Annotated in this window: 43 protein-coding genes and 1 pseudogene (1 of these 44 only partly in view); 15 read left to right on the forward strand and 29 right to left on the reverse strand. The window is 73.0% G+C overall.

Annotated features, from left to right (window positions below):
• On the forward strand, positions 1-1875 hold the 3' portion of the coding sequence (locus tag HHX35_RS14480; protein WP_182899319.1) for a hypothetical protein. Its footprint begins 252 nt before the window's first position; only the last 1875 of its 2127 coding nucleotides appear in the window; its start codon lies off the left edge, out of view; it ends in the stop codon at positions 1873-1875.
• Between the two features lie 311 nt (positions 1876-2186).
• On the opposite strand, the gene HHX35_RS14485 is transcribed toward HHX35_RS14480, so the two are convergent.
• Entirely contained in the window at positions 2187-2630 is a 444-nt protein-coding gene (locus HHX35_RS14485) for a GNAT family N-acetyltransferase (protein ID WP_182899320.1), read from the reverse strand.
• 81 nt (positions 2631-2711) lie between these two features.
• On the reverse strand, positions 2712-3596 hold the full coding sequence (locus HHX35_RS14490) for a LysR family transcriptional regulator (RefSeq protein ID WP_182899321.1): 885 nt from the start codon (positions 3594-3596) through the stop codon (positions 2712-2714).
• 93 nt (positions 3597-3689) lie between these two features.
• Between HHX35_RS14490 and HHX35_RS14495 the strand changes: the two genes are divergently transcribed.
• Complete coding sequence (locus tag HHX35_RS14495; protein ID WP_182899322.1) at positions 3690-4055, forward strand: nuclear transport factor 2 family protein; 366 nt, start codon at positions 3690-3692, stop codon at positions 4053-4055.
• A gap of 5 nt (positions 4056-4060) precedes the next feature.
• On the opposite strand, the gene HHX35_RS14500 is transcribed toward HHX35_RS14495, so the two are convergent.
• Together HHX35_RS14500 and HHX35_RS14505 are read right to left on the reverse strand one after the other, a co-directional pair.
• A complete protein-coding gene (locus tag HHX35_RS14500) occupies positions 4061-4207 on the reverse strand; it encodes a hypothetical protein (protein ID WP_220505378.1) in 147 nt (48 codons plus the stop codon).
• A 102-nt stretch (positions 4208-4309) separates the two neighbouring features.
• Positions 4310-4638, reverse strand: a pseudogene (locus HHX35_RS14505) (RNA-guided endonuclease InsQ/TnpB family protein); the annotation flags it as partial.
• Between the two features lie 132 nt (positions 4639-4770).
• Between HHX35_RS14505 and HHX35_RS42610 the strand changes: the two are divergent.
• Positions 4771-4920 (forward strand): hypothetical protein, encoded by a 150-nt coding sequence (locus tag HHX35_RS42610; protein ID WP_220505379.1) that lies wholly within the window; start codon positions 4771-4773, stop codon positions 4918-4920.
• 444 nt (positions 4921-5364) lie between these two features.
• A complete protein-coding gene (locus HHX35_RS14515) occupies positions 5365-5976 on the forward strand; it encodes an HAD family phosphatase (protein WP_259405037.1) in 612 nt (203 codons plus the stop codon).
• A gap of 124 nt (positions 5977-6100) precedes the next feature.
• On the opposite strand, the gene HHX35_RS14520 is transcribed toward HHX35_RS14515, so the two are convergent.
• From HHX35_RS14520 to HHX35_RS14535, 4 genes are all read right to left on the reverse strand, one after another.
• Positions 6101-7249 (reverse strand): acyl-CoA dehydrogenase family protein, encoded by a 1149-nt coding sequence (locus HHX35_RS14520; RefSeq protein ID WP_182899324.1) that lies wholly within the window; start codon positions 7247-7249, stop codon positions 6101-6103.
• Between the two features lies 1 nt (position 7250).
• The gene (locus HHX35_RS14525) at positions 7251-8144 is read right to left on the reverse strand and encodes a hydroxymethylglutaryl-CoA lyase (RefSeq protein WP_182899325.1); all 894 of its coding nucleotides are present in this window, start codon (positions 8142-8144) and stop codon (positions 7251-7253) included.
• Entirely contained in the window at positions 8135-10084 is a 1950-nt protein-coding gene (locus HHX35_RS14530) for a biotin carboxylase N-terminal domain-containing protein (RefSeq protein ID WP_182899397.1), read from the reverse strand. The genes HHX35_RS14525 and HHX35_RS14530 overlap by 10 nt, the downstream gene beginning before the upstream one ends.
• A 276-nt stretch (positions 10085-10360) precedes the next feature.
• Entirely contained in the window at positions 10361-11935 is a 1575-nt protein-coding gene (locus HHX35_RS14535; protein WP_182899326.1) for a carboxyl transferase domain-containing protein, read from the reverse strand.
• Between the two features lie 46 nt (positions 11936-11981).
• Here HHX35_RS14535 and HHX35_RS14540 point away from each other — a divergent pair, with 46 nt between their 5' ends.
• Entirely contained in the window at positions 11982-12572 is a 591-nt protein-coding gene (locus HHX35_RS14540) for a TetR/AcrR family transcriptional regulator (RefSeq protein ID WP_310739090.1), read from the forward strand.
• Between the two features lie 18 nt (positions 12573-12590).
• On the opposite strand, the gene HHX35_RS14545 is transcribed toward HHX35_RS14540, so the two are convergent.
• Positions 12591-14669 (reverse strand): BTAD domain-containing putative transcriptional regulator, encoded by a 2079-nt coding sequence (locus tag HHX35_RS14545; RefSeq protein WP_182899327.1) that lies wholly within the window; start codon positions 14667-14669, stop codon positions 12591-12593.
• A gap of 102 nt (positions 14670-14771) precedes the next feature.
• Between HHX35_RS14545 and HHX35_RS14550 the strand changes: the two genes are divergently transcribed.
• Complete coding sequence (locus tag HHX35_RS14550; protein WP_182899328.1) at positions 14772-15449, forward strand: hypothetical protein; 678 nt, start codon at positions 14772-14774, stop codon at positions 15447-15449.
• Positions 15450-15521: 72 nt separating this feature from the next.
• Here HHX35_RS14550 and HHX35_RS14555 read toward each other — a convergent pair whose 3' ends face one another.
• Positions 15522-17735: a thiamine pyrophosphate-dependent enzyme gene (locus HHX35_RS14555; protein ID WP_182899329.1), complete on the reverse strand. Its 2214-nt coding sequence runs from the start codon at positions 17733-17735 to the stop codon at positions 15522-15524.
• 205 nt (positions 17736-17940) lie between these two features.
• Between HHX35_RS14555 and HHX35_RS14560 the strand changes: the two genes are divergently transcribed.
• Positions 17941-19275 carry a hypothetical protein gene (locus HHX35_RS14560; protein ID WP_182899330.1) on the forward strand — a complete coding sequence of 445 codons (1335 nt, stop codon included), beginning with the start codon at positions 17941-17943 and terminating at the stop codon, positions 19273-19275.
• A gap of 123 nt (positions 19276-19398) precedes the next feature.
• Positions 19399-21357, forward strand: coding sequence for an AarF/ABC1/UbiB kinase family protein (locus tag HHX35_RS14565; protein WP_259405038.1), 1959 nt, complete (start codon positions 19399-19401; stop codon positions 21355-21357).
• A gap of 43 nt (positions 21358-21400) precedes the next feature.
• Here the strand turns inward: HHX35_RS14565 and HHX35_RS14570 are convergent, their stop codons facing one another.
• The 4 genes from HHX35_RS14570 to HHX35_RS14585 all read right to left on the reverse strand — a co-directional run bounded on the left by HHX35_RS14570 (position 21401) and on the right by HHX35_RS14585 (position 24963).
• Entirely contained in the window at positions 21401-22255 is an 855-nt protein-coding gene (locus HHX35_RS14570) for an ABC transporter permease (protein ID WP_182899331.1), read from the reverse strand.
• A 4-nt stretch (positions 22256-22259) separates the two neighbouring features.
• Positions 22260-23237 carry an ATP-binding cassette domain-containing protein gene (locus HHX35_RS14575; RefSeq protein WP_182899332.1) on the reverse strand — a complete coding sequence of 326 codons (978 nt, stop codon included), beginning with the start codon at positions 23235-23237 and terminating at the stop codon, positions 22260-22262.
• Positions 23234-23791, reverse strand: coding sequence for a PadR family transcriptional regulator (locus tag HHX35_RS14580; protein ID WP_182899333.1), 558 nt, complete (start codon positions 23789-23791; stop codon positions 23234-23236). The genes HHX35_RS14575 and HHX35_RS14580 overlap by 4 nt, the downstream gene beginning before the upstream one ends.
• 80 nt (positions 23792-23871) lie before the next feature.
• Positions 23872-24963 (reverse strand): magnesium and cobalt transport protein CorA, encoded by a 1092-nt coding sequence (locus HHX35_RS14585; protein ID WP_259405039.1) that lies wholly within the window; start codon positions 24961-24963, stop codon positions 23872-23874.
• 152 nt (positions 24964-25115) lie between these two features.
• On the opposite strand from HHX35_RS14585, the gene HHX35_RS14590 reads away from it, so the two are divergent.
• The 3 genes from HHX35_RS14590 to HHX35_RS14600 are packed head-to-tail and all read left to right on the forward strand — an operon-like array spanning position 25116 to position 27162.
• Positions 25116-25835: a M50 family metallopeptidase gene (locus tag HHX35_RS14590; RefSeq protein WP_310739091.1), complete on the forward strand. Its 720-nt coding sequence runs from the start codon at positions 25116-25118 to the stop codon at positions 25833-25835.
• A gap of 41 nt (positions 25836-25876) precedes the next feature.
• Positions 25877-26635, forward strand: a complete 759-nt coding sequence (locus tag HHX35_RS14595; RefSeq protein ID WP_182899334.1) for a MerR family transcriptional regulator — start codon at positions 25877-25879, stop codon at positions 26633-26635.
• A complete protein-coding gene (locus HHX35_RS14600; protein WP_182899335.1) occupies positions 26632-27162 on the forward strand; it encodes a hypothetical protein in 531 nt (176 codons plus the stop codon). Before HHX35_RS14595 ends, HHX35_RS14600 begins: the two co-directional genes overlap by 4 nt.
• 133 nt (positions 27163-27295) lie before the next feature.
• Here the strand turns inward: HHX35_RS14600 and HHX35_RS14605 are convergent, their stop codons facing one another.
• Both HHX35_RS14605 and HHX35_RS14610 read right to left on the reverse strand, forming a co-directional pair.
• A complete protein-coding gene (locus HHX35_RS14605; protein WP_182899336.1) occupies positions 27296-28282 on the reverse strand; it encodes a threonine/serine dehydratase in 987 nt (328 codons plus the stop codon).
• Positions 28283-28330: 48 nt separating this feature from the next.
• Positions 28331-29053 (reverse strand): GntR family transcriptional regulator, encoded by a 723-nt coding sequence (locus tag HHX35_RS14610; RefSeq protein WP_310739092.1) that lies wholly within the window; start codon positions 29051-29053, stop codon positions 28331-28333.
• A gap of 138 nt (positions 29054-29191) precedes the next feature.
• Here HHX35_RS14610 and HHX35_RS14615 point away from each other — a divergent pair, with 138 nt between their 5' ends.
• Positions 29192-30493 (forward strand): hydroxyacid-oxoacid transhydrogenase, encoded by a 1302-nt coding sequence (locus tag HHX35_RS14615; protein WP_310739093.1) that lies wholly within the window; start codon positions 29192-29194, stop codon positions 30491-30493.
• Between the two features lie 63 nt (positions 30494-30556).
• Here the strand turns inward: HHX35_RS14615 and HHX35_RS14620 are convergent, their stop codons facing one another.
• From HHX35_RS14620 to HHX35_RS14630, 3 genes are all read right to left on the reverse strand, one after another.
• Entirely contained in the window at positions 30557-31006 is a 450-nt protein-coding gene (locus tag HHX35_RS14620; protein ID WP_139574863.1) for a DUF6294 family protein, read from the reverse strand.
• A gap of 294 nt (positions 31007-31300) precedes the next feature.
• Positions 31301-34795: an AAA family ATPase gene (locus HHX35_RS14625; RefSeq protein WP_182899338.1), complete on the reverse strand. Its 3495-nt coding sequence runs from the start codon at positions 34793-34795 to the stop codon at positions 31301-31303.
• A 58-nt stretch (positions 34796-34853) separates the two neighbouring features.
• Positions 34854-35954 (reverse strand): exonuclease SbcCD subunit D, encoded by a 1101-nt coding sequence (locus tag HHX35_RS14630; RefSeq protein WP_182899339.1) that lies wholly within the window; start codon positions 35952-35954, stop codon positions 34854-34856.
• A 127-nt stretch (positions 35955-36081) separates the two neighbouring features.
• Here HHX35_RS14630 and HHX35_RS14635 point away from each other — a divergent pair, with 127 nt between their 5' ends.
• Positions 36082-37587 carry a S9 family peptidase gene (locus HHX35_RS14635; RefSeq protein WP_182899340.1) on the forward strand — a complete coding sequence of 502 codons (1506 nt, stop codon included), beginning with the start codon at positions 36082-36084 and terminating at the stop codon, positions 37585-37587.
• 99 nt (positions 37588-37686) lie between these two features.
• Positions 37687-39210: an LCP family protein gene (locus HHX35_RS14640; protein ID WP_182899341.1), complete on the forward strand. Its 1524-nt coding sequence runs from the start codon at positions 37687-37689 to the stop codon at positions 39208-39210.
• 112 nt (positions 39211-39322) lie between these two features.
• Here HHX35_RS14640 and HHX35_RS14645 read toward each other — a convergent pair whose 3' ends face one another.
• The 8 genes from HHX35_RS14645 to HHX35_RS14680 all read right to left on the reverse strand — a co-directional run bounded on the left by HHX35_RS14645 (position 39323) and on the right by HHX35_RS14680 (position 49628).
• Positions 39323-40318 carry an enolase C-terminal domain-like protein gene (locus HHX35_RS14645; RefSeq protein WP_182899342.1) on the reverse strand — a complete coding sequence of 332 codons (996 nt, stop codon included), beginning with the start codon at positions 40316-40318 and terminating at the stop codon, positions 39323-39325.
• A gap of 108 nt (positions 40319-40426) precedes the next feature.
• Positions 40427-41782: an MFS transporter gene (locus HHX35_RS14650; protein WP_259405040.1), complete on the reverse strand. Its 1356-nt coding sequence runs from the start codon at positions 41780-41782 to the stop codon at positions 40427-40429.
• A gap of 29 nt (positions 41783-41811) precedes the next feature.
• A complete protein-coding gene (locus HHX35_RS14655) occupies positions 41812-42945 on the reverse strand; it encodes a VWA domain-containing protein (protein WP_182899344.1) in 1134 nt (377 codons plus the stop codon).
• Positions 42945-45206, reverse strand: a complete 2262-nt coding sequence (locus tag HHX35_RS14660) for a DUF5682 family protein (RefSeq protein ID WP_310739094.1) — start codon at positions 45204-45206, stop codon at positions 42945-42947. Before HHX35_RS14660 ends, HHX35_RS14655 begins: the two co-directional genes overlap by 1 nt.
• A gap of 70 nt (positions 45207-45276) precedes the next feature.
• Positions 45277-46344 carry an AAA family ATPase gene (locus HHX35_RS14665; protein WP_182899345.1) on the reverse strand — a complete coding sequence of 356 codons (1068 nt, stop codon included), beginning with the start codon at positions 46342-46344 and terminating at the stop codon, positions 45277-45279.
• Positions 46341-47726, reverse strand: a complete 1386-nt coding sequence (locus HHX35_RS14670; protein ID WP_182899346.1) for a DUF5691 domain-containing protein — start codon at positions 47724-47726, stop codon at positions 46341-46343. Before HHX35_RS14670 ends, HHX35_RS14665 begins: the two co-directional genes overlap by 4 nt.
• A complete protein-coding gene (locus HHX35_RS14675) occupies positions 47723-48727 on the reverse strand; it encodes an SWIM zinc finger family protein (RefSeq protein ID WP_182899347.1) in 1005 nt (334 codons plus the stop codon). Before HHX35_RS14675 ends, HHX35_RS14670 begins: the two co-directional genes overlap by 4 nt.
• Before the next feature lie 175 nt (positions 48728-48902).
• Positions 48903-49628 carry a ubiquinone/menaquinone biosynthesis methyltransferase gene (locus HHX35_RS14680; protein WP_220505381.1) on the reverse strand — a complete coding sequence of 242 codons (726 nt, stop codon included), beginning with the start codon at positions 49626-49628 and terminating at the stop codon, positions 48903-48905.
• A gap of 248 nt (positions 49629-49876) precedes the next feature.
• Between HHX35_RS14680 and HHX35_RS14685 the strand changes: the two genes are divergently transcribed.
• A complete protein-coding gene (locus HHX35_RS14685; protein WP_182899348.1) occupies positions 49877-50422 on the forward strand; it encodes a DinB family protein in 546 nt (181 codons plus the stop codon).
• Between the two features lie 69 nt (positions 50423-50491).
• Here HHX35_RS14685 and HHX35_RS14690 read toward each other — a convergent pair whose 3' ends face one another.
• The gene (locus tag HHX35_RS14690) at positions 50492-51361 is read right to left on the reverse strand and encodes a fumarylacetoacetate hydrolase family protein (RefSeq protein ID WP_182899349.1); all 870 of its coding nucleotides are present in this window, start codon (positions 51359-51361) and stop codon (positions 50492-50494) included.
• Positions 51362-51610: 249 nt separating this feature from the next.
• The coding region (locus HHX35_RS14695; RefSeq protein WP_182899350.1) for an RICIN domain-containing protein at positions 51611-52145 on the reverse strand (535 nt) is incomplete at its 5' end.

Consider the following 52145-nt stretch of genomic DNA (forward strand, 5'->3'; position numbering starts at 1 on the left):
GACCCGGCCATGCCCGGCTGGCCCGATCCCGTACGCGCGGTGGTCAACCACCTCGGCGGGTGGTACCGGCTGCGCCGTCTGACGCCGTGCGATCTCCAGGCCCCGGCCGCCCCCGCCTCGCCCGAGGTCCTCCTGACCACGGTGTTCCGTGAGGTGTTCGGACGCCTGGAGAGCGAGCTGGCGTCCGGGCGGTCCGCGCAGGCGCTCGCGGGGGGCGAGGCCGCACCCCAGGCACAGCCACAGGCACAGGCGCCCGCCGGTCCCGCCTCCGAGCCCCTCCCGCAGGCCGCCGCGCCCGGAACCACCTCTCAGCCCTTCCCGCAGGCCGCCGCGCCCGGAACCACCTCTCAGCCCTTCCCGCAGGCCGCACCCGGGACGACGTCGCAGCCGTTCCCCCAGGCCGGGCCCTCCTCTCAGCCCTTCCCGCAGGTCGCCGCCCCGGGAACCACCTCGCAGCCGTTCGCCCGGCCGACCGCGCCGGCGCCCGGGCAGGCCGCTCAGACGCCCGCCCAGACACCCGCGCAGCAGGGGCAGGCGCCCGCCCGGCCGGGGCAGGGCGCGCCGTCACCGGCCGCGTCGCCCGTCGCGCCGGCGCCTGTCGCGGAGCCGGCCAAGCCCGCCACCCAGCCCTTCGCCCGGCAGTCCGGGGCCTCGCTGCCGCAACCCGCGGCCGCCCCCGCCCAGCCGCCGGCCGAGGCGGCACGGGAGCGGCAGCCGGCCGACCTCAGCGCGCACCCGATGGTCGCGGTGATCGAGGGCCTTTTCCGCGGCTGGGACCCGCTCGCCAGGGCCGTCGCCGCCGAGCGGCTGTTCGCCGCCGAGCCGGTGAGCCTGCGCACGCTGGCGCACAACCTCAACGTGGACCGCGAACTGCTCTCCCAGGCCCAGCGCACGGCCGAGGAGCGGGTGCTGCTGTGGCTGCGCTCCCCCGACTCCGCGCCGCTCACCGGCCATCTGTTCGGGCTCACCGAGTGGCTGGGCGCCGCCGCCACCCAGGAGCAGCTCATCGCGGCGGACCCGTCCCACCCCATCGAGGTCCCGGCCCTCGGCACGCCGCTGTGGCGGGTGCTGGTGACGCTGATGCCCGACCGCCGCCTGCAGGACGGCTGGCTCGTGGTCGGCGACCTGGTGGGGCTGCGGGAGAAGACCCGCCAGCTACTGGCGAACAAGCCCGCCGACGCCGACGTCGTGGAGCTGCTCGGCCAGCTCGGCATCCGCGCCCACTCCGCCAAGGCGTGGCTGGACTCCATGCCGCAGCCGGGCTCCCCGTCCGAATTCGGCTCCCTGCCCACCCGGCACGGCCCCGACCAGACGGCGAAGCCCGCGCCGCTGCCCCGCCGTACGCCGGGCGCGAACGGGCACCACCACGGCCGCGGCGGGGTCCCGATCCCCTCGCAGGCCAACAACGGGCCCGACGCCGCCACCGCGCTCGCCGCGCTCAGCGCGCTCACGAGCGGCAACCTGAACGGCACCGTGAACGGGAACCTGGGCGGCCATCCGAACGGGAACCTGGCGGGCGGCAACCTCGCGGGGGGCGTGCCCCGGCCGCATCTGGTGCCGAACCCCCGCCCGACCTCCAGCCCGGCCTCCGACCCGCGCCGCTGGCAGCGGATCGACGTCACCAGCGGTCATCTGCGCGGCGAGCCGGTGGCGGTCCCCGAGGGGTACGCCGCCCAGCTCGGCATGCGTCCTGGGACGCTGCTGTCGGTCACCGGCCCGGGGGACAACGCCGTCGTGCTGGTGTGGCGCGACCGGCAGCCGGTGTTCGACTCGCTCCAGCCGGTCCTGATGCGGCTGAACGCGCGGCCCGGCGACTCGGTCTACGTGACCGTGGACGGCTACCGCCTGGACGCCCAGCTCACCTCGGCCGTCTGACCGTCCCGCCCGCGAGTGGCCTACGGCGCGACGCGCGCGGGATCTCGCCGGAAGGGCGGCCAGGTCATGCCTGCCGCCCGGTGCCGACGATGAGCGTGTAGTCGGCGCCGACGCGGAAGCCACCGGAGGACCCGTGGACGGTCAGCGTGTGGCGGCCGTAGCGCGCATGTCCGCCGTACGGTGCCGCCGAAGGTCCCGGCGAGGAACCAGACGTCCTCCGGCTGGTTCCGGTCGCAGAATCATAAGACGCGATCATCGCCGGTCTCAGGTCGATCAGGAGTTTCCCGATCCCGCGAGCCCGGACAGCGCACTCATGTCTTCGGTCTGAGCATCTTGCGGTAGTAGGTGGCGGACACCTCGTAGCCGAGGGCGCCGTAGAACTCGGCGGCCCGCCGGGTCGCCAGCGCGACGTATCCGCCCTGCCGTGAGCGCGCCCACGTCTCGAACTCCTCCAGCAGCCGCCGCCCGATGCCGTGGCGGCGGTAGCCGCTCTCGATCATCGCCTCCTCGACCCACGCGACCCTGCCGTTGGCGAACAGCGTGAGGTGCGTGAAGCCCAGCAGGTAGCCGCGTACGGTCCCCTCGACCGTGGCGACGATGAGGAAGGCGTCCTCGTTCTCCAGGAGTTGCGGCAGCGCCGCGTCGAACGGCGCACGCTCGGGCCGGAACGTCACCGCGAACTCGCGGGCGAGTGCGAAGATCTCGTCCGCGTCGGTCTTCTCGGCCCTCCGGAGCTGGAGATCACCAGACGTCATGAAATGGACTCTAGGAGTACCCAGGCACATACGTCCAATCCGAGCTGACCCCGCGAGACCCGGCGGCAGGCGGGGAAGGCCTCAGACCGCGGTGACGGTGAAGGACCGCCGGACGTGCCGCACGAACTCGCGTACGGCGGGGCCCTGCCCGCCGCGCCACACCAGCGCGAGCAGGGCGGGCGTGTCGGCGTCCTCGATGGTGAGCGCGGTGAGCCGGTCGCGGTGGGCCGCGGCCATCGACTCGCTGAGGACGGCGACGCCGAGTCCCCGGGCCGCGAGGCCGGCGACGGCGTCGGCCGCCCCGGCCTGCAGCGCGATCACCGGCTGGAGGCCCCGGGACGCGCAGGCCCGGTCGAACACCGTGCGCAGGCCGGTGCCGTACGGCATGCAGACGATCGGGTAGGAGCCGAGGTCGCCCAGGGTGACCCCGTCCCGGCCAGCGAGGGGGTGGCCCGGGGGGACGGCGGCGACGAGCCGCTCGCTGATGACCGTCAACGTCTCCAGGCCGTCCGGAGCGACGGCGAGACCGGCGAGGGCCAGGTCGAGGGCGCCGGCGCGCACCCCCTCGACGAGCCGGTCGGAGTTGTCCTCCAGCAGGGAGATCTCGACCCCCGGATGGGCCCGGTGGAATGCGGCGAGAGCGTCGAACAGCGGCGTGACGGTGCAGCCGACGACCATTCCGACGGTGAGCCGGCCCCGGATGAGGCCGGTCACCTCGCCCACCGCCTGTCCCAGTGCCCCGGCCGCGGCGAGCGCGGCGCGGGCGTGGTCGAGCGCGGCCTTCCCCGCGACGGTCAGCGTGACGCTCCGCGCGGACCGGTCGAACAACTCGGCGCCGAGTTCGCGTTCGAGCTGCCGGATCTGGGCGCTGACGCCCGACTGACTGATGTGCACCCGCTCGGCGGCGCGGGTGAAGTTGCGCTCCTCGGCGACCGCGACGAAATACTCCAGCTGACGCAATTCCATAACCACAGATTCTAGTTCCTATCCAATCCATCTGTTGGCCTTCTGGCAGGTGGCTCGGCAGGCTGGAGCCGTACGAGAGTTCGGGAGGAACCCATGCCGGAGTACGAGAAGGCCATGCGGCCGGAGGACATCACCCGCCTGTTCGTCGAGCGGTCCAACGCCGGGGACGCCGCGGGAGTGGCGGCGCTGTACGAGGAGAACGCGGTGCTGGCCTACCCGCCGGGCAGCGTGACGGCCGGCCGGGAGGCGATCCGCGCACTGTGGGAGAAGGTGCTGGCGAACCGTCCCCGTTTCGAACCCGAGGAACCGCTGCCGACCCTGGTCAGCGGCGACATCGCGCTGACCTCGACCCCGCCGGGGGACGGCGCCGGCGCCCGGGCCCAGGTCGTGCGGCGCCAGCCCGACGGAAGCTGGCTGCGGGTGCTCGACCAGCCGGAGTTCCAGCCGCCCGCCCGCTGATCCGGTTACGGGTGAGCCGCCGGGGCGGCGGCGGGGGCGCGGTCCGCCTCGGTGGCCGGGGCGGCGCCCCCGTCGTCCACGAACGTCGCCTCGTCGAAGGGCGCCCGGCCGGCCAGCACCTCCTCCGCCCGCGAGCGGTCGAAGTCGCCCACCCACGTGGCAATAAGGACGGTGGCGACCGGCGGTGCCGTCGAAATTGAAGGATTGACGCGCTCCCCGGCCTGAAGGCCCGGGATTCAGCCCGTGCCGCACGGTCACGCGGCGCCCCTGTGGCTTCCTGCTTCCTCGCGCTGTGCCAGGGCTGGCCCCGGTCTTACCTGCGCTCCACAGGCGTTTAGCCTCTCCGCCCGTCCGGCGGCGAGGATGTTCTTGGCGGCGTTGACATCCCGGTCGTGCATCGCCCCACACGGGCAGGTCCACTCCCGGACTTTCAGCGGCATGGACTCGGCCAGTGCCCCGCACTCAGAGCAGAGCTTGGAGGAGGCCGGTGGAAGACCCGCCCGTGCATGCGGGCTTTGTACTCCAGCATGGTCACGAAGGACGACCAGCCCGCGTCGTGCACGCTCTTGGCCAACCGGGTGCGTCAGCGGCCAGGGCGAGGTGGACCGGGCGCTGTCCACCCTGCGCGGGACCGCCCGCCCTCATGTGCCCAAGGGGATGACGGCCGACACCCTGGAGGCGGTGGCGGGCGCGCTGCGGACATGCCGCCGGCGGCATGTCCGCCCAGGCCGTGGGCGCGGCCGTGGGCGTGTCCCGGGTGACGGCCCGGCGCTACCTGGAACACCTCGTCGACACCGGCGTCGCGCGCCGTGTCCCGCGGTACGGCGGCCCCGGCCGTCCGGAGCTCCGCTACACCATGGCCTGACCGCGCGATCGACCGCGTCGACGTCGCGGTCGAACGGCCGATCGCCCCCAGGCGCTGGGTGGCGGAGACGCCTTGGCGCAGGACGACGCTCCTCACCCCGCCCGAGCCGCTGATCCGGGTGCGGTTCGAGGTGCCGTGGCGAATGCGTCTCGTACGCGATCTCGACCGCCATGCCGGCCCTCCGTCCCCTTCAGGCCCCACGGTGCGCGACCCCCCGGGACGAGGTCCGGCACTTCGCCCTCCGCTGAACCCTTCCGGCGTTCCCGCTTGAAAACCACTCCGACGTCGTACGGGTCCTCCACTGCCGCCGGCCGCGCTGCACCCCTCGCGGAGGCCGAAGTCGGACGCGTGCGGAGCGGGCCTGAGCCGTGGCCCTCCATCGACAAGACGCGTACGGTGCAACGGTGAGAATCGATCACCCTCGTCGGAAGGCGGAGGACCTTGTTGCCTGAACTCCATCCCGGAGACGCCGGTGCCCTGCTCTTCGACTGGGACGGAACGCTGGTGGACAGCCAGCGGGCGAACTATGTCGCGTTGGCCGGAGCGCTGGCCGAGGAGGGCGTACAGCTGGGCCAGGAATGGTTCGACGCGCGCACCGGCCTCTCCTCGGCCGAGATGGTCCGTCTGCTGGCACGCGAGGGCGGGCTCACCCTCCGGCGGCCCGTGGAGGAGATAGTGGCGGATCGCGACGAACGGTTCCTGCGGATGGCGCACGAGATCCGCGTGCACCCGGAGATCGAGGCCGTGGTCTCCTCCTTCCACGGAAGGCTGCCCATGGCCGTGGCCTCAGGCGGCGCCCGGAGAGTGATCGAGATGACGCTCCGCCACCTGCCGATCCGTCACCGGTTCGGCACCGTGGTCACCCGCGACGACGTCGAACGGGGCAAGCCCGCGCCGGACATCTTCCTGCGCGCGGCGAAGCTGATCGGCGTCCCCCCGAACCGCTGCACCGTGTACGAGGACAGCGACGAAGGCATCGCCGCTGCCCGGGCGGCGGGCATGACGATCATCGACGTCCGGCCGCTCACCCGCCGGCCGAGCGGGACGAGCGCCTGAGGCCGTCTTCTGGGCAAGCTGCTCGTTGCCGCGGGGGCATGCCCCGGCGACGACGGCCTCCGGGTGCGTGTACGCGACCCCGGCTCGCACGATCGAGCACGGCGTATCTCCAGGTGACAGCGATCTAAGCGGGCAGGCCGAGTTCGCGGGCGATGAGCATGCGCTGCACCTCGCTGGTGCCCTCGCCGATCTCCAGGATCTTCGCGTCGCGGTAGAAGCGGCCGACGGGAAACTCGTTCATGAAGCCGTAGCCGCCGAAGATCTGGGTGGCGTCGCGGGCGTTGTCCATCGCGGCGTTGGACGACACGAGCTTGGCGATCGCCGCCTCCTTCTTGAACGGCAGACCGGCCAGCATGCGCTCGGCGGCGTGGTAGTAGGCCAGGCGGGCCGTGTGCACCCTGGCCTCCATGTCAGCGATCTTGAACTGCATGGCCTGGTAGCGGCCGATCTCCTGGCCGAAGGCCCGGCGCTCGCGCACGTACCGCAGCGACTCGTCCACGCAGCCCTGGGCGAGGCCGACCGACAGCGCGGCGATGGCCACCCGGCCCTCGTCCAGCGTCTGGAGGAACTGCGCGTAGCCCCGGCCGCGCTCGCCCAGCAGATTCTCCTCCGGCACCCGGCAGTCGGCGAACGACAGCTCCCGGGTGTCCGAGGCCGACCAGCCGACCTTGGAGTACTTCTTCGACACGGTGAAGCCGGGCGTGCCCGACGGCACGAGGATCGTGGAGATCTCCGGCCTGCCGTCCTCCCTGCGGCCGGTGATCGCCGCCACGGCGACGACGCCGGTGATGTCGGTGCCCGAGTTGGTGATGAACGCCTTAGAGCCGTTGATCACCCATTCGCCGCCGTCGAGTACGGCCGCGGTGCGCATGCCGCCCGGCACGTCGGACCCGCCGCCGGGCTCGGTCAGGCCGAACGCCCCGAGGATCTCCCCCGCCGCCATCTTCGGCAGCCACCGCCGCTTCTGGGCGTCCGTGCCGAACCGCAGGATGGGCATCTCGCCCAGCGAGACCGCCGCCTCCAGGGTGATCGCCACCGAGGAGTCGACCCTGGCCAGCTCCTCCAGGGCCAGGCACAGCGCGAAGTAGTCCCCGCCCATGCCGCCGTACTCCTCCGGGACGGGCAGGCCGAACAGGCCCATCGCGCCCATCCTGCGGACGATGTCGTACGGGAACTCGCACCGCTCGTAGTAGTCCCCGATGACGGGGGCCACCACCTCACGGGCGAACTCCTCGACCGACTTGCGTAGTTCGACGTGCTCGTCGTTGAGCATCTCAAATCTCCTTGGCCAGAGCCTGGACGACGCGGGAGGGGCTCGGCCGGCCCAGGACCTCGGCGAGCCAGAGGCTGGTGGCGGCCAGCGACCTGACGTCCACCCCGGTCTCGACGCCGAGACCGTCGAGCATCCAGACCAGGTCCTCGGTCGCGAGGTTGCCGGTGGCGCTCTTCGCGTACGGGCAGCCGCCGATGCCGCCGGCGGAGGAGTCCACGACCGTGATCCCCCGCCTGAGGGCGGTGAGCGTGTTGGCCAGGGCCTGTCCGTAGGTGTCGTGGAAGTGGACGGCCAGCCGGTCGGGCCCGACCCCGGCCTCGGCGAAGGCGTCGAGCAGCGCCTCGACGTGCCGGGGCGTGCCGACGCCGATCGTGTCGCCGAGCGACAGCTCGTAGCAGCCGAGGTCGAGCAGCCTGCGCCCGACCCGGGCGACCTGCTCGGGTGCGACCAGTCCCTCCCAGGGGTCGGCGAAGCACATCGACACGTACGCCCTGACCCGCATGCCGTGGGCGAGGGCCCGTTCGACGACGGGGGCGAACATCTCGAACTGCGACTCGACGGTCCGGTTCAGGTTGCGCCGGGCGAACGACTCGGTGGCGCTGCCGAAGATCGCGATGTCGGTGACGCCCTGCTGCAGGGCCCGGTCGAGGCCCCGCTCGTTGGGGACGAGCACCGGGTAGCGGACTCCCGGCACCCGCGGCAGGCTCTCCAGCAGCTCCGCTGCGTCCGCGAGCTGGGGCACCCACTTGGGGTGGACGAAGCTCGTCGCCTCGATGGTCGTCAGTCCGGCCTCGGCCAGCCGGCCGATGAACTCGCGCTTGACCTCGACGGGCACGACGGCGGACTCGTTCTGCAGGCCGTCGCGCGGGCCGACCTCGTAGATCGTCACTCGCACGGCGTCACCCTCGCCACGACCGCGTCCAGCTCCACCGTCTGCCCCGGCCGGGCGCGCAGCTCGGCGAGCACGCCGTCGGCCGGCGCCGTCAGGGTGTGTTCCATCTTCATCGCCTCCACGACGACCAGCGGCTGCCCCGCGGTGACCCGGTCGCCCTCCGCCGCCTTCACGAGCAGCACCGTTCCCGGCATCGGGCTGCGTACGACCCCGTCGCCGGCGAGCGCCCCACCCTGCCGGTCCTTCGGGTCGCCGGGATCGTGCCGGGTGACGGGCCATGCGCGGCCGCCCTCGGCGAGCCACACCGTGTCGCGGTTCCGGGCCACCGCGTACCTCCGGGTGACGCCGCCGAGGGTGACCGCCGCCTCATCGGTGCCGGTCCACTCCAGTCGCACCCGGCCGAGTGAACGCTCGTTAACTTCGATCTCCGCGTCGCCGGCCGCGCCCCGCACCCGTACGGGCACGCCGAGCCGGTGCACGGTCCAGGCGGGCTCTCCGACGCGCCACCCGTCCGCCACGTCCCACGGGTCGTCCGTCGTACGCCCGGAGACGTGGAACCCGGCGTGGAAGACGAGCGCGGCCGCCGCCAGCACCTCATCCGGCACCTCGCCGCTCACCAGGTCGCCGAGCCGCCGCTCGACCAGCCCGGTGTCGAGGCGCCCGGCCGCGACCTCGGGGTCGGCCAGCAGCGCGCGCAGGAACCCGATGTTCGTGGTGACCCCGAGGATCACGGTCGAGGCCAGCGCACGGTCGAGGGCCGCGAGCGCGCCCGCCCGATCGGGGGCCCAGGCCACCGCCTTGGCCAGCATCGGGTCGTAGTCACTGCCCACGGCCATCCCGCCGGTCAGCCCGGAGTCGAAGCGCACGCCCTCGCCCGCGGGCTCGCGCAGGGCCAGGATCCGGCCGCCGGTCGGCAGGAAGTCGCGGGCCGGGTCCTCGGCGTAGACGCGGGCCTCGACGGCGTGGCCGCGCAGGCGCACCTCGTCCTGCCCGAACGGCAGCAACTCCCCCGCGGCGATCCGCAGTTGCAGTTCGACCAGGTCGAGGCCCGTGACCATCTCGGTGACCGGGTGCTCGACCTGCAGCCGCGTGTTCATCTCCATGAAGAAGAAGTCGCCGGGATGCGAGCCGGGGACGATGAACTCGACCGTCCCCGCGCCGACGTAGCCGACCGACCGGGCGGCCTGCACCGCCGCCGCCCCCATGCGGGCCCGCGTCTCGTCGTCGAGCAGCGGCGAGGGCGCCTCCTCGACGATCTTCTGGTGCCGCCGCTGCAGGCTGCACTCACGCTCGCCGAGGTGCACGACGTTCCCGTGGCCGTCGGCCATGACCTGGATCTCGATGTGCCGGGGCCGGTCCACGAACCGCTCGATCAGCAGGGTGCCGTCCCCGAAGGCCGCCGTCGCCGTACGGCGGGCCGACTCGACGGCCGCGGCCAGGCCGTCGGCGGACTCGACCCGCAGCATGCCTTTGCCGCCCCCGCCCGCGGACGGCTTGATCAGCACGGGGAAGCCGATGCGCTCGGCGACCTCGGCCAGGTCGTCGTGCGGTTCCGCGCCGCCGGGCACGACCGGAACGCCCACGCGGGCGACCGTCTCCTTGGCCCGGATCTTGTCGCCCATGGCCTCGATGGCCCCGGCCGGTGGGCCGACGAACACCAGGCCCTCCTGCGCGCAGCGCTGGGCGAACTCGGCGTTCTCGGCGAGGAAGCCGTACCCGGGGTGGACGGCCTCGGCGCCGCTCGCCCGGGCGGCCTCGACGATCGCGTCGATGTCGAGGTAACCGCGCGGGAGCCGTACGGCGAGGTCGGCCTCGCGCACGTGGCGCGCGTCGCGGTCGGCGTCACTGTGGACGGCGACGGCGCGCACGCCCAGGGCGCGCAGCGTACGGATGATCCGGACGGCGATCTCGCCCCGGTTGGCGATCAGGACACTGGAGAACATCACGAGAGAACCCGACGCAGTGAGCGGAGTGAGCGGTGAGGAACGAGCCGCTCGCGAAGCGAACGAGGAGCTGGTGAACGAGTCATCAGCACAGAGAGAACCCGACGCAGTGAGCGGAGTGAGCGGTGAGGAACGAGCCGCTCGCGAAGCGAACGAGGAGCTGGTGAACGAGTCATCAGCACAGAGAGAACCCGACGCAGTGAGCGGAGTGAGCGGTGAGGAACGAGCCGCTCGCGAAGCGAACGAGGAGCTGGTGAACGAGTCATCGACACTGCCTCACATCCGGAAGACGCCGTAGCCGACGGGTTCGAGGGGGGCGTTCGCGGCGGCGCCGAGCGCCAGGCCGAGGACGGTCCTGGTGTCCGCCGGGTCGATCACCCCGTCGTCCCACAGACGCGCGGTCGAGTAGTAGGGGTTGCCCTGGTGCTCGTACTGGGCCCGGATCTCGTCGGCGTCGGCGTCGCCGACCATGGTGAGCACGGTGGCCGCCTGTTCGCCGCCCATGACCGAGATGCGGGCGTTCGGCCACATCCACAGGAAGCGGGGCGAGTAGGCGCGCCCTGCCATCGCGTAGTTGCCCGCGCCGAACGAGCCACCGATGATCACCGTGAACTTCGGCACCCGGGCGCAGGCGACCGCCGTCACCATCTTCGCGCCGTGCTTGGCGATGCCCCCGGCCTCGTACGCCTTGCCGACCATGAAGCCGCTGATGTTCTGCAGGAACACCAGCGGGATCGACCGCCGGTCGCACAGTTCGATGAAGTGCGCGCCCTTGAGCGCCGACTCGCCGAACAGGATGCCGTTGTTGGCCACGATCCCCACGGGGTGCCCGTGGATCCTGGCGAACCCGGTGACCAGGGTCGGGCCGTATTCGGCCTTGAACTCGAGGAACCTGCTGCCGTCGACCACCCGGGCGATCACCTCGCGCACGTCGTACGGCCGGCGGGTGTCCTGGGGGACGATGCCGTACAGGTCGCGCGGGTCCCACAGCGGCGGCTCGGCGGGCGCGACCTCCCAGGGGCGGGGGCTTTTCGGCGCGAGCGTCGACACGATGTCCCGCACGATCTTCAGGGCGTGCGCGTCGTCCTCGGCGAGGTGGTCGGTGACGCCGCTGACGCGGGCGTGGACCTCGCCGCCGCCCAGTTCCTCGGCCGTGACGGTCTCGCCGGTGGCGGCCTTCACCAGCGGCGGCCCGCCCAGGAAGATCGTGCCCTGGTCGCGGACGATCACGGCCTCGTCGCTCATCGCAGGGACGTACGCGCCGCCCGCGGTGCAGGAGCCGAGCACGGCCGCGATCTGCGGGATGCCCCGCGCCGACATGGTGGCCTGGTTGTAGAAGATGCGGCCGAAGTGCTCGCGATCGGGGAAGACCTCGTCCTGTTTCGGCAGGAAGGCGCCGCCCGAGTCGACCAGGTACACGCACGGCAGGTTGTTGTGGAGGGCGACCTCCTGGGCGCGCAGGTGCTTCTTGACCGTGATCGGGTAGTACGTGCCGCCCTTGACGGTGGCGTCGTTGGCCACGATCACGACTTCGCGTCCGGCGACCCGCCCCACGCCGGTGATGATCCCGGCGGCCGGGGCCTGGTCGTCGTACATGCCGGCGGCCGCGAGCGGGGACAGCTCCAGGAAGCGCCCGCCGGGGTCGAGGAGCGTGTCGACGCGGTCCCTGGGCAGCAGCTTGCCGCGCTGGACGTGCCTGGCCCTGGCCCGCTCGGGGCCGCCGCGCGCCGCCGCCGCGAGCCGTTCCCGCAGGTCCGCCACCAGGCGTTCGTTCGCCTCCGCGGTGCGCTTGTACGGCTCGCCGCCCGGGTCGCACCGGCTCTCCAGCACCGGCCAGTCACTCGTGCTCATGCTCGGATGTTAATCATCATTAACAGACTCCGTCTACCATGGTGCCGTGAAGACCGGGAGGACCGTGAAGACCCCTACCCGCAATCGTCGGGCCGAGATCCTCGAAGCGGCCGCGGACCTCTTCGCGGCGCGCGGCTTCCACGGCGTGTCCATCGAGGACATCGGCGCGGCCGTGGGCGTGTCGGGGCCGGCGCTGTATCGGCACTTCAGCGGCAAGGAGGCCCTGCTCGCCGAGATGCTGCTGGACATCAGCGAGCGGCTGCGCGAGCAGGGGGCGCGGCTGGCCACCACCGCCGACCCCGACACCGCGGAGGCGGCGCTCGACGCGCTGCTGTCCGGGCACATCGAGTTCGCGCTGACTCACCCCGCGCTCATCCGCGTCCACGAGCGCGAGCTGGACAACGTGCCGGAGCAGGCCCGCCGGGCCATCCGGCGGCTGCAGCGGCTGTACGTCGAGGAATGGGTGACGGTGCTGTCCGAACTGCACCCCGCGTGCCCGCCCGCGCGGCTGCGCGCCGCCACGCACGCGGTCTTCGGCCTGCTCAACTCCACCCCGCGCAGCGCCGGGGAGCTCGACCCCGAGGCCATGGCCGACCTGCTCCGCACCATGGCCCGCGCCGCGCTGTCCCGGTTGTAGGAGCCCGGGCGCCGCGCTCTATCGGGACGTCACGACGCGCGTGCCGGCGCGACTGTAGGTGTTGTCCGCGGTGTACTCGTACACCCCGAAGGTCCCCTCCGTGACGTCCCCGTTGCTGTCGAACTCGATCCGCCCGCTCAACCCGTCGTAGTCGATGTCCAAACCAGAGCGGACGAGGGCCGAGCACTCCCGGTAGGACGTGCATCGCCGACCACCCGAGCTGACGTCCCTCAGCCGCGCGGCCACGGACTGGCCGAGATCCCCCCTGGCCGCCTCCGCCGCGAGGGCTCCCAGGATCACCGCGTCATAGGCCTCCGGGCCGTAGCCGAGATCGCCGAGGCTCGGATCCATCGCACGCATCCGCCGGGCGAATTCTTCGCCGGCGTCCGCACCGGCCAGCGTCCCCCTGGCACCGAGCAACGTCCCCCTGGGCAGATCCGCCGAGTAGTCCGAGAGATTGCCGTCCACCAGATACCAGTGCTGGGTGCCGGCCGTGACCCCACGCCGCCTCAATTCCTTGACGATCTCGGCCGTCTCCTCGAAGCCGATGAGCACGAGCGCGTCCGCCTTCTCCCGGACGATGGTGTTCACCGGCTTCGCGAAGCGCGTTTCGTCCTCGTCGTACCTGACCTTCCTGACCACGCGGCTCCCGGTCCGGGTGATCGCCGACTCGATTCCCCCGATCACGCTCTCCGAGTAGGGGTCGTCGAGGGCCATGATCGCGACGGTGCGGTCGTGGTTCTCCGCGATCAGCCGGCCGATCGCACGTCCTTGCAGGTCGTCCCCCGGGGCCGTACGGAAATAGAGGCCGCGGTCGTAGGCAGAGGTGAGCAGCGACGAGGTGTTGGAGGGCGAGATGATCGCCGCCCCCGCCTCGGTGACCTGATCGAGGATGGTCAGGGACACGGTGTTGGACACCGCGCCCACGATGAGATCCGCCTTCCGGGCGAGCAGATCCGCGACGGCGGACGACGCGATGTCCCGCGCCGGGTCGCCCGAGTCCGACCGGACGAGGCGCACGGGCCGCCCGAGCACGCCACCCGCGGCGTTGACGTCCTGGACCGCCAGGTCGGCTCCCGCGGCCGTCGCGGCCCCGAGGAAGTAGAGGGACCCCGTAACCGGCAGCAGGGTCCGGACGGTCAGGACGCCGTCCCCCACCGCCCCCTTGGCCATCTCGACCCGCCCGGGTGTGGGCGGGCTCCCCGTCGGCGAGGAGCCCCGCAACCCCAGCGCCGCCGTCACCGCCACCAGCATGCCGAGACCCGCGGCGAGGATCGGCCTGACCCGGCCGCGTACCCGCCGGGGCGAGGGCACCACCGCCGGCGACCGCGTGGACCCCGGGCCGGTCGGAGCCGGAGAGACGCCCATCGGCTCGCCGGCGAGGATCGCCGACTCGATCGCGCGCAGTTCGGGCCCGGGATCGAGCCCGAGTTCCTCGACGAGGACGCGCCGAGCGTTCCGGTATGCCTCCAGGGCCTCGGCCTGGCGGCCGGAGCGGTACAAGGCCAGCATGAGCTGTCCGTGCAGCCGTTCACGCAGTGGATGCGCGGCGACCAGGCCACGCAACTCCCCGATCAGTGGGCTGTGGCGTCCCAGGGCCAGTTCGACGTCGATCCGCTCCTCGACCGCGGCGGCGCGTTCCTCCTCCAGCCTGACCGCGTACTCGTGGGCCCTCCCGCTCAGGTCCGCACCGCCGAAGACAGGGCCGCGCCACAGCGCCAGTGCGTCCCGGTACGCTGCGGCGGCGGACCGGAGGTCCCCCGTCCGCCGCCGGCGGGCCTCGGCGAGAAGATCCTCGAACCTCCGCGCGTCCAGCTCATCGGAGTCCAGGTTCAGGGCGTAGCCCCGGTTGACGGAGGCGATGCGCGCGCCGTCCCCCAGGACACGGCGTAACTGGGCGACGTACACGCGAAGGTTGTCCGCAGCGGACGGCGGCGGGTCGGACGGCCACACCGCATCGACCAAGCCGTCCAGGACAACGGGCTCGTTCGGACAGGTGACCAGCGCGGCGAGCAGAGCACACGTCTTCGGTGCGGTCAGCCGTACGGCCTCGCCGTTCTGCCGGATCTCGATCGGTCCCAGGATGCGAAGCAGCATCACGCCCCTTGCTGGTCAATGCTCTTATACGGGCGGTTATACGCGATTTGCAACGCCTCTTTGCCACGCTGCGGGAAACGCCGCGATCTCCGTGGAGGCATCGTGATCCGATCCATCGCACTGCTCCTGGCCGCCCTGTCCGTGACCGCCGCCGCGCAACCACCGGCCTCCGGCCCGGCCGCGAGCGAACTGAAGGCCGCGCTCGTCGGCTCGAAGGCCGGCTACACGAAGGTGCACACCGTCGCCGCTCGTGCATCGAGATTCGCCTCCGGCGGAACGGCCGTCGCCGACTGGGCCTTCAGCGCTCTTCCGGCACGATGCAGGACCGCGGCCACCACAGGGCTGCTCTGGGATCCGAAGGTCGTCGCCCGTTTCCCCAAGAGCCCCGCCGCCGTGGTGGAGTTCAGCGGCAGGCACGCGCTCGGCGAGTCGCTGATCTCCGTCCCGGAGTCGCTGCCGGACTCGCTGTTCCACGTCCGGGTGCCCAAGGGGTGTGCGAATGTGCGGGTCGCCTACCAGGGCAGACGCGTCAGAGTGAAGATCGCCCCGCTGACCTCCGCCGAGCTGCCCGACATTCCCGGCGCCTCCGTCAGCGGGGTGAAGACCACCCTCCCGCCCGGCCTGTGGGGACATGACAAGGGCGCGCAAAAAGTGCTGATCGTCGTGCGGGACGGGAATCTCGTGCTGGAGACCTACGCGGATGCCTTCGGACCCGTGGGGGACGTGTCGAGCGACTGGACGACCGCGTCGTGGGCCAGAGCAAGGGCCCGGCTGACGTGATACACGGTTGAGGTGATCCACGCTTCCGGCCCGGAACGGCCTGGGCGATCGCGCCACCCGCCCTCGCCCGGGTCAGGCGAGCAGTTTGCGGGCGGCGCGTTCGATGTCGGACTCCGACAGCAGCACGGTGTCGGCGGCCGGGCCGAGCGGCACGAAGCTGTCCTGTGAGGTCACCCGGGCGATCGGACCGCGGAAGCCGTTGTCGACGAGCGCCGCGATCACGCTCTCGGAGACGCCGCCGCTGTGGCGGGTCTCGTCGGCGATCAGCACGCGCCCGGTCAGTTCGGCCGCGCGCATGAGGTCGTCGACAGGCAGCGGCGACAGCCACCGCAGATCGAGCACCCGGCAGCCCATGTCCTCCGCCGTGAGCTTGACCGCCGCCCGCAGGCTCATCCGCAGGCCGTTGCCGTAGGTGACGATGGTCAGGTCGCGGCCGTCGCCGTAGGAGCGGGCGCGGCCGACCGGGACGTGCGTCTCGTCCCAGCGCGCCGGCGGCGCGTACGGCGTGAGCCAGCCGTCGTCGCCCTCCTCGAAGAGATCACGTGTGTGGTACAGCGCGATGGGTTCGAGGAACACGCAGACGCTGCCGTCCATGCGCGCGGCGGCCAGGCAGGTGCGCAGCATCGCGGCCGCGTCGTCGGGCCGCGCCGGAGAGGCGACGATCACGCCGGGAATATCGCGCAATGCGGCAATTGAGTTGTCATTATGGAAATGTCCCCCAAAGCCCTTTTGGTAGGCATATGAGGCGACTCGTACGACCAAGGGGTTGCGATACGCGCCCTGCGAGAAGAACTGCATGGTCGACGCCTCGCCGCGAATCTGATCAAGGGCGTTGTGCAGGTAGGCCAGGTATTGGATCTCCGGCACCGGCAGCAGCCCCGACACCCCGGCACCGAGCGCGAGGCCGAGGATCGCCTGCTCGTCCAGGAGCATGTCGAAGACCCGCTCGGCCCCGAACCTGCGCAGCAGCCCGCGCGTGACGCCGTACACCCCGCCCTTGCGGGCCACGTCCTCGCCGAACACCAGGACCCCGGGGTCCAGCGCCATAGCGTCGGCCAGCGCCCGGTTGACCGCCTGGGCGACCGTGAGCCTGCCCTCCTGCTCCGGCAGGGTGGCGAAGGCGCGCTCGCGCGCCTCGGCGGGCGCGGACCGCAGGGCCTCGGCGGCCACCGCCTCGGGACGGCGCGGCGCGAGCGGGGCCATCACCTCCGCCGCCGTCGCGAGCCGGGGCCGCCGCGCGCACTCCGACGCCAGCTTCAGCACGTGGTCGCGTTCGGCCTCATAGCGTGCGAGCAACTCGTCGGGCGCGGCCAGGCCCGCCTCCACGAGCAGCCGTGCCGTACGGACGAGGGGGTCGCGGTCCAGGTCGGCGGCGATCTCCCGGCGGGTGCGGTAGCCGATCTCCACGTCGGACCCCGCATGACCCATCAGGCGGACGGTGCGCAGGTGCAGGAACGCCGGGGCGCGGTTGACGCGCACGTGCTCGACGGCGCGCAGCGCCACGTCGTAGGTCTCGGCCAGATCGCCGCCGTCGGCCTGGAAGTACTCCAGCAGGGGGTGCCTGGCCTGCGCGACCCACTCCGGCGGCGTCTTCACGCTGATGCCGAGGCCGTTGTCCTCACACACGAAGAGCACCGGGATCTGCAGCCCGCGGAAGCGGCCGTACGCGGCGGTGTTCAGCCCGGTCAGCGCGGAGGCGTGGTTCATCGACGCGTCGCCGAAGCTGCAGACGGCGACGGCGTCCCCGGGCCAGGGCGACGGCAGCCCCAGCATGCGCGCCCGCTCGATCGCGAAGCCGACGCCGACCGCGCGCGGCAGGTGACTGGCGATCGTGGAGGTCTGCGGGATGACGGCGAGGCCGGGGTGGCCGAACACCTTGTGCCGGCCGCCCGCGATCGGCTCCTCGGCCGACGCCGCGATCCCCAGCAGCACGTCGCGCAGCCCCTCCTCGGCCAGCCGCCCGGCCTGAGCCGAACGGGTCAGGTAGAAGGCGCCGGACCGGTAGTGCAGGAGCGCGGGGTCGTCCACGCGGAGCGCGGCCGCCACGGCGGCGTTGCCCTCGTGCCCCGACGACCCGATCGTGTAGAAGCCCTCGTCGCGCTCACGCATGAGGCGGGCGGCGACGTCGAGGAGCCGGCTGCCGAGCTGCACGGCGAACAGTTCACGGCACCGCGTCCCCGTCAGGCCCGTGCCCGGCCGCACCGGCAGGTCCGGATCCCGGGAGGGTCCGGGGGTCAGCGCCCCGACGGCCTCGGCGAAATGCGTCTCCACAGCGTCCCGCACCACACGGCCGATTATGTCGCACGATGCACGCTCCGTCCCGCACAGCGACAACTCCGTACACCAGACGGTTATGGATCATGCTTTTTGACACGAATCGATGACGATAAGTAAGAGGGCTCAACCATTGCCGGTATTCGCCCGTCTACTCGTTATGAATGACGTGGCACCCTCAGGCCGCGTTCAACCACCGGAAGGATGGTTCACCGGAATGTTGAAACGCATTCATGCCGCGATCGCGGCAGTGGCTCTGGGAGGGGCGGCCCTCGTCGCGCTCCCGGCCACCGCCGGCGCGGCGACGGCGGCGGGTCCCGGCGACCTGGCCGTCTCCCCCAGTCCCGTGGTCGTCGGCAGCGACGCGGGCACGACGGCGACCTTCACCTACAAGGCGTCCGACAAGGGCGCGGCCAGGCTCGTCGACCGCGACGGCCGGGCCGTCCCCCTGGACCCCGGCCCCGCGGGCTCCGGCGCCTACTCGGCCACGTACGGCTTCACGTTCAGGGACGAGCCGGGCGTCTGGAAGCTGGAGGTGCGGGCCGGCGGCGGCACCGCGAGCAAGGAGTTCCAGGTCCACTGGACCACCGACCTCGACTTCGACGCGGCGCCGGACGTCGTCGACCGTGGTGACGGGATCAGGCTGACCGGCGCGCTGACCTACCGGGACGGCGACGGCCGGCAGGCGTACGACGGGCAGCGGGTGTACCTCGCCTTCAAGCCGGTCGGCGGCTCCTACAGCCGGGTCGGCTCGGTGACGACCGACCGGCACGGCCGGTTCTCGGTCGACCGCAGGGCGGACAGGAGCGGCTGGTGGCGCGCCGAGTTCGAGGGCGCCTCCGACGCCGAGCCCGCGACGAGCGACAGCGACCGGGTCGACGTCAGGGCCCAGTCCAGCCGCACCCGGATCACCGGATTCGACGCCTCCCCCGAGCCCGTCGACGCCGGTGACGACCTGCGCCTGCGCGGGCGGCTGGAGATCTCCGGCTTCGCCGGCTGGAGCGGCTACCCGGGCCGGCAGGTGAAGATCCTGTTCAAGCCGGCCGGCGGTTACCGCTGGCAGTACGTCACCTCCGACTGGACCGACTCCTACGGCCGCTTCTCCGCGGACGTCACGGCCAGGACCTCCGGCTGGTGGCGGGCCGAGTTCGAGGGCGCCGGCGGTGCGGGCTACTCGGCGAGCGCGACCGACTACGTGACGGTCCGCGTGCCCCGGCCGACGCCTCCGCCCACGCCCAAGGCCGACACCCGGGTCGTCCAGTTCAACGCCGCGCCGGAGCCGGTCAGGTATCACCGGTACCTCACCTTCCGGGGCAAGCTCCAGGCCTGGGACGACGGCTGGGAGGGCTACGGCCACCAGAGGGTGACCGTGTGGTTCAAGAAGGCCGGCGGCTCCTGGCACTACGTCAAGACGCTGTGGACGAACAGCACCGGCAAGTTCTGGGGCAAGACCAAGGCGTCGGCGTCCGGCTACTGGAAGGTCGTCTTCGCCGGGAACGGCGAGGCCGATCGCTCCACCAGCCGGAGCGACTGGGTGCGCGTGAAGCACTAGACGATCACTGAGCCGGCCCGGGGCGTGCCGCACGCCCCGGGCCGGTTCGCGTCCGCGATCGTCCGCCGGCCGGGACGGCTAGAGTTTCGGCGATCACGGCGAGCACGGCATCGGGGGCGACGGTTGGACGCGTTGATATTGATCGCCTTCGCGGTGACGGCCGTCGTGATGGTCGCGGCCTTCGCCCTGGCCGCCCGGCGGCTTCTCGGCCTGCGCTTCGGGACGGTCCGCACGCTGCTCGGCGCCGCCCTCGCCGTCCTGCTGTTCGGCCCGGTCTCACAGGCCCTGGTCGGCCCGGTGGTGGGTGACCAGGCCGGAATCACCCCGCTGTGGTTCTTCATCCTCGCGTACGCCTGCGCGCTGCTGGCCTCGATGGTGTTCCTGGCGATCGCCGAGGCCCTGGTGCCGACGGGATCGATCCCGGGCCCCCTGGAGGCGGTGGCCGCGATCCGGCGGCGAGCAGGACGGTCACGACGCTATCTGCGCATCACCCGCATTCTCATCCGCCACGGCCTCGGCCCCTATCTGCGCGGCCGCGACCCCGACCTGGGCGCCCCCTCCAGCCGCTTACGGCTGGCCCGCTCGCTGCGCGAGGCACTCGACGAGGGCGGGGTCACGTTCGTGAAGCTGGGGCAGATCCTGTCCACCCGCGGCGACCTGCTGCCACCCGAGTTCGTCGAGGAACTGCGCCTGCTGCAGGACCGGGTCGAGCCCGCACCCTGGGAGGAGATCGAGCCCGTCGTCACCGGAGAACTCGGCGGGCCGGTGGAGGAGGTCTTCGCCTCCTTCGAGCGGAAGCCGCTGGCGGCGGCGTCGATCGCGCAGGTCCACCTCGCACGGCTGCGGTCGGGAGAGGAAGTGGTGGTCAAGGTCCAGCGGCCCGGGATCGCCCCCGTGGTGGAGAGGGATCTGGACATCGTGGCCCGCCTCGCCCGTACGGCGGAGCGGCGCACGCGCTGGGCCCGCGGGGTGGGCGTCGGCGACCTCGCCCGGGGGTTCGCCGAGGCGCTGCGCGAGGAGCTCGACTTCCGGGTCGAGGCGGCGAACATGGCCGCCGTCGCCGCGACGTCGAAGGACGCGGCCGTACGGTCGCCCGTGCCCCATCCGCGGCTGAGCGGCCGCCGTCTCCTCGTGATGGAGCGGCTGGACGGCGTTCCGCTCGCCACCGGTCAGGACGGCCTCGGCCCCTCCGAACGCGAGGAGGCCGCCAGGGCCGTGCTGCACGCGCTGCTGGAGCAGATCCTGCTGAACGGGGTGTTCCACGCCGACCCTCATCCGGGGAACATCATGCTGCTGTCCGGCGGGGGCATCGCCCTGCTGGACTACGGGTCCGTCGGACGTCTCGACGGCGCTCTCCGGGCCGCGCTCCAGCGCCTGCTCGCCGCGCTGGACCTGGCCGACCCCGCGGGCGTCGGCGACGCCCTGCTGGAGCTGGTGCCCCGGCCGGACGAGATCGACGAGCGCGAGCTGGAGCGCGAGATCGGCCGCTTCATGGCCCGGCACCTGGTGCCCGGCATCGTCCCGGACTCCCGGATGTTCGCCGACCTGTTCCGCCTGGTCTTCGCCCACAAGCTGTCGGTGCCGCCGGAGGTGGCGGCGGTGTTCCGGGCGCTCGGGACGATCGAGGGCACGCTCACCGGCCTCGCGCCCGGGTTCGACATCGTGAAGGAGGCGCGGGACTTCGCCGGCCGCCGCCTGTCCCCGCCCGGCGGCCGGGAGGAGATCCGCGCCGCGGTGGCCCAGGAGGCGGTGCGCCTGCTGCCCCTGCTGCGGCGGCTGCCCCGGAGCGTGGACCGCATCGTCGGAGCGGCGGAGAGCGGCAGGTTCAGCGTCAACGTGCGGCTGTTCGCCGACGCCCGGGACCGGCGGCACATGACCGGCCTGCTGCACCAGGCACTCCTGACGGTGCTGGCGGCCACCGCGGGGATCATGGCCGTGCTGCTGCTCGACTCGGAGCGCGGGCCGCGGGTGACCCCCGCCGTCACGCTCTATCAGCTCATCGGTTACAACCTGCTGGTGGTGAGCGCCATCCTCGCGCTGCGCGTGCTCGTGACAATCTTCCGGGAGCGCCGGGAGGAGTGACCCGGCGCCCCCGCGAACCGTTCGGTCCGTGCGACGGGACCGTTCAGTCCGTACGACGGAACTGGAGGACGGCCACGCCGAGCAGGACGGCGCCGATCGCGGCGACCAGGCCGAGTTCGAGCGGCACCGCCAGCCTGTGGCCGAACCAGCTCACTCCGGGGTTGAGCATCGCGTCCACCCGCGGCGGCACGTCGAGGTGGCCGAAGACCGCCCGGCGCATCGGGTCCACCGCGTACGTCAGCGGGTTGACCGTGGTCAGCACGTGCAGCCACGACGGCAGGTTGGCCAGCGGGAACATCGCGCCCGACAGGAACATCATCGGCATGATCGCCATCTGCATCACGCCGAAGAAGCTCTGCATGTTGCGCATCCTGGCGGCCAGCGTCACGCCGAACGCCGTGATCGTGAAGGCGGCCAGGAACATCTCGCCGAGCAGCGTGAGGATCAGCATCGGCGAGTACGGCACGCCGACCAGCCCCGCGAGAGCGAGGATGATCACTCCCTGCAGGCAGGCGACGACGGCGCCTCCGAGGCACTTGCCGATCACGATCGCGCCCCGGCTCACCGGCGCGACCAGCATCTCGCGCAGGAAGCCGAACTCGCGGTCCCAGACGATCGAGCCGGCCGAGAACATCGCCGTCATGATCACCGTCATGGAGATCATGCCGGGGTACATGAACGTGCGGAAGTCGACGCCGGGGATCGACCCGCGCACGAGCGTGCCGAGCCCGGTGCCCATCACGAAGAGCCACAGCACGGGCTGGACCAGCGAGGAGACGATCCTGGTGCGGTCGTTCGCGAACCGCAGCATCTCCCGGTGCAGAACCACCTTGATCGCGCGCAGGTCGTGGCCGCCGCTCGCGCGCGGCACGCTGACCCGGACCACGTCGGTCGTCATCGGCTCACCTTCCCCGCATGGCTCTCGCCCGCATCCACTGGTTGCCCGCGCCTGACGACTCGGCGTCGCGGATCGTGGAGCCGGTGTAGGACATGAAGACGTCGTCGAGCGACGGGCGCGACACACTCACCGACCGGATCGGCACGCCGAGGCCGGCGAAGAGCCGGGGCACGAACTCCTCCCCGGACGCCACCGCGAACGTCACCTGGCCCTCGCGCACGGCGGCGTCGACACCGAACCTCTCCTTGAGCAGTCCGATGGCCCGCTCGTCGTCGCCGGTCTGGATCTGCACCCGGTCCTTGCCCACGCTCGCCTTCAGCGCCTCCGGCGAGTCGATCACGACGATCTCGCCGTGGTCGATGATCGCGATGCGGTCGCAGTACTCGGCCTCGTCCATGTAGTGCGTCGTCATGAAGATCGTGATGTCCTCGCTGTGACGCAGCTTGTCGATGTACCCCCAGATGGCCGAGCGCGTCTGCGGGTCCAGGCCCACCGTAGGCTCGTCCAGAAACAGCACACGGGGCGAGTGCAGCAGGCCGCGGGCGATCTCCAGGCGGCGCTTCATGCCGCCGGAGAACGTCATGACCTTGCTGTCCTTGCGGTCCCACAGCCCGACCATCTCCAGCACCTGGCGCATCCGGTCGCCGAGCACCCCCTTCGGCACGCCGTACAGCTCGGCGTGGAAGCGCAGGTTCTGCTCGGCGGTGAGGTAGCCGTCCAGGGTCGGGTCCTGGAAGACCAGGCCGATGTTGCGGCGCACCTCGTCACGCTGCTTCACCACGTCGTAGCCCGCGACGCGCGCCGTGCCGCCCGTGGGGGTCACCAGCGTGCACAGCATGCTGATCGTGGTGGTCTTCCCCGCGCCGTTCGGTCCGAGGAAGCCGAACACCTCGCCGGGCGCCACCTCGAAGCCGACGCCCTTGACGGCCTCGACCTCGCCGTAGTTCTTGCGCAGCCCGCGCACCTCCACGGCGGGGTTCACGCGTCCTCCGCGAGGATCCGGAACATCGCCTGCCTGGTGCTCTTGAGCAGCTTCTTGGTCGCGGCGACCTGGCGGTCGTCCGCGACGTGGGTGAGGTGGACGAACGCCTCGTTGAGCTGTCCCCACAGCATCCGCAGCTCGTGCCGGTCCTCCGGCAGGCTGCGGCGCACGTCGGCCCACGGCTCGGCCCGTTCGTCGGCCTGCCGCCGCCCCTCCTCCGTCAGCCGGTACGTACGGCTGCCGCCGGCCTCCACCCCGCTGACCAGCCCCTCGTCCTCCATCTGCTGGAGGGCGGGGTAGACGGAGCCGGGGCTGGGCCTCCATACTCCGCCGCTGCGCCGCGCGATCTCCTCGATCATCTGGTAGCCGTTGCGCGGCTCCTCCGTCAGCAGGCGCAGCAGGGCCGCGCGGACGTCGCCCCGTCGTACGCGCGGGCCCAGCGCGGGCGGCACACCGAGCGGGGGTCCGGGTGGAACCGGCGGGAGCGGGAGATCGAGGTGGGGTGGCGGAGGCGGCGCGAACGGGGCCGCCGGAGGCCACATCTCGTCGTGCAACGTATCCTCCAACTATCGAGATACGTAAACGATATATCTAGATAGTTGGCACGACAAGGCCGCGCCCGGCTCCAGGAGGCTCAGAGCCAGTCGCGGCGCTTGAAGACCAGGTAGAGCGTGAGACAGACGACGCCCATGAGCATGATCGCCACGGGGTATCCGAGCAGCCAGTGCAGCTCGGGCATGTGATCGAAGTTCATCCCGTAGATCGTGCCGACCAGCGTCGGGGCGAACAGGATGGCCGCCCACGCCGAGATCTTCTTGACCTCGTCGCCCTGGGCGATGCTCGCGGCCGTGAGCTTGGTCATCTCCTCGTTCTGCTGCTGGCTGACGAGTGTGGAGTTGACGACGAGGATGTCCTGGAGCATCTGCCGGAAGCCCGCCACGCGCTCGGTGACCGTGATGGCGTGGTCGGACACGTCGCGCAGGTAGCGCTGCAGTTCCTCGTTCACGCCATATTTGGGAGAGCCCGCGATGAAGCCGTCGAGCATCGGGACCAACGGGCTGGCCGCCCGCTGGAACTCGATGACCTCCCGCGACAGGCTGTAGATGCGCCTGGGCGCGGCGGGGTCGCCGCCGAAGACCTGCACCTCGATCTCGTCGATGTCGTTCTGCAGCCCGGCGACCACCGGCGCGTAGCCGTCCACCACCGCGTCGAGGATCGCGTACAGCACGGCCTGCGGCCCCTGGCGGAGCAGGTCGGGGTCCGACTCCATGCGCCGGCGCACCTTGGACAGGTCGGGCGCCTCGCTGTGCCGTACGGTCAGCACGAAGTCGGGGCCGACGAAGACGTGCAGTTCGCCGAAGGCGACCTTCTCGGGTTTGTCGAGATACTGCGCCGCCCGCAGCACGACGAACAGCGTGTCGCCGTACCGATCGGCCTTGGGCCGCTGGTGGGCGACGATGGCGTCCTCGATGGCGAGCTCGTGCAGGCCGAACTCCTCGGCCGCCTTGATCAGCTCGGCCTCCTCCGGCCGGTAGAGGCCGATCCACGCCATCGCCTTCGGCCGCGAGCGCAGCGAGGCGATCGCGTCGCCCAGCGACAGCGGCGAGTCCACGCGCTCGCCGTCCACGTACACCGCGTTGTCGATCACGCTCTGCCTGAACGTCTCCCCCTCGTCCGCACGGGGGTCCATGGAGTGCTCGGGAGCCTGCTCCGGTTTCGCCCTCATCAGCCCACTCAATCCGCGCAGTCCACGCATACGCCGCTCAGCCACACATAGAAGGTAACCACCATCGTCACCCTTACTCAGGCGGACCGTAGGGACCGAGGACGGAAGCACGGGGAGCACGGGCCGGCGCGGCGGGCCGTACGATCTCGGGGGTGAACCCCCTGAAGCCCCTGTGGAACCACCTGACCGCCACCCAGATCGCGCCCCCGCTCTGGCTGGTCGTCCTGTCCGGGTTCGCCGCTCTCGCCGTCGTCGCCTACCCGGCGTCGTGGCACATCTCCCGCGGCCTGATCACGATCGCGCACGAGGGGGGCCACGCGCTGGTCGCGGTGCTGACCCGGCGCAAGCTGCGGGGCATCCGACTCCACTCGGACACCTCGGGCGTGACGCTCACCAGGGGCAGGCCGACGGGGCCCGGCATGATCGCCACGGCCGCGGCGGGGTACGTCGCGCCCTCCCTGATCGGGCTCGGATCGGCCTGGCTGGTCTCCGGCGGGCGGATCACGATGCTGCTGTGGGCCGTGCTCGCGCTGCTGACGTGCATGTTGCTGATGATCAGGAACTTCTTCGGCGCCGTGTCGGTGCTCGCCGTGGGCGGCGCGGTCTTCGCGCTGTCGTGGTTCGCCCCGCCCCACGTCCAGTCGGCCTGCGCGTACGCCGCCGCGTGGTTCCTGCTGCTCGGCGGTGTGCGGCCGATCCTGGAGCTGCAGACCAAGCGCCGCCTCGGCCGCGCCCCGGACTCCGACGCCGACCAGCTCGCCCGGCTGACCCGCGTGCCCGGCACGCTCTGGGTGCTGCTGTTCCTGGTCGTCTCCACCGCCGCGCTCGTCTACGGCGGCTATCTCCTCACCGCCCGCTGGCTGCCTCTGTGAGCCGTTGACCTTGACGCGACGTCAACGTCTCTAATGAGGGCATGCGGATCGGAGAACTCGCCGCGCTGGCCGGGGTGTCCACCCGTACCGTGCGGCACTACCACCACCAGGGCGTGCTGCCCGAGCCGCCGAGGCGGGTCAACGGCTACCGCGAGTACGGCCTGCGCGACGCGCTCCGCCTCGCCCGTGCCCGCAGGCTGACCGAGCTGGGCCTGTCGCTGGACGAGGTGCGCGACGTGCTGGCCGGCGACTCCGCCCGGGAGCTGCGGGAGATCCTGCTTGAGCTGGACGCCGACCTCGCCCGGCAGGAGGCGGCGATCCGGGCCAGGCGCGAGCGGCTCGCCGTGCTGCTGAGCGAGGAGTCGCCGTCGCCGGACGGAGCCGTCTCGCCGCGGATGGCCGAGTTCCTGCGGTGCCTCGAACCCGTGCGCGAGTCCCCGTTCGCGGCGGCCGACGCCGAACTGCTCGCCCTCCTCGACACCGCGGCGCAGCCGGAGGACCGGGACCGCCTGCTGGAGCTGATGCGGCCCATGACCACGCCGGAGGCGCTGGCCCGGGGCGAGGCGTTGTATCGGAGGCTGGCGGAGCTGGACCGCGCCGACCCCGCCGATCCCCGCGTCGGCGCCCTCGCCGCCGACTTCGCCGCCCACCTGCCCCGCGAGCTCGCCGCCTCACTGGCCTGCGCGATGCCCGGCGCCGGCGACCCGTTCGCCCAGGCGTTCCTCGCCGATCTGTCCCCCGCGCAGGCCGAGGTCGTACGGCAGGCCATGGCGCTGCTCACGGACGGAGAGTCGTCGTGAGGCACGCCGTGGGCTACAGCCGGGAGCAGACGCCGACGATGGCGGCGATGCTGTTCGTACTGGTCCTGGAGACCGTGGCCATGGACCTGCTGCTGCGCCGGTTCGGGCTGCCGGACGCGCCGCGCCTGGTGATCCTGGCACTCGACGCGTCGTCGGCCCTCGGCGTCCTCGGCGTCATGGTGAGCTGCGCCCGCCGGCCGCACACCGTGTCGCCGGACGGGCTGCGCCTGCGGTACGGCCGGCTGTTCAGCCTGGACGTCCCGGCGGAGCTCATCGCGTCGGCGCGGATCGACCGCCGCTACGACGAGAAGAGACTCGTGTGCCTTGCGGACGGCGAACTCGCCCTCGCGGTCTCGTCCCAGACGAACATCGTGGTCGAGCTGCGCGAACCGATCGAGGTGCCCCGCCCGCGCCGCCCTTGGACGACGGCCGCACGCTCGGCGGCGGCCGTACGGCGGGTGCGGTTCTTCGCCGACGACCCGGCGGCGGCGGTGCGGGCCGTCGGCGCGCTCACGATGGTGTACTGATGGTCAGCGTGGACGACGGCGTCACCTGTCGGAGACAAGCTCGGCCAGGTGATGCAGCGAGTTGATGAGATGCTCAGGGCCGAACGGCGGGAACCGGATGCCTCGCTCCCGGTTGCCGAACACGGCCCAGGGCTCACGACGACGCGACCGGTTCCGCCTCACCGGCCGCGAGGACGGACGCGAGCGCGGCGACGGTGATGTTGCGGCCCGAGACCACCGCCACGACCCGTCCGTACGCGGCGACCTTCCCGGCGAGCAGGGCGGCGACCGGCACCGCTCCCGCGCCCTCGGCCACGTATCCACGCTCGGCGGCCAGGTAGCGCAGCGCGGCGCGGATCTCGTCCTCGGTCACCGTGACCAGTTGATGCACATATCGCGCGACGAGGCCGACGGTGACCGATCCGGGCTCGATGTTCCCGGCCAGGCCGTCGGCGAGGGTCGGGCCGACCTCGACGGGCACGCGGCGGCCCGCGGCGACCGCCGCGGACACGGCGGTGGAGGCCGCGGCCTCCACGCCGACGACGCGTACGTCCGCGCGGCCCGCGGCCCACAGCGCCAGCCCGGAGGCGAGCCCTCCGCCCCCGACCGGGCACACCACGGTCAACGGCCCGTCGAGCTGCTCGTCCAGCTCGTGTCCGATCGTGCCCTGACCCGCGATGACGTACGGATCGTTGTAAGCCGATATGTAGCACCACCCCGGCGCCTCGGCGAGCGCGAGCGCGTGTTCCTCCGCCTCGTCGAAGCTCTCTCCGGCGCACACCAGGTCGACGTCCAGGCGGCGCAGCCGGTCCGTCTTCGCCGCCGAGGCGGTCCTCGGGACCACCACCGTGGCCTTGCCGCCGAGCGCGTTCGCGGCGAAGGCGACGCCCAGCCCGTGGTTGCCGGCCGACGCCGTCACCACACGGGATGCGGGTGCGGCGGCCACGGCGTTGAGCGCGCCGCGGACCTTGAACGACCCCGTGGGCTGCAGGCTCTCCAGCTTCAGCGCGGGATCGCCGGCCGTGCCCGCGCCGAGGTCCACCGGTGTGGGGCGCAGGTGGGCCCGCACCACCCGCCTGGCGTTCTCCAGATCGTCGTGCCGGGGGATGACGACGGTTCGTACCGATCGGTTCTGGTCCATGTTCCGATCATGTGCGCGGTCGCTCGTCGATGCGGCCCGCCCGGTCCTTTACGTTGTAGATTCGTCTGTTGCGTCGCGGATGAGGGCGATGTCGGCGGGGTCGGCGGGCCGGCCGTTCTCGGCGGCGGCCTGGGCCACGAGGAGCTCGCCGGTGTGGGCCACGTGGCCGCGCATCGCCGCGGCGGCGGCGTCCGGGTCGCCCCCGAGGACGGCGGCGAGGATCGGCTCGTGCTCCGCGGCGACGTCCGCCAGCGAGCGGGAGCGGTCCACGGTGGAGGCGCCCAGCGTCACCGTGGCGTCCCTGAGCCCGGCGACGACCTCCGCGAGGCGCCGGTTGGCCCCCGCGGCGAGGATCGCGTCGTGGAACGCCCGGTCGTGCCGCATGAACCGCGGCTCGTCGTGGTCGGCCGCCGCGGCGCGCATGGCCTCCAGCTCCTCACGCAGCGCGCGGGCGAGGCCTGGACCGGCATGGCGGGCCGCCCGCCTGGTCGCCGGCACCTCGAGCAGCAGCCGCAGGTGGAACACCTCGGCGATCTCCCTGGGGTCGCGGCGCAGCACCCGGAAACCCCGGCTCCGCTCGAACCGCACCAGGCCGGCCTCCGCCAGCCGGAGCATCGCCTCGCGTACGGGGGTGCGGGAGACGTTGAGCTGCTCGGCCAGCCGATACACCGAATAGAGCTCTCCCGGCCGCAGCTCCCCCGTGTGGATGGCCTCCCTGACCGCCTCGATGACCTGCTCGGTGAGACTGGACGTGCCGGCGACCGCTCGCACCGTCTGACCACCCTCCGGGAATGGGCTCGCCCGCGTACGGCGGCGCATTGACATGCAGCATGCTACATGCCAGGTTGCCCATCGGGTGTGCCGTGCGCCGCGTACGCATCCCCGGCCTGTGCCCTCATGACCCGGCGAGTGAAAGGCCCCGCGATCGTGATCGTGCCGAGCAACCCCGAGTCCGTCTTCACGTACGGCGCGCCCGCCCTGAAGTTCGGCCCCGGCGCGTCCGCCGAGATCGGCTTCGACCTCGGGCAGTACGGCGTGCGCCGCGCGCTGGTGATGACCGACGCGGGCGTGGCGGCGACGGGCGCCCCGGCGCGGATCGCCGAACAGATCGCCGGGTTCGGCATGCACGCGGAGGTGTACGACGGCGTGCACGTCGAGCCCACCGACGAGAGCCTGCTCGCGGCGATCGGGCACGCCCGCGCGAGCGGGCCGTGGGACGCCTTCGTCGCCGTCGGCGGCGGGTCGAGCATCGACACGGCCAAGGCCGTCAACCTGCTGACGACGAATCCGGGCGAGCTGATGGACTACGTCAACGCGCCGATCGGCGCCGGGCGCGCCCCCTCCCGGCCGCTCAAGCCGCTGGTCGCGGTGCCCACGACCACGGGCACCGGCTCGGAGAGCACCACGATCTGCGTGCTCGACGTGCTCGGCCTGAAGGTCAAGACGGGGATCAGCCACGCCCGCCTCCGTCCCGTGCTGGCCGTCGTGGACCCGGACCTCACGATGACGCAACCGCCCGAGGTGACCGCCGCGGCGGGGATGGACATCCTCTGTCACGCCCTGGAGAGCTACACCGCCCGGCCGTACACCTCCTACGAGCGCATGCGGCCGGAGGAGCGCGTGCCGTACTGCGGGTCGAACCCGGTGGCGGACATGTGGTCGGAGCAGGCGATCCGGCTGCTCGCGGGCTCGTTCCGCACCGCCGTACGGCACGGCGACGACGTGGAGGCGAGGGGCGCGATGGCGCTGGCGGCGACGTTCGCGGGGCTCGGGTTCGGCAACGCGGGTGTGCACATCCCGCACGCCAACGCCTATCCGATCGCGGGCCGGGTGAAGGACTTCCACCCGCGGGGCTATCCCGGCGTCGAGCCGATGGTGCCGCACGGAATGGCCGTGGCGCTGACCGCGCCGGAGGCGTTCCGGTTCACCTTCGAGGCGGCCCCTGCACGGCACCTGCGCGTGGCCGAGCTGCTCGATCCCACGGCGGCCGTGCCTGACGAGCCGGCGGAGTTCCTGCCCGGCGTGCTGAGCGCGCTCATGCGCGACGTCGGCATCCCGAACGGCATCGGCGGGGTGGGATACGCGGAGGCCGACGTGCCGGCGCTGGTGGAAGGGGCGATGAAGCAGCAGCGGCTGCTCACCACCTCTCCCAGGCCCGTGCGGGAGGAGGACCTCGCCGGCATCCTGACCCGTTCGCTCGCCCTTTGGTGAGCCCGGCCCGTCCGGCCCTCTCCCCGCCCGTCGCTCCGGCGGGTCCTCGGCGGTGGCCGACGCTCAGCAGTGCTTGCTCAGCGACATCCCCTTGATCAGGGGGTACAGGCTGGGGTCGAACCTGCCTTCGGCCAGCCATCGATACTTCCGCGGCCAGGCGAGGGGCAGGTTCTTGACGAACTTGGTGCTGGTGCTGCCGGGTATGCGTATGTCGGCGAGCAGTGCGCCGTTCTCGTCCTTGAGATGTGCCCACATCAGCCAGGCGTCGTCACCCGACATGCTGGTGAGCGTGGCGTCGAACCAGGCCGTGCCGTCCGGATAGAGCGTCCATGTCGGGGCCGTCCAGCCGGCGCCGCCGCTGTACATCGTGCAGTCACCCGCGGTGGAGCCGTGCTTCCATGTGAACGTCTTGTAGCCGGCGGACGCGTTGGCCGTTCCCGTGGGGAGCGACAGGCCGAGGGCGAGGGCGCCCACGGTGACGACCATGACCGTGCTCCTGCGGATGCTCTTCATGACATGCTCACCTCTCATCGGTCGCTGTGCCGCTCAGCCGGTCTGGCGGAGCCCCGTGGTGGACACCGCGGGCCTTGCACACCGTTGATAGGTCCGCACGGTTGCAGAGTGCTTGACCTTCTCTTGCCCGTGACCGCTCTTGCCCCTGACCCGGGCCGCCGGACTGCGGGAGCGCCGCGGGCGGGGAGGTCAGCCGGCGGGTTGCGGTCCTCAGGATGCGGGCGTCGTGCCGGTTGGGCGCCTCACCCCCACGGCAGGCGGAACCGCCTGAACGAGGGGCTCCGGCGGCTTTGCTCAGCGGTGCGACAGGGTGGAGCCGGAACGGCCCTTGACCACGCGGAGCTGGGCGGGGATGCGCACCCGAAGCTCGGCGACGTGGCTGACCACGCCGACCGCCCGGCCGCCCTCGCGCAGGCCGTCGAGGATGTCGAGCACGTCGTCGAGCGTCTCGTCGTCGAGGGTGCCGAAGCCCTCGTCCACGAAGAGGCTGCCGATCTCCGCGCCGCCCGCCTCGGCGGTCACCACGTCGGCCAGCCCCAGCGCCAGGGCGAGTGAGGTGATGAAGCTCTCGCCGCCGGAGAGCGTGGCCGGGTCGCGTTCCACGCCGGTCCAGGCGTCGAGCACGCGCAGGCCCAGTCCGCCGCCCGACCGGCCCCGGTCACCCGCGGACCGGTTCAGGTCGTGCCGCAGCAGGTAGCGCCCGCTCGACATGCGGTCGAGGCGCTCGTTCGCCGCGTCGACGACCTGGCTGAGGCGCTCGCCCAGCACGTACGCCGACAGCCTCATGTGCCACCGGTTGTCGCCGGACGTGCCGGTCGCCAGTTCGGCGAGCCGGCGCGCCAGGCGGTGCCGTTCCTCGGCGGGCCGGTAGGCGCGCAGCGCCGCGTCCAGTTCGCCGGCGAGCCCCGTGAGCTGGTCGAGCCTGCCTTTCGCCCGGTCGCACGCCGAGGTGCGGGCGGTGTGGTCCCGCTCGGTCCGCTCGTGGCCGGCTTCCAGCTCCGGCAGGTCCGCGGCGGGCTCGGCCGCCGCCGCGACCAGTTCGGGATCGGCGAGCAGCCCCTCGACCGTGGCCCGTTCGGCGTCCAGGTGTCCCAGCCGCTCGGACATCGCCTCCCGCTCCTCCGGCGTGCGCACGGCGGCCGCCGCGTGCTCCACGCTCGCGAACCCCTCCCCGCCGGCGGCCCTGGCCGCCTCGGCCAGGGCGGTCTCGCTCTCGCGGTCGGCGGCGGCGGCCGCGGCCGCCGACTCGGCGGCCTCTCTGAGCAGGTCCGCCTCCTCGCCCAGCCGGTCGAGGCGGGCGGCGAGCGAGGGGTCCTCGCCCCGGGCGGCGTCGATCACCTCGGCCAGCCTGCGCTCGTCGGTCTTCAGCCCGTCCCTGTGCGCGCGTGCCTCGGCGAGCGCCGCGCCGGTGCGCGCGGCCCGCGCACCCAGCTCCTCCAGCTCGGCGGCGAGCCGGGCGGCGCGGGCGGTCAGATCCTCCTCTGCCGCGGCCAGAGACCGGGCGCGTTCCAGGTCCGCCTCCGCCGTCGCGAGGTCGCCCTGCAGACCGGCGGCGAGCCGCTCCCCCTCCGCGAGCAGGGCGTCCCGCCTGGTCCTGATCTCGGTCAGCAGCCCGGTCAGCTCCGCGGCCCGCTCTCGGGCCGACTCCAGCTCCGCCGCGAGCCGCCCGGCCTCCGCCTCGGCAGCCGTGACCGCCGTCTCGGCGGCGCGCAGCCGCGCCAGCTCCTCGCGGGCGTCCGCGAGGGCGGCGGACGCGTCCTCCTGGGACAGGTCGGCGGCGCGCGCCGCCGCGTCGCCGAGCCGCGACGAGAGGGCGGCGACGCTCGTCTCCGCCTCCTCGCGGGCCCGCTGCGCGGCCTCGAACGCCTCCTGCGCCGCCTGCTCGTCGTCCGCGGTCGCGGCCCGTCCGGCGGGTGCGGCGGGACGGGGGTGCTCGGTGGCGCCGCAGACGGCGCAGGGCGCCCCGGCCACGAGCCCGGCCGCCAGTTCGGCGGCCATCCCGTCGATCCTGGCCTGGCGGACCTCCTGAAGCCGGTCGCGACGCTCCTGGGCCAGGTCGACGGCCGCGCGCCGGTCGTGCTCGGCCCGCTCAAGATCGGCGGTCAAGGCGTCGCGCAACCGCGCCGCCTCCAGCCGCTCCCCCGCCATGTGAGCGGCGGCCTCCAGCGCGGGGACGCGCGCGGCCATGTCGCGTAAGCCCCTGAGCCGCTCCTCGGCGCCGGCCAGCGACTCCGGCAGCTCGGCCTGCGCGGCCAGGGCCCGCACCTCGTCCTCGGCGAGCCGCGCCAGTTCGGCGTCCAGCAGCGCGGCCTGCCCGGTGACCTCCCGCAGCCGGAGCGCGGTGTCCCTGGCGGCCGTCAGGCCCGGCAGGCTCGCCGCCGCCGTGCGCGCCCGGGCGAGCCGTTCCTCGGCGTCGAGCCGCTCGGCGGGCAGGGCCGCGAGCCGCCGGGTCAGCTCCGCCTCCTCCTCGGTCAACTCCGCCAGCCCGCGTTCGGCGTCCGCGCGCTCGCTTCGCACCTGCCGCAGGCGCGCCTCCTCCGGAAGGATCTGACGCACCCGGGCGACCTCGTCGCGCCGCTCCCGCTCCAGCACGGCCAGCCGCTCCGGGTCCGTCCGCTCCGTGTCTATCCGCTCCGGGTCCGTCCGCTCCGTGTCTATCCGCTCCGGGTCTATCCGCTCCGGGTTCGGCCACTCCGCGCCCGGCCGTTTCACGCCCGGTTCCCCGTTGAGCCCCGGCCCGCGGCCGGGTAGCGCGCGGAGCACGGCGTCGGCCGCCACCCGCCGCGCCTTGGCGGCGGCCTCCGCCCGCTGGGCGGCCTGCCGGATCAGCGGCGCAACCCGATCGGCCCGGGCGGCCTCGTCGAGCATCGCCTCCAGATCCGACCGCTCGTCCGCCGCCGCGTCGAGCTCCTGCCGCCGGGCGAGGGCGGCGGCGTGCCTGCGCTGCCGGTCGGCCAGGGCCCTGCCCTCCTCCAGGCGGGCGCGGGCCGACAGCAGCGCCTCCTGGCTCGCCGCGCGGGCCGCGACCGCGTCGGCGAGCGCCCCGCGGGCGAGGTCGAGCACCTCCCCCGCCCAGACCGCGGGGTCGCCGGCGTCCTCGGGCAGCGGCAGGTCGTCGCCCGCCGCGCCGCGCATGCGGTCGAGCACCGACTCGACCCGCTGGCCCAGCTCCTGCGCCTCCCGCCACGTGCGCGTGCGGTGGTCGGCCAGCCACCGCTCCATGTCGCCGAACACCCGTACGGAGAACAGCCGCTCCAGCAGCTCCCGCCGCTCCTCGCCGCCGGCCCGCAGGAACTTCGCGAACTCGCCCTGCGGCAGCATCGCGACCTGGCAGAACTGGGCCGCGGTCATGCCCGTCAGCGTGTTCACGAAGTCGCCGGCCTCGTCGCTGCGGGTGCTGCGCACGATCCACTGCCCGCCGGGCTCGGTCAGCTCCTCGATCCGGGCCTTGGCCTTCTCCTCAATCAGGCCGGAGCCCCGCAGCTTCGGCCGCATCCAGGCGGGCGAACGGGTGATGCGCAGGCGCCTGCCCCGGATCGTCAGCTCCAGCGTGACCGACGGCCCGCGGTCGGGCGGCGCGTGGTCGCAGCGCAGGCTCCTGGCGCTCTCCCGCTGGCCGGGCACCCTGCCGTACAGGGCGTAGCAGACGGCGTCGAGCACGGTCGTCTTGCCGGCGCCGGTCGGCCCGTGGATCAGGAACAGGCCCGCCTCGCCGAGCGCGTCGAAGTCGACCTCCTCCGCCCCGGGAAACGACCCGAACGCGACCAGGCGCAGCCGATGCAGCCTCACCGGACCTCCTCACTCGCCATGGTCCGGGCGGGCCGCCGGTGCCCGCCGATTCGCTCGCTCATGCGCTCTCCTTGATACGGCACGCCTCGACCGCCTCCCGCAGCAGGCGCCGTTCGTCGTCGTCCGCGGGCTCACCGCGGACCTCGCGGACGAAGTCGAGCGCCACCTCGATCTCGGCCCGGCCGGCGATTCTCGCCCGGCCCGCCGGTCCCTCCGGCACGCCGTCCGGCTGGAAGGCGAGCGCCAGCGTGTGCGGGAAGCGCCGGCGCAGGCGCTCCATCGCCTCGCGCGGCCGCACCGGATCGGTCAGCGTCACCTGCAGCCAGTGGTCCTCGTACCGCTCGAAGCGGCCGTCGGTCAGCAGGTCGTCGATGCGGCCCCGCACCGTGCTCACCGGCCGGGGCACGGGGGCGGGGACGAACTCCGTCCGGCCCGTGTCGAGGTCGGCCAGCCAGGAGCCCTTGGTGTGGCCGGCCTCGGAGAAGGAGTAGGCGATCGGCGAGCCGCTGTAGCGGACCGTCTCGCTCATCACCTGACGGCCGTGCAGGTGCCCCAGCGCCACGTAGTCGACCCCGGAGAACGCGCTCAACGGCACGTGCGAGACCCCGCCGACGCTGATGTCCCGCTCGCTGTCGCTGGCCTCTCCCCCGGTGACGAACGCGTGGGCGAGCACGACCCTGCGCGCCGCCGGATGCGCCCGCACACGCTCCATCGCGTACGTGACGGCGGCGGTGTGGCTGCGCTCGGCCAGCTCCCACGGCCCCCTGACCAGCTCGGGCTCGAGGTAGGGGATGCCGAAGAAGGCCACGTCGTCGATCACGACCGGCTCCCAGGCCCTGCCGGGGTCGGTGCGCAGGTGCACCCGCTCCATGAGGTCGGCGCCGAAGCCCAGCCGTACGGCGGAGTCGTGGTTTCCGCTGATCAGCACGGTGTGCACGCCGAGGGCCTTGAGCCTGCCCAGCGCCTCGTTGCACAGCGCGACCGCGTCGACGGGAGGCAGGGCACGGTCGTAGACGTCGCCGGAGACCACCACGACGTCCACGCGCTCGGCCCGCACGGTCTCGACCAGGTGGTCGACGAACGCGGCCTGGGCGCCGAGCAGGCTCTCGCGGTGGAACGACCGGCCGAGATGCCAGTCGGAGCTGTGCAGGACACGCATGTCGCAGGAAGCTAACAGGTCCCGCCGACAAACGCGGCCCCAACCGCCCCTCTGGTGCACGACGCAAAGGAGGAGTAATGACTTAGCCTGGGTTCGGTATCGCGAGTACGCATGGGGGAGCGGCCTCATGAACGTCGGCCGGGGCACTCTCGGGGTGATCGCCGGTGTGCTGATGGTGGTGCTCGCCGCCGTCGGTTACATCCTCTCCCCACCGGCCTTCGATCCCCCACCTCTGTCCACTTCGCCCCAGTTTCGCGACTTACCTCCCCAGCCCGCCGGCGAAGCGCGGCCGGTCACCCGCACCGACCGGTTCCGTACCGAGTCGCTGCTCGTGCCGGCGAAGAACGAGACGCTGAAGGCGACGATCAGGGCGCCCCTGTCCCCGGGACGCCATCCCGCGATGGTGTTCGTGCAGGGCTCGGGGTCGGGCGACGGCGGGGAGTTCACCCAGCAGGCCGAGTGGCTGGCCCAGGCGGGCATCGTGACGCTGGCCTACGACAAGCGGACGGTGGGCTACTCCTTCCGCAGCCGCGATTTCGGCCTGCTCGCCGACGACGCCCTGCGCATGCTGCGGGTGCTGCGCGGGCGGCCCGACGTCGACCCGGCGCGTGCCGGCCTGTGGGGCGTCAGCGAGGGCGGCTGGGTCGTCCCGATCGCCGCCGAGCGTGATCCGCAGGCCGCGTTCGTGGTCCTGGTCTCCTCTCCGAACGTCTCACCGCTGCGCCAGGTCGCCTGGGCGCTGAACGAGCAACTGCTGCGCCTGCACGCCCCGACCGGCGTACGCGACCTGCTCACCCGGGCGATGGGCGGGGTCGGCTTCGACTTCCTGCGTTACGACGGGGTGCCCGCCCTGCGCGGGATCACCCAGCCCGTCCTCGCGCTGTACGGCACCGACGACCCGTCCATCCCGTTCGTGGAGAGCACCGAGACGCTCACCGGCGCCCTGGCCGAGGGCGGCAACACCGACTACACGATCCGCTTCCTCGCCGGAGCCGACCACGCCATGCGGATCCGCGGCGGGTCGTACGCGGCGGACTACCTGCCCACGCTGGCCAACTGGATGAAGGACCTGCCGCGTACGGCCAGGTCCCCGGTGGCGATCGCGGGGGCGACGCCGGTGCAGCGCTTCGAGGCGGCCGACGTGCCGGCCGCGCCGTGGTGGGGGGACAGCACGATCCTCTGGCTCACGCTCTGCCTGGCCGCAGTGGGGTACGTCGCGGCGCCGGTCACCGAGATGGTCGTCCGGCTGCGCGGGCGCGACCTGCGGCTGCAGGCCAGGGTGGAGGCCAACGTGCAACTGTGGCCGGCCATCCGGCGGCGGCTGCGCCGGATGGCCTGGACCGGCCTCGGGGAGCTCGCCGCCGTCCTGGCGTTCATCACGCTCATCGTGCTGTTCTCGGTCAACCAGGCCGGCGCCTGGCCCGCCGTGCAAGCCGGATGGCTGGTCGTGCGCCTGCTCGCCATCCTGATGCTCGTGCAGACGGTCACGACGTTCGCGGCGGTGGTCGGCGGCCTGCGGGACGGCTGGGAGCCGACGCCCTGGCAGAAGAGCGTGCTCGCCGGCGTGCTCGGCGGGACCGCGCTGCTGCTGCTGACCGCCGCCTACTATGGCCTGTTCGCCTTCCCCTGGTAGGTCGAGCCCCAGGTCGAGCCTTGGTCAAATGCCGGTATGGACTGCTCCGGCTCGGGCCGGTCACGGGCTTTCTGCGGCCGGTGTCGCTTCAATTGACGCGTGGTCACCCCTGATCTGGCACCTCGGAACGGCGCCTCGCCGGCGACGCGTCGCAGCGGGCCGGTGTTCAGAGCCGCCGCGCTCATCGGCTGGGTGGCGCTGTCGGCGGTGCTGCCCGGCGCGGCCCACCTGCGCGCGGGCCGGTGGCGCACCGGGCTGCTCCTGCTCGGCGGCTACCTGACCGTGGTCGTCGCCGTCGCGTGCGTGGCCGTCGGCGCGGACGCGGGCCTCGCCGGGCGCGCGCTGGGCTGGCTGGGCCAGATCTCACTGGTGTTCGCGGCCTGTGCCGTCGCCTGGTTCTGGCTGGTCGTCCGTTCGTACGTCGTCCTGCGTCCCGGGCGGCTGCCCCGCAAGGGGCAGATCCTCACCGGGCTGGTCGCGGGCGTGCTCGCGGTCGTCGTCGCGGTGCCGTTCGCGATCGCCGCCCGGTATGTCCGCGTGTCCGAGCAGACCCTCGACTCGCTGTTCGCCGCGCAGGGCGGGACCGCCCAGGCGGGCGGCGCCGTACGCCGGGACGATCCGTGGGCGGGCCGCGACCGGGTCAACGTGCTCCTGCTCGGTGGCGACTGGGGCGACAACCGGATCGGGATGCGCACCGACAGCATCAACGTCGCCAGCGTGGACGTGCGGACCGGCAACACCGTGCTGCTCGGCCTGCCGCGCAACCTGGAGCACGTCCGCTTCCCCCCGGGCAGCGCCATGGCCGCCCGGTTCCCCTTCGGTTTCCAGCTTCCGGAGTATCGCCCCGGCTGGCGCGAGGACCTGCTGTTCTCGGTGTGGCAGTACGCCGACGACCACCCCGAGCTGTTCGGCGGGCGGCGGCACATGGGCGCCGAGGTCCTCAAGGAGACGGTCGGCCACATCCTGGGCCTGCGGATCGACTGGTACGCCCTGGTCAACATCTGGGGCTTCGCGAAGATGATCGACGCTCTCGGCGGGCTCGTGGTGGCGGTGGACCGCGACATCGTGTACGGCCTGCACAACGAGGGCACCGTCAGGGCGGGCACCCGGCGGCTGAACGGCACCGAGGCGCTGTGGTACGCCCGCTCCCGCACCTTCAGCGACGACTTCGACCGGATGCACCGGCAGCGCTGCGTCCTCGGGGCCCTGCTCTCGCAGGCCGACCCGGCCACGGTGCTGACGCGGTTCACCGAGATCGCGGCGGCCACGCGCAGGATCATCAGCACCGACGTGCCCCGGCCCATGCTGGAGCACCTGGTGCCGCTGGCCTGGAAGGTCAAACACGCCACGATCACCAGCCTGCAGTTCGTGCCGCCCCTGATCAACACCGCCTATCCCGACTGGGACCGGATCCGGCTGCTCACGGCCAGGGCGATCCGCGCCTCGGTCCACGCCCAGGCCGGCCCTTCCGCCACGCCGTCCGGCTCCCCGCCCGCACTGGGGCCGCACCGGCACCGGCACTCCCTGCCGCCGCCCTCCCCCACGCCCGTGCTGCCGCCGCCGGGGACGCCCAGCCCGATCGACGACGGCTGCGGGGCGCCGCACACGGCGATGGCACGCTGAGCCCGTCTCTTCCCGAAGGCCGGGGCGGGGTTCTCCTCGCCGAAGCCGGCCGCGTGACCGATGAAAGGCGGGTTCCTGGGAGGTCACCCGTTCGCTGCGTGCGTCGTCGCCGTCAGACGCGGAACGACTCGCGGGCCATGCGGCGCACCCGGTCCTCGTCCACCGTGTGCCCGAGACCGGGCTGGGTGAGCGGCACGGCGACGACCCCGCCGGACGCGCCGACCGGCGGGAGCACCACCTGGGCGCTTCGCGGCGGCTCGGCCACGTCGCTGGGCAGGGAGCAGCCGGGCAGGCTGGCGACGGCGACCGTCGCGGCCCGGGCCAGCCCCGCGCCGAGGCCGCCGGCGCAGACGATGTCCCACCCGGCCTCCACCGCGCGGTCGTGCGCGAGCCGTACGGCGCCGAGCGAGCCGAACTTCGCGGGGCGCAGCAGCAGCGCCCGGCCCGCGTTGAGGCTCACCGCCTCGTCGAGGTCGGACACGGAGGTCACCTCGACCGCGACCGCGGCGGACACCCGGTCCTGCAGGTCGGCGCTGGTCAGCAGGTCCTTGAAGGGGCGTTCGATGGCCACCACCCCGTAGGCGTCCAGCGCCTCCAGCTGCGCGATCTCCGTGTAGGCGCCGCGCCCGTCCACCGCGATGGCCAGCCCGGGATAGGCGGCGCGCACGGCGCGCAGCGGCTCGACGTCCCAGCCGGGGTGGACGTCCAGCGTCACGTGGCCGTAGCCCGCGCAGACGTGCCGGTTCACCCGGGCGACCATGCTCTCCAGGGACCGGTCCGCCGCCAGCCTGACGGTCGCGATCAGCGACGTGCGGCTGCCGCCGAGGGCGTGGGAGAGCGGGACGCCGTTCATGCGGCCCCACAGGTCCCAGCAGGCCATGTCACCGGCCGCGCCGCCTGGGATCTCCCCCAGCTCCGAGGGGTGCTCCCAGTCGATGCCGACGAGCGCGGGCAGGCCCCGCTCGAGCGGGCCGGCCTCGGCGGGATCGACGGCCTCGCCCCAGCCGACCATGCCGCCGTAGTCCGTGATCTTTATCAGGACGGTCTCCGGACGCCTGCCGTACGGCAGGGTCATCCTGAAGACCTCCAGCTCCCGGACACGCGGCACTCGGATCCCCTCGCTTCTTCCCCCGGATCCCGCCGAAGGCCGTCCCGGCGGCGCCTCGGGTGCGCTGCGTCCGGCCGGCCTGCTCCACGGCGGGATTCCCGGGATTCCCTAGACCTCCATGGTGCCCGCTTCGCGGCGGTGCTCGAAACGGCCGCCGACGAGAGTGGCCGTGCCCGCCATGACGACGAGCAGGCCCAGGCACGTCACGTAGACCCACGGCCGGCCCCCGTACGCGGCGAAAACGGCCCCCGTGATCGCGACGGCGACGACGGAGAAGACCGACTCGCCGATGCTCAGCGACGCGCTGTTGCGGCCCTCCTCCCCCGGCGCGGACAACTCCAGCACCAGCACCGACAACGTCGGGAAGACCATTCCGATGCCCAGGCCCGCCACCACCCAGCCCGCGAAGACCACGACGGCCGGCGTGGCGGGGATGACGATCAGAGCGGTGACGCAGATGCCGACGGCGATCAGCGTCGCGCCGATGCGGATGGTCAGCGCCCGCGCGTGGGGCCGGCGGCCCTGGATCCACGAGCCGAGCGACCAGGCCAAGGCCCCTCCGGTGAGCGCGAGCCCGGCCTCGGCCGTGTTCAGGCCCCGCTCCTGCACCAGCATCAGCGGGACGAACACCTCGGCGGCGAAGAACGACCCGGCCGCCAGGCCGCGCAGCGCGATCACGGTGGGCAGCCCGCGCGCCGCCCGCAGCGTCCCCTTGGGCAGCAGTTTCGGCAGCGCCAGCGCGAGGACCGCCACTCCGGCGACCGCCAGGACGATCCCCGCACCCGCCGCGCCGCTGCCGTACTGCAGCAGGGCCGCGCCGATCGCGGCGCACACGCCCCAGGCGAACCGGGGCAGGAAGGCCCGGCCCATCGGCTCCCTCGGCTGCCCGCCCGTGGCGGGCAGTCCCCGCCACATGATCAGCGCGGCGGGGACCGACAGCACCGCCACGCCCAGGAAGATCAAGCGCCAGCTCCAGGTCTCCGCCACGAAGCCGGTGACGGCCGGCCCGACCACGGACGGCAGCACCCACGCCGCGGCCAGCGCGGAGAACACGCGCGGGTGCATGGCGGAGGGGTACGCCTGGGCGACGAGGACGTACAGCGCCACGTTGAACAGGCCGCCGCCGAGTCCCTGGAGGAAGCGCCCGACGAGGAAGACCTCCATGGCGGGCGCGAACCCGGAGACGGCCAGCCCGGCGACGAATCCCGCCACTCCCGTCCACAAGGCGGGGAACGGCCCCCGTGCGTCGCTCCAGCGCCCGCCGACCACCGTGGCGATGACGTTGGCCGCCATGCCGCCGCTGAAGGCGAGGCCGTACAGGTGGTAGCCGTTCAGCTCGCGGCCGATCAGGGGCATCGCGGTGGCCACCGCCAGATATTCGAACGCCACGAGCATCACCAGGGCCACGATCCCGACGCTCAGGGCACGGTAGCGCTGACTGAAGACGGCTGCTGGGGCGGTCATTACCGAAGACATGATACGGACATTACAAATCACCGTCCTGACACGAAAATGCGACCTTGGTCGTAGGACCGGCGCTCGATGGCGGCCGCCATGAGGCCGGGAAAGGCGTCCGGTGTGCAGGCGAAGGCCGGCACACCCATCGCGGCCAGCGCCGCCGCGTTGTCGTGGTCGTACTGCGGCGCCCCCTCGTCCGACAGTGCGAGCAGCACGATCACCTGGACCCCGGCGGCGGTCATGGCGGCGATCCTGCGCAGCATCTCCTCCCGCGGCCCGCCCTCGTACAGGTCGCTGACCAGCAGGAAGATCGTCTCGGTCGGCCGGGTGACGAGCTTCTGGCAGTAGGCCACCGCCCGGTTGATGTCGGTGCCGCCGCCGAGCTGGGTGCCGAACAGTACCTCGACGGGGTCGCGCAGCCGGTCGGTCAGGTCGGCCACGGCCGTGTCGAAGGCCACGAACGAGGTCTTGAGCGAACGCATCGAGGCGAGCACCGCGGCGAAGACGCCCGCGTACACCACCGAGGCGGCCATCGAGCCGCTCTGGTCGACGGCCAGCACGACCTCCCGCTGGACGGCCCGCTGCCCGCGGGCGTACCCGACCAGCCGGGACGGCACGACGGTCTTCCGCTCGGGGAGGTAGTTGCGCAGGTTCGCCCGGATCGTACGGTTCCAGTCGACCTCGGCCACCCTCCTGGGCCGGTGGGTCCTGGCCGAGCGGTCGAGCGCGCCGCCGACGGCCGTAAGGGTGCGCCGCGTGAGCCGCGCCTCCAGCTCCCGCACGACCGTGCGGACGACGGCCCTGGCCGACTCGCGGGCCCGCTCCGGCATCAGCCGGCTCAGCGACAGCAGCGTGCCCACCAGGTGCACGTCGGGCTCGACGGCCTCCAGCATCTCGGGCTCCAGCAGCAGCCGGGTCAGGTCGAGCCGCTCGATGGCGTCCTTCTGCATGACCTGCACGACGCCTGCGGGGAAGTACTCCCTGATGTCCCCCAGCCATCGGGCCACCCGCGGCGCGGACGCGCCCAGGCCGGCGCCGCGCCGTTCCTGCCCGTCGTAGAGGGCCGTGAGGGCGGCGTCCATCCGGGCGTCCGCTCCCTCCAGCGTCCCCTCCGCCGCGCCGCCCAGCACCAGCCGCCAGCGGCGCAGCCGCTCGTCCTCGCCGCCCATCAAGGCCTCCCGCCCGTCCCGCGTCCCAGGATGCCGCGCACGGTCCGCACGGCTCCCGCCGCCAGCCCGTCGTCGTAGTCCGCCCCCTCGTCGCCGCCCGGCGAACCGGGACGCAGCGCGGCGCCGGAGCGGACCCGCCCGCCGATCATGCGCCGCTCCGGCGCCGGGAACGCGCCGAACGTGCGCCGCAGCAACGGCAGCACGTCCACGAACGCCTCGGGCGACAGGCCGGTGAGCCAGGCGTCCACGGTGGCGAGCAGGCGCGGGTCGTGGACGAGCAGCAGGCCGCCCCCGGACAGGAAGCCCTCCATCCAGGCCGCCGACCGGGCCGGGGGGTTGCCGGGCGACATCGACCGCGCCATGCGGGCGGCCACGTCGTCCCCCAGCGCATCGGCGTCGAACAGGATCCGCACGATCCGGCCGTCGAGCAGCCCCGGCAGGTCGTCGCGCCGGGCGATCCCGGTCAGCGTCGCGAGCCACCGGCCGCTCCCCATCAACCCGGCCGCGGTGTGGACGCCGTCCATCAGCGCCGCCATCTCGCGGGCCGCGTCCTCGTCCAGTCCCGTGAGGGCGGGGGACAGCCCGGCGCAGATCCGCGCGAGCATCGACTCGGTGACGCCCGCGAGCCCCTCGGTGCCGCGCACGTCCCCGTACCGGCGGGCCCGCACGAGCGCGGGCAGCGCCCCCATGAGATGGCGCACCTCGCCGTCGAGCGCCGCCCGGTCCTCGATCCGCCCCAGGACGTACGGCAGCGCGTCCGGCAGGTGGGCGAGCAGGCAGCGCTCGACCAGCACGGACAGCTCGGGCAGGCCCGCGCCGCCCGCGAGGTCGCGGACGCGGGCCGTCGCCGCCGCCTCGACCGTGATCCCCCACACGGCGGCCTCGATCAGGGCCACGTCGAGCTCCGGACGCCACTCCAGCGACCAGGACTCCTTGAACGTCCCCTTGCTCCGGGCCCGCCGTGGCGTCCCCCAGGGCACGTCCAGCAGGGCGAGCCGGTGCAACAGCCGGCTTCGGCCGAGGTCGAGCGGCCTGCGCAGGTCGAGGTCGTGCTCCCCGGACATGGCCTCGGGCTTCATGCGCAGCCGCCGCTGCTCGTCGCGCAGGTCCCGCCGCAGCGGCACCATCGGCGTGGAGTCCGGCACCCGCCCGAGCCGCTCCCCCACGACCATCCGCCGCTGCACCAGCTCGACCGGCAGCTCGTCGCCGCCGCACAGCACCGCCCTGACCGCCTCGGTGACCTCCGACAGCCCGGCGAGCGGCCTGCCGCGCAGCGCCGCCAGCCCCTCGGCCAGCCGAACGGCCTCGATGACGTGCGCGGAGGAGACGGGCAGGTCCTCCTCCCGCAGGATCGCGGCGGCGCGGGCGAGCCAGCGCTCCACCGGGCGATCGGGCGCCGTGAACAGGTGCTCGTACCACCCGGGCGCGGCGACGCCCGCGCCGTAGCCCGCCCCCGCGGCGAGCCGTCCGTGGGTCCACGGCACCCACGTCATCTCGATCCTGACCTTGGGCAGACCGCGCAGCAGCCGATCGTCCTCGGCCGGGGAGGGCAGCAGGCGGGGCCCGTCCGGCGCGTCCGGGCCGGACCCGTCGGGCAGGCCGCTCCCGCGGGCGCGGCCTCCGGGCGGGGACAGCGCGGGCAGGGACAGCGCGGGCGGAGACAGGGCGGGCAGATGCCAGGCCCCGCAGACCACCGCGATCCGGGCGAAGCCCTCTCGCGCCGCCTTCCGCAGCGTCCTGCGCATGTACGCCTCGCGCCGGGCCTCGACACCTTCCGCGACGTGCCCCTCGCGCACGGCCCTCATCGCCTCGGCGACCACGTCGAGCGTCCCGGCCTCGCCCCGGTGCTCGACCAGGTCCTCCCACCACCGCTCCGGGTCGTCGTACCCCGCCGCGCGGGCGAGTTCGCCGATGGGATCGCGGCGTACGGGGTCGGCGTCGAGCGCGAGACCGTGCGCGGCGGGCAGGTCGCAGAAGCGCGCCTCGACGCCCGCCCGGGCGGCGTAGGCGATCGCCTGCCACTCCGGCGAGAACTCCGCGAACGGCCAGAAGGCGGCCCGCGACGGCTCCCCCGGCACGTACGCCAGCAGCGCGACGGGCGGGCGCATGCCGGGATCGGCGGCGAGCGCCACCAGGCCGTCGGCTTCGGGCGGGCCCTCGACGAGCACCAGATCGGGCCTGATCCTGTGCAGCTCGTCACGCACGGCCCTGGCCGACCCCGGCCCGTGGTGCCGCACCCCCAGCACCGACAAACGCGGCACAGACGAACCCGGCGGCACAGACGAACCCGGCACCGGCGCCCCCGGCCCGGACGAGGCGCCGGCGGCGATCTCAGCCGGCATCGCGGCAGGCCCGGTAGAAGTCGCGCCAGTCGTCGCGGTCGCGGACGACCGTCTCCAGGTACTCCTGCCAGACCACGCGGTCGGACACCGGGTCCTGGACCACCGCCCCCAGGATGCCGCCCGCGACGTCGGCCGGGCGCAGCACGCCGTCCCCGAAGTGGGCGGCGAGCACGATCCCGTTGGTGACGACCGAGATGGCCTCCGCCGTGCTGAGCGTGCCGCTGGGCGACTTGACCTTGGTCCGCCCGTCGGAGGTCACGCCCGCGCGCAGCTCCCGGAAGACCGTCACCACGCGGCGGATCTCCTCCAGCCCGGTCACGGTCTCGGGCAGCTCCAGGGAGCGGCCGAGCTGCGCCACGCGGCGGGCCACGATGCCGACCTCCTCCTCCGTGGTGGCGGGGACCGGCAGCACGACGGTGTTGAACCGCCTGCGCAGCGCGCTCGACAGGTCGTTGACCCCGCGGTCGCGGTCGTTGGCGGTGGCGATGACGTTGAAGCCCTTGGCCGCCTGCACCTCCTCCCCCAGCTCAGGGATCGGCAGCGTCTTCTCCGACAGCACGGTGATCAGGGCGTCCTGGACGTCGGACGGCATGCGGGTGAGCTCCTCGACCCGGGCCAGCCGTCCCTCCTCCATCGCGCGCATGATCGGGCTCGGCGTCAGCGCCCCGTGGGAAGGGCCCTCCGACAGGAGCCGCGCGTAGTTCCACCCGTAGCGGACGGCCTCCTCCGCCGTGCCGGCCGTGCCCTGCACGAGCAGGGTCGAGTCGCCGCTGATAGCCGCGGCGAGGTGCTCGGACAGCCAGGTCTTGGCCGTGCCGGGCACGCCGAGCAGCAGCAGCGCCCTGTCGGTGGCGAGCGTCGCCACCGCGACCTCGACGATCCTGCGCGGGCCGATGTACTTCGGCGTGATCTGGCCGCCGTCCCCCAGCACGTAGGTCGTCACCGCCCAGGGCGACAACCGCCAGCCCGGCGGGCGTGGCCGGTCGTCGGTCTTCGCGAGGATCACCAGCTCGTCGGCGAACTGGTCCTCCGCGTGCGGGCGCAGAACGCTGGTCATGCAAGCTCCTTGAGCATGTCGAAGCGGAATCGCAGGGTCGCGGCCAGTTCGGGGACCTCCCCGGCGTGCTCGTGCATCGCGGGGTCGAACCGCTCCCCCGCCAGCCGGATCAGCTCGCCGGCGTTCCACGGCTGCGTCCGCGTGGTCTCGACGATCTTCTTGAGCACGGCTCTCGCCAGCCGGTGCCCCCACGGCCGCGGCACGCCGCCCAGCATCATGACCATCTGGCCGTCCACCGGATGGCCCGCCACCAGCTCGGCAGCCCGGTGGGACCGCTCGTCCGGCGGGAGCACCGCCAGCAGGTCGGTCAGCGGCTCGGCCTCGAACAGGGCACGCGCCCAGGTCGCGTCCCGCTGCAGGATCGCGGCCCTGGTCCAGCCCATGCGGACCTCCCGCTCCCAGTCGCCGATCCGGGCCCCGGCGATCTCGTTCGGTGGCATGCCGAGGTGACCCGGCCAGAACGACAGCGGCGTGTGCGCCACCACCTGCTGCAGCCACCAGCCCCGCGTCTCCATCCCGGCGGGTGGCCGCGCCCTGACGCCGTCGCGCTCCATCGCTCCGTCGCAGGCCGGCGGCGGCTCCGCCCGGAGCCCGGAGCCGTTCCTGGTCACGAAACGGCGCGCCCGCGCGGTCATGCGGAGGGCCAGCCGCGACCGCGGCAGGCGGGTGAGGAGGTCGGCGGCGGCCTGCCGCACCTCGCGGCGCCGGTCGTCGAGCACCGCCTCCAGGAACGGCTCGTCGGCCATGCCGAGGCCGTCGGCGAGGATCGTCACGAAGACGGCCCGGTCCTCCGGCGTCTCCGCGCTCCAGCCGCGTTCGAGCAGCTCCCGCGCGGCGGCGGGGTCGCGGCGCCGCAACGCGGTCAGGAACGCACGCCTGTCGCCGCTCGTGCCGAGCTCCCACACCTCGTCGGGCGGCACCTGCGCCGGCTCCGCCAGCAGGTAGGCCCAGGCGGAGTTGAGACCGGCCAGCCAGCGGCCCCGGGCTCCGGCGACCGCCCCCAGGCAGGCGCGGATCGACCGGTCCCGCGCCCCGAGGTCGAGCAGCCCGGGGATCATCTCGGCCGGGACCCGCACCCGCCGCGCGGCTGCCGTCTCCAGCCACTCGGTCAGCAGCCTGCCCTGCTCACCCGCGAGCATCCGGGCCAGCCGGTCCGCGGCGGCCCCGGGCACGAGTGGCAGCGTCTCCGCCGCCGCCGGGGCCGGCGGCCTGCCCCTGCCCGGCCGCCGCCCCGCGCGCATCCGGACCACCTGCTCGGCGGCCCGCTCCAGGAGGCTCTCCGGCGGGACGGCGCGGCGGTCGGCACCGACCAGCGCGGTGGACACCAGTTCCTCCCACGAAACCCGCCCGGCCTCCCATCCGCCGGAAGCGGCCCGCGTCATAACCGCACCACCCCGCCGTTCTCGTTCCACGCCGTCAGCGGGAGCAGCCCGCGCGGCGTCCATTCGGCGGCGACCGTCACCGGCCGCCCGCCGGAAACGGCCAGCAGCCGCCACGGGACGCCCGCGGACGGATGCAGCGGCAGCGCGTTCCCCTCGTCGTCCGTGAGCCCGTCCGGGCAGGGGACGGCTCCGTCGAGCACCAGCGGCCAGGAGTCGGTCCAGGGATCGGCCGCGAGCACCTCCGCGATCAGCGCGGGCACCTGGGAGACCTTCGTCCCCGGGGGCGGCCCCGCGTCGACGAGGCCCCGTCGCGCGGCGACCAGGGCGCGCAGCGGCGACGCCCCCGGGTAGAAGGCCAGGTCGGCGTCGATCGTCGTGCCCGGCGGTGGAAACGACTCGAGCCTCTGCCCGGCAGGCGCGAACGACAGCACCATCGCCAGGCGGCCCGTCGTCCGCCCCGCCAGCCACACGCGCCGGGCGACCAGCCGGTCCTGCTCCTCGTCCCGCCAGCCGACGACATCCCAGTGGTCCGGCACCGCCGGGGTCGCCAGGACGGACTCCCTGGTGACGGGGAAGCCGACCCGCGCCCGCACGGTCTGCCGCAACGGCTCGGGCAGCGCCGCGGCACGACGGTGGGCGACCGCGAGCAGGTGAAGCAGCGCGTACTCACCGAGCAGAAGGCCCGGCCAGTCCTCGGCGCCGAGCACTCGCGAGAGCCGGGTGACCGTCCCCGCCACACCCGGCGCCTGCGCGTCGACCAGCCGCCTGGCGAGGTCGTCCCAGTCGGCCGGCCCCGTCTGGCGCGCCTGTGCGATTCCCTGCCCGATCTGGTCGGCCAGCCACCGCTCCAGCTCCGACAGACCCGCGGCGACCCTGCTCTCCCGCTGCTCGGCCTGGGTGCGCCTGGCCGCCTGGCCACCGCCCTCGGCGCCGGCCCGGCCACGGCCCGCCTCGGCGTCGCCCATGTTCCGGGTCGCGGCCCCGCCCCACCGTTCCTCCACGCGCCGCACAGTAGCCACGCGCTCCGACATTTAGGCTCGCTCGCGAAGTCGGGCCAGTTCACGGCCGGCGAGACGGTGTCCGGCGGACACCCTCGCCGCGGCGAGCCCGGGCCCGCCGCGCACGGTGATCCGGCGGTTCGCCCGGCGCCGGAGGATCAGCGGCGTCTTACGACGGCTACCGCTTCCGCGCCGAGACGATCATGTGAGTGCCGAAGAACCTCTTCTTCCACGCTATGGAGACGAAGCCGACTCGACGCAGGATCGCGACGACCTCCTGCGGGGTCATGAATCCCAGCGTGGATCTTTGCAGGTATGCGTACGACTCACGATCGCGCGCGACCATCTGGCCGAGAAGGGGGATCACCACCCGCACACCCAGGCTCACCGGGTATCGGAGCAGCCCTCGTGGTGGGCAGGTCTCCAGAATGACGACCCGGCCTCCGGGCTTGAGCACCCGGTGCTGCTCTTCGAGTACGCGCTCGACATCATCGACGTTGCGGAGGAGGTAACCATGCGTGACGGCATCAAATGACTCGTCATCGAAGGGCAGATCGTTCGCGTCCGCATGCTGCCATGTGATGGCGGACGCCCCCGGCTTGTTCGCCGCCTCCGCCAGCATCCGCTCCGAGAAATCGACGGCGAGGACGGCCGAGTCCGGATACCTCTCCAGTGCCGCGAGAGCGATGACGCCGGTCCCGGTGGCGATGTCGAGCAGGCTTCCACCTGGGGGGACTTCCGCGCTCGCCGCGACGTCACGACACCAGGCGGCATGCCGTCCCAGTGTCATGAGGCGATTCATCCGGTCGTAGTAGTCGGTGACTTTGTCGAACGTCCGCTGGACCTCTCGCCCCTTGGGCGACGGCCGGCCATGCGATGACATCCGTCGTGGCTCCTCATTCACCCTGCCACTTTGCCGAAGTCACCGCCGGTCCTCCTCCCCCGCAGGGGGGATCACGCGCCTCGCACGGATCCTCGGGCTTCGTGGACACCCGGTTTCTCGTCGCCGGCGGACGGCCGGGGGCAGGTTCCCGGCGCAGATTCCCGGCGGCAGATTCCTGGCGGCAGGTTCCCCGCGGCTGAGTGCGCAGTGCGCCTCGGGTGTCCGGCGCGCGGGCGGAAATGTCGGCGACGTCTGGCAGGGTCGGGCCCATGAGCGAGATACCCGAGGCCAACTATTCGAAGAAGTGGGACGACGCTTCCCGGTCCACCCTCCCCCTTGTCGGCGACGAGCGGGAGATCCTCACTGCCTTCCTCGACTGGCACCGCGAGACGTTCGCGCTGAAGTGCTCGGGCATCCCGAAGGATCGGCTGTCGGACAAGGAGGTGCCGCCGTCCGGGCTCAGCCTCCACGGGATCCTCCGGCACCTCGGGGGCGTGGAGCGGTGGTGGTTCCGCATCCAGTTCGCCGGCGAGGACGTCCCGCTCCTTTATTACTCCGACGACGACCCCGACCAGGACTTCGAGGATCTGGACGGGGACGTCGAGGACGCGTTCGCCGTGTGGCGGGCGGAGTGCGCGCGCTCCCGCGAGATCGTCGCCGCCGCCCGCTCACTGGACGAGACCGGTGTCCATCGCGCCACCGGACAGCCGGTCTCGCTGCGCCGCATCCTGGTCGGCATGATCGCCGAGTACGCGCGCCACAACGGGCACGCCGACCTGCTCCGCGAGCGAATCGACGGCGCCACCGGCCAATGAGGACATGAGCCGGGCGGTCCCCGGCGATCGCCCGCGACCGGTGAACGCCGAGCCGGCCGGCTCTCCCGATCAGGGGTCGATGTCCGTGACCGCGCCCACGGGGGTGACGAGGCGGCCCAGACCGTCGATCTCGATGCGCACCTCGTCGCCCGGGGTCAGCGTGAAGTCCGACTCGGGCACGAGGCAGGTGCCGGTGGCCAGGACCACCCCGTACGGATAGCGGTCGGCGCGCAGGAGGTGTTCGACGAGGTCGTCGATCCGCCGGTGGAGCAGGCCGGTGCTCGCCGAGCCCGCCCAGATCTCCCGGGAGTCGCGCGAGATGCCGAGACGGATGCCGAGGGCGTAGGGGTCCGGCACCTCCCAGGCGGGGCGGATGCCAGGCCCCAGCGCGGTTCCGCCGAGGTAGACCTTCGCCTGCGGGAGGTACAACGGGTTCTCGCCCTCGATGGAACGGGAGCTCACGTCGTCGCAGATGGTGTAACCGGCGATCTCCCCGTTGGCGCAGACGACCACGGCCAGCTCCGGCTCCGGGACGTCCCAGGACGAGTCGGGCCGTACGGCGATCGCCTGCCCATGCCCGCGCACCCGCCAGCCGAGCGACTTGAAGAACAGCTCGGGGCGGGGAGCGTCGTACACCATCTCGTAGACGTCGGGGGCGCGGCTCTCCTCTCTGCGCGCCTCCCGCGATCTACGGTAGGTGACCCCCGCGGCCCAGACCTCCGTCCATTGGTCCACGGGAGCCGCGAGCGAGGCCAGCGTCACGGCCTCACCGGCCGCCGCCGCGAGGGACCGGCGGAAGTGGCCGAGGCCGGAGGAGAGCGCCTCCCCGAGCGAGAAGTCCTCGGGGAGCAGGCGGTCGCCCTCCTCGTCACGGACGGCCCAGCGCGCGGGGCCCGAGACGCCGGCATCACCGGCGAGGTATCCACGAACAAGTCGCATCAGTATGTGCCTTCATGAGTCGAAGACTGTTTCTCATCGGCAACTGCTGCGGCCCATCGTGGTGGGAGCCGGCCCGGTAGGGAAGGCCCCGCTCCCGCGCGGGCGGTTCCCAGAGCCCTCCGTCGGGATCGGCACGGGGTGCCCACGGGATGCCTCGTCAGGGAACGCTCCGGTGCGGCGGATACCGCCGCACCGGAACCTCCTCACCGGAAGGAAAGGATCATCAAGCGGGGATCGCGGCCCCGGGCGTCAGCTCCGCGTCCATTTCTGGTTGTTGCCGCCCCAGCAGGAGTAGAGCTGGATCTGGGTGCCGTTGCTCGTGCCCGCGCCGACGGCGTCGAGGCACAGGTTCGACTGGACCCCGACGATGGTCCCGTCCGAGTTGAGGCGCCACTTCTGGTTGTCGCCACCCCAGCAGCTGTAGATCTGGACCTTGGCGCCGTTGCCGGTGCCCGCGGCGTCCAGGCACTTGTTGCCGTAGACCCGCAGCTCCTGGGCGGAGGTGTAGCTCCACTGCTGGTTGCTCTGACCGTTGCAGTCCCACAGCTGCACCTGGGTGCCGTCGCTGGTGCTCGCGTTCGGCACGTCCAGGCAGCGGCCGGCGGCGACGTTCTTGATCTGGCCACCGCCGCCGGACGGCGGGTTGCTCGGAGAGGCGGTGGGGCCGCCGGTGGAGGTGGAGCCGCCGATGGTGATGTTGGAGTTGCCGCTGCTCTGGTAGCCCTCGGTGGCGAGGATCTGGTAGTCGTGGCTGCCCAGGTTCATGCCGTAACGGGCCCAGGCG

It is taken from the genome of Microbispora sp. H10830 (genome assembly GCF_014161375.1).
In the GTDB taxonomy this organism is placed as follows: Bacteria; Actinomycetota; Actinomycetes; order Streptosporangiales; family Streptosporangiaceae; genus Microbispora; species Microbispora catharanthi.

Coding starts and splice junctions, on each gene's coding strand:
- HHX35_RS14685 (WP_182899348.1), top strand. CDS start 49,877: ATGAGCGAGATACCCGAGGCCAACTATTCGAAGAAGTGGGACGACGCT.
- HHX35_RS14520 (WP_182899324.1), bottom strand. CDS start 7,249: ATGCTCAACGACGAGCACGTCGAACTACGCAAGTCGGTCGAGGAGTTC.
- HHX35_RS14670 (WP_182899346.1), bottom strand. CDS start 47,726: ATGACGCGGGCCGCTTCCGGCGGATGGGAGGCCGGGCGGGTTTCGTGG.
- HHX35_RS14655 (WP_182899344.1), bottom strand. CDS start 42,945: ATGGGCGGCGAGGACGAGCGGCTGCGCCGCTGGCGGCTGGTGCTGGGC.
- HHX35_RS14665 (WP_182899345.1), bottom strand. CDS start 46,344: ATGACCAGCGTTCTGCGCCCGCACGCGGAGGACCAGTTCGCCGACGAG.
- HHX35_RS42610 (WP_220505379.1), top strand. CDS start 4,771: ATGTCCGCCCAGGCCGTGGGCGCGGCCGTGGGCGTGTCCCGGGTGACG.
- HHX35_RS14490 (WP_182899321.1), bottom strand. CDS start 3,596: ATGGAATTGCGTCAGCTGGAGTATTTCGTCGCGGTCGCCGAGGAGCGC.
- HHX35_RS14485 (WP_182899320.1), bottom strand. CDS start 2,630: ATGACGTCTGGTGATCTCCAGCTCCGGAGGGCCGAGAAGACCGACGCG.
- HHX35_RS14650 (WP_259405040.1), bottom strand. CDS start 41,782: ATGACCGCCCCAGCAGCCGTCTTCAGTCAGCGCTACCGTGCCCTGAGC.
- HHX35_RS14560 (WP_182899330.1), top strand. CDS start 17,941: ATGTTGAAACGCATTCATGCCGCGATCGCGGCAGTGGCTCTGGGAGGG.
- HHX35_RS14545 (WP_182899327.1), bottom strand. CDS start 14,669: ATGCTGCTTCGCATCCTGGGACCGATCGAGATCCGGCAGAACGGCGAG.
- HHX35_RS14690 (WP_182899349.1), bottom strand. CDS start 51,361: ATGCGACTTGTTCGTGGATACCTCGCCGGTGATGCCGGCGTCTCGGGC.
- HHX35_RS14595 (WP_182899334.1), top strand. CDS start 25,877: ATGCGGATCGGAGAACTCGCCGCGCTGGCCGGGGTGTCCACCCGTACC.
- HHX35_RS14530 (WP_182899397.1), bottom strand. CDS start 10,084: ATGTTCTCCAGTGTCCTGATCGCCAACCGGGGCGAGATCGCCGTCCGG.
- HHX35_RS14570 (WP_182899331.1), bottom strand. CDS start 22,255: ATGACGACCGACGTGGTCCGGGTCAGCGTGCCGCGCGCGAGCGGCGGC.
- HHX35_RS14535 (WP_182899326.1), bottom strand. CDS start 11,935: ATGAGCACGAGTGACTGGCCGGTGCTGGAGAGCCGGTGCGACCCGGGC.
- HHX35_RS14605 (WP_182899336.1), bottom strand. CDS start 28,282: ATGGACCAGAACCGATCGGTACGAACCGTCGTCATCCCCCGGCACGAC.
- HHX35_RS14635 (WP_182899340.1), top strand. CDS start 36,082: ATGAACGTCGGCCGGGGCACTCTCGGGGTGATCGCCGGTGTGCTGATG.
- HHX35_RS14630 (WP_182899339.1), bottom strand. CDS start 35,954: ATGCGTGTCCTGCACAGCTCCGACTGGCATCTCGGCCGGTCGTTCCAC.
- HHX35_RS14620 (WP_139574863.1), bottom strand. CDS start 31,006: ATGAAGAGCATCCGCAGGAGCACGGTCATGGTCGTCACCGTGGGCGCC.
- HHX35_RS14585 (WP_259405039.1), bottom strand. CDS start 24,963: ATGAGGGCGAAACCGGAGCAGGCTCCCGAGCACTCCATGGACCCCCGT.
- HHX35_RS14495 (WP_182899322.1), top strand. CDS start 3,690: ATGCCGGAGTACGAGAAGGCCATGCGGCCGGAGGACATCACCCGCCTG.